The sequence below is a fragment of the Nocardia sp. NPDC060249 genome (assembly GCF_042728755.1).
Classification (GTDB): Bacteria; Actinomycetota; Actinomycetes; order Mycobacteriales; family Mycobacteriaceae; genus Nocardia.
Genome location: NZ_JBHXAQ010000009.1, coordinates 114,244 through 171,602 on the forward strand (window position 1 = coordinate 114,244; position 57,359 = coordinate 171,602).

General features: G+C 68.2%; 53 protein-coding genes (2 of these 53 only partly in view). 18 read left to right on the forward strand and 35 right to left on the reverse strand.

Annotated elements, in window-relative coordinates:
• Together hemW and ACFWFP_RS26770 are read right to left on the reverse strand one after the other, a co-directional pair.
• Nucleotides 1-645, reverse strand: the 5' portion of a protein-coding gene (hemW, locus tag ACFWFP_RS26765; RefSeq protein WP_379299567.1) for a radical SAM family heme chaperone HemW. The gene continues 573 nt to the left of window position 1, outside the view; the window shows 645 of its 1,218 coding nt (coding positions 1-645); it begins with the start codon at nt 643-645; the stop codon falls past the left edge of the window.
• Nucleotides 646-699: 54 nt separating this feature from the next.
• Nucleotides 700-1,128, reverse strand: coding sequence for an SgcJ/EcaC family oxidoreductase (locus ACFWFP_RS26770; RefSeq protein WP_379299454.1), 429 nt, complete (start codon nt 1,126-1,128; stop codon nt 700-702).
• A 433-nt stretch (nt 1,129-1,561) separates the two neighbouring features.
• Between ACFWFP_RS26770 and ACFWFP_RS26775 the strand changes: the two genes are divergently transcribed.
• The 6 genes from ACFWFP_RS26775 (at nt 1,562) to ACFWFP_RS26800 (ending at nt 8,593) form a co-directional block, all read left to right on the forward strand.
• Nucleotides 1,562-3,346, forward strand: a complete 1,785-nt coding sequence (locus ACFWFP_RS26775) for a nitrite/sulfite reductase (protein ID WP_379299456.1) — start codon at nt 1,562-1,564, stop codon at nt 3,344-3,346.
• Nucleotides 3,347-3,366: 20 nt separating this feature from the next.
• On the forward strand, nt 3,367-4,086 hold the full coding sequence (locus tag ACFWFP_RS26780; protein WP_379299458.1) for a phosphoadenylyl-sulfate reductase: 720 nt from the start codon (nt 3,367-3,369) through the stop codon (nt 4,084-4,086).
• A complete protein-coding gene (cysD, locus tag ACFWFP_RS26785; RefSeq protein ID WP_266298608.1) occupies nt 4,065-5,042 on the forward strand; it encodes a sulfate adenylyltransferase subunit CysD in 978 nt (325 codons plus the stop codon). The genes ACFWFP_RS26780 and cysD overlap by 22 nt, the downstream gene beginning before the upstream one ends.
• The gene (locus tag ACFWFP_RS26790; RefSeq protein ID WP_379299461.1) at nt 5,042-6,337 is read left to right on the forward strand and encodes a sulfate adenylyltransferase subunit 1; all 1,296 of its coding nucleotides are present in this window, start codon (nt 5,042-5,044) and stop codon (nt 6,335-6,337) included. Before cysD ends, ACFWFP_RS26790 begins: the two co-directional genes overlap by 1 nt.
• Nucleotides 6,337-7,317 (forward strand): sirohydrochlorin chelatase, encoded by a 981-nt coding sequence (locus ACFWFP_RS26795; RefSeq protein WP_379299463.1) that lies wholly within the window; start codon nt 6,337-6,339, stop codon nt 7,315-7,317. The genes ACFWFP_RS26790 and ACFWFP_RS26795 overlap by 1 nt, the downstream gene beginning before the upstream one ends.
• Nucleotides 7,318-7,645: 328 nt before the next feature.
• Nucleotides 7,646-8,593: a hypothetical protein gene (locus ACFWFP_RS26800; RefSeq protein ID WP_379299465.1), complete on the forward strand. Its 948-nt coding sequence runs from the start codon at nt 7,646-7,648 to the stop codon at nt 8,591-8,593.
• On the opposite strand, the gene ACFWFP_RS26805 is transcribed toward ACFWFP_RS26800, so the two are convergent.
• A complete protein-coding gene (locus ACFWFP_RS26805) occupies nt 8,590-9,213 on the reverse strand; it encodes a TetR/AcrR family transcriptional regulator (protein WP_379299466.1) in 624 nt (207 codons plus the stop codon). The two genes, ACFWFP_RS26800 and ACFWFP_RS26805, sit on opposite strands and share 4 nt — an antisense overlap.
• 101 nt (nt 9,214-9,314) lie before the next feature.
• Here ACFWFP_RS26805 and ACFWFP_RS26810 point away from each other — a divergent pair, with 101 nt between their 5' ends.
• Together ACFWFP_RS26810 and ACFWFP_RS26815 are read left to right on the forward strand one after the other, a co-directional pair.
• Nucleotides 9,315-10,733, forward strand: coding sequence for an MFS transporter (locus ACFWFP_RS26810; RefSeq protein WP_379299468.1), 1,419 nt, complete (start codon nt 9,315-9,317; stop codon nt 10,731-10,733).
• A gap of 14 nt (nt 10,734-10,747) precedes the next feature.
• Nucleotides 10,748-11,443 carry an SGNH/GDSL hydrolase family protein gene (locus ACFWFP_RS26815; RefSeq protein ID WP_379299470.1) on the forward strand — a complete coding sequence of 232 codons (696 nt, stop codon included), beginning with the start codon at nt 10,748-10,750 and terminating at the stop codon, nt 11,441-11,443.
• A gap of 4 nt (nt 11,444-11,447) precedes the next feature.
• Here the strand turns inward: ACFWFP_RS26815 and ACFWFP_RS26820 are convergent, their stop codons facing one another.
• The gene (locus tag ACFWFP_RS26820) at nt 11,448-12,386 is read right to left on the reverse strand and encodes a helix-turn-helix transcriptional regulator (protein ID WP_379299472.1); all 939 of its coding nucleotides are present in this window, start codon (nt 12,384-12,386) and stop codon (nt 11,448-11,450) included.
• A 95-nt stretch (nt 12,387-12,481) separates the two neighbouring features.
• On the opposite strand from ACFWFP_RS26820, the gene ACFWFP_RS26825 reads away from it, so the two are divergent.
• Nucleotides 12,482-12,892, forward strand: a complete 411-nt coding sequence (locus ACFWFP_RS26825; protein WP_379224995.1) for a VOC family protein — start codon at nt 12,482-12,484, stop codon at nt 12,890-12,892.
• A gap of 37 nt (nt 12,893-12,929) precedes the next feature.
• Here the strand turns inward: ACFWFP_RS26825 and ACFWFP_RS26830 are convergent, their stop codons facing one another.
• From ACFWFP_RS26830 to ACFWFP_RS26870, 9 genes are all read right to left on the reverse strand, one after another.
• Nucleotides 12,930-13,727 (reverse strand): HAD family hydrolase, encoded by a 798-nt coding sequence (locus ACFWFP_RS26830; RefSeq protein ID WP_379299474.1) that lies wholly within the window; start codon nt 13,725-13,727, stop codon nt 12,930-12,932.
• A 293-nt stretch (nt 13,728-14,020) separates the two neighbouring features.
• Nucleotides 14,021-16,309 (reverse strand): Hsp70 family protein, encoded by a 2,289-nt coding sequence (locus tag ACFWFP_RS26835; protein WP_379299476.1) that lies wholly within the window; start codon nt 16,307-16,309, stop codon nt 14,021-14,023.
• Between the two features lie 742 nt (nt 16,310-17,051).
• Nucleotides 17,052-18,638 carry an FAD-dependent oxidoreductase gene (locus ACFWFP_RS26840; RefSeq protein WP_379299478.1) on the reverse strand — a complete coding sequence of 529 codons (1,587 nt, stop codon included), beginning with the start codon at nt 18,636-18,638 and terminating at the stop codon, nt 17,052-17,054.
• A gap of 12 nt (nt 18,639-18,650) precedes the next feature.
• On the reverse strand, nt 18,651-19,655 hold the full coding sequence (locus ACFWFP_RS26845; protein ID WP_379299569.1) for a diiron oxygenase: 1,005 nt from the start codon (nt 19,653-19,655) through the stop codon (nt 18,651-18,653).
• 369 nt (nt 19,656-20,024) lie between these two features.
• Nucleotides 20,025-21,020 (reverse strand): sulfate/molybdate ABC transporter ATP-binding protein, encoded by a 996-nt coding sequence (locus tag ACFWFP_RS26850; RefSeq protein WP_379225005.1) that lies wholly within the window; start codon nt 21,018-21,020, stop codon nt 20,025-20,027.
• A complete protein-coding gene (gene cysW, locus ACFWFP_RS26855) occupies nt 21,017-21,823 on the reverse strand; it encodes a sulfate ABC transporter permease subunit CysW (protein ID WP_378927607.1) in 807 nt (268 codons plus the stop codon). The genes ACFWFP_RS26850 and cysW overlap by 4 nt, the downstream gene beginning before the upstream one ends.
• Nucleotides 21,820-22,671 (reverse strand): sulfate ABC transporter permease subunit CysT, encoded by an 852-nt coding sequence (gene cysT / locus ACFWFP_RS26860; RefSeq protein WP_379299571.1) that lies wholly within the window; start codon nt 22,669-22,671, stop codon nt 21,820-21,822. Before cysT ends, cysW begins: the two co-directional genes overlap by 4 nt.
• 92 nt (nt 22,672-22,763) lie before the next feature.
• Complete coding sequence (locus ACFWFP_RS26865; RefSeq protein WP_379299480.1) at nt 22,764-23,816, reverse strand: sulfate ABC transporter substrate-binding protein; 1,053 nt, start codon at nt 23,814-23,816, stop codon at nt 22,764-22,766.
• Between the two features lie 209 nt (nt 23,817-24,025).
• Nucleotides 24,026-24,115 carry an Ms4533A family Cys-rich leader peptide gene (locus ACFWFP_RS26870; protein ID WP_019045829.1) on the reverse strand — a complete coding sequence of 30 codons (90 nt, stop codon included), beginning with the start codon at nt 24,113-24,115 and terminating at the stop codon, nt 24,026-24,028.
• Nucleotides 24,116-24,189: 74 nt separating this feature from the next.
• On the opposite strand from ACFWFP_RS26870, the gene ACFWFP_RS26875 reads away from it, so the two are divergent.
• Nucleotides 24,190-25,239, forward strand: a complete 1,050-nt coding sequence (locus ACFWFP_RS26875; protein ID WP_379299482.1) for a M48 family metallopeptidase — start codon at nt 24,190-24,192, stop codon at nt 25,237-25,239.
• 111 nt (nt 25,240-25,350) lie between these two features.
• On the opposite strand, the gene ACFWFP_RS26880 is transcribed toward ACFWFP_RS26875, so the two are convergent.
• A complete protein-coding gene (locus tag ACFWFP_RS26880) occupies nt 25,351-25,587 on the reverse strand; it encodes a hypothetical protein (RefSeq protein WP_379299484.1) in 237 nt (78 codons plus the stop codon).
• 140 nt (nt 25,588-25,727) lie between these two features.
• Here ACFWFP_RS26880 and ACFWFP_RS26885 point away from each other — a divergent pair, with 140 nt between their 5' ends.
• Nucleotides 25,728-27,695 (forward strand): glycoside hydrolase family 15 protein, encoded by a 1,968-nt coding sequence (locus ACFWFP_RS26885; RefSeq protein WP_379299486.1) that lies wholly within the window; start codon nt 25,728-25,730, stop codon nt 27,693-27,695.
• 63 nt (nt 27,696-27,758) lie between these two features.
• On the opposite strand, the gene ACFWFP_RS26890 is transcribed toward ACFWFP_RS26885, so the two are convergent.
• The gene (locus tag ACFWFP_RS26890) at nt 27,759-29,564 is read right to left on the reverse strand and encodes a hypothetical protein (RefSeq protein ID WP_379299488.1); all 1,806 of its coding nucleotides are present in this window, start codon (nt 29,562-29,564) and stop codon (nt 27,759-27,761) included.
• A 44-nt stretch (nt 29,565-29,608) separates the two neighbouring features.
• The gene (locus ACFWFP_RS26895; RefSeq protein WP_379299490.1) at nt 29,609-31,675 is read right to left on the reverse strand and encodes a hypothetical protein; all 2,067 of its coding nucleotides are present in this window, start codon (nt 31,673-31,675) and stop codon (nt 29,609-29,611) included.
• A gap of 284 nt (nt 31,676-31,959) precedes the next feature.
• Between ACFWFP_RS26895 and ACFWFP_RS26900 the strand changes: the two genes are divergently transcribed.
• Genes ACFWFP_RS26900 through ACFWFP_RS26910 form a run of 3 tightly spaced genes read left to right on the forward strand, consistent with a single transcriptional unit; the run spans nt 31,960 to nt 34,390 of the window.
• Nucleotides 31,960-32,379, forward strand: coding sequence for a hypothetical protein (locus ACFWFP_RS26900; RefSeq protein ID WP_379299492.1), 420 nt, complete (start codon nt 31,960-31,962; stop codon nt 32,377-32,379).
• 35 nt (nt 32,380-32,414) lie between these two features.
• Nucleotides 32,415-33,107, forward strand: a complete 693-nt coding sequence (locus ACFWFP_RS26905) for a response regulator transcription factor (RefSeq protein ID WP_379299494.1) — start codon at nt 32,415-32,417, stop codon at nt 33,105-33,107.
• Nucleotides 33,104-34,390 (forward strand): ATP-binding protein, encoded by a 1,287-nt coding sequence (locus ACFWFP_RS26910; protein WP_379299496.1) that lies wholly within the window; start codon nt 33,104-33,106, stop codon nt 34,388-34,390. The genes ACFWFP_RS26905 and ACFWFP_RS26910 overlap by 4 nt, the downstream gene beginning before the upstream one ends.
• Before the next feature lie 19 nt (nt 34,391-34,409).
• Here ACFWFP_RS26910 and lepA read toward each other — a convergent pair whose 3' ends face one another.
• Nucleotides 34,410-36,284, reverse strand: coding sequence for a translation elongation factor 4 (gene lepA, locus ACFWFP_RS26915; protein ID WP_379299498.1), 1,875 nt, complete (start codon nt 36,282-36,284; stop codon nt 34,410-34,412).
• Nucleotides 36,285-36,453: 169 nt separating this feature from the next.
• Here lepA and ACFWFP_RS26920 point away from each other — a divergent pair, with 169 nt between their 5' ends.
• The gene (locus ACFWFP_RS26920) at nt 36,454-37,005 is read left to right on the forward strand and encodes a type II toxin-antitoxin system PemK/MazF family toxin (RefSeq protein ID WP_379299500.1); all 552 of its coding nucleotides are present in this window, start codon (nt 36,454-36,456) and stop codon (nt 37,003-37,005) included.
• Between the two features lie 55 nt (nt 37,006-37,060).
• Here ACFWFP_RS26920 and ACFWFP_RS26925 read toward each other — a convergent pair whose 3' ends face one another.
• The 4 genes from ACFWFP_RS26925 to ACFWFP_RS26940 form a co-directional block, all read right to left on the reverse strand.
• Nucleotides 37,061-37,837, reverse strand: coding sequence for an aquaporin (locus tag ACFWFP_RS26925; RefSeq protein ID WP_379299502.1), 777 nt, complete (start codon nt 37,835-37,837; stop codon nt 37,061-37,063).
• A gap of 66 nt (nt 37,838-37,903) precedes the next feature.
• A complete protein-coding gene (locus tag ACFWFP_RS26930) occupies nt 37,904-38,746 on the reverse strand; it encodes a transglutaminase domain-containing protein (RefSeq protein ID WP_379299504.1) in 843 nt (280 codons plus the stop codon).
• A complete protein-coding gene (locus ACFWFP_RS26935) occupies nt 38,743-39,720 on the reverse strand; it encodes an alpha-E domain-containing protein (protein ID WP_379299506.1) in 978 nt (325 codons plus the stop codon). The genes ACFWFP_RS26930 and ACFWFP_RS26935 overlap by 4 nt, the downstream gene beginning before the upstream one ends.
• 4 nt (nt 39,721-39,724) lie before the next feature.
• Nucleotides 39,725-41,350 (reverse strand): circularly permuted type 2 ATP-grasp protein, encoded by a 1,626-nt coding sequence (locus ACFWFP_RS26940; protein WP_379299573.1) that lies wholly within the window; start codon nt 41,348-41,350, stop codon nt 39,725-39,727.
• Nucleotides 41,351-41,659: 309 nt separating this feature from the next.
• Between ACFWFP_RS26940 and rpsT the strand changes: the two genes are divergently transcribed.
• Nucleotides 41,660-41,920, forward strand: a complete 261-nt coding sequence (gene rpsT / locus ACFWFP_RS26945) for a 30S ribosomal protein S20 (protein WP_056821462.1) — start codon at nt 41,660-41,662, stop codon at nt 41,918-41,920.
• A 110-nt stretch (nt 41,921-42,030) separates the two neighbouring features.
• Complete coding sequence (locus tag ACFWFP_RS26950; RefSeq protein ID WP_378637424.1) at nt 42,031-42,285, forward strand: hypothetical protein; 255 nt, start codon at nt 42,031-42,033, stop codon at nt 42,283-42,285.
• On the opposite strand, the gene ACFWFP_RS26955 is transcribed toward ACFWFP_RS26950, so the two are convergent.
• The 4 genes from ACFWFP_RS26955 to ACFWFP_RS26970 all read right to left on the reverse strand — a co-directional run bounded on the left by ACFWFP_RS26955 (nt 42,286) and on the right by ACFWFP_RS26970 (nt 49,025).
• On the reverse strand, nt 42,286-43,485 hold the full coding sequence (locus ACFWFP_RS26955) for an LCP family protein (RefSeq protein ID WP_379299508.1): 1,200 nt from the start codon (nt 43,483-43,485) through the stop codon (nt 42,286-42,288). It lies immediately after the preceding gene.
• Nucleotides 43,486-43,713: 228 nt separating this feature from the next.
• Nucleotides 43,714-44,685, reverse strand: coding sequence for a DNA polymerase III subunit delta (gene holA / locus ACFWFP_RS26960; RefSeq protein ID WP_379299510.1), 972 nt, complete (start codon nt 44,683-44,685; stop codon nt 43,714-43,716).
• Nucleotides 44,682-47,438: a ComEC/Rec2 family competence protein gene (locus ACFWFP_RS26965; RefSeq protein WP_379299512.1), complete on the reverse strand. Its 2,757-nt coding sequence runs from the start codon at nt 47,436-47,438 to the stop codon at nt 44,682-44,684. The genes holA and ACFWFP_RS26965 overlap by 4 nt, the downstream gene beginning before the upstream one ends.
• Before the next feature lie 567 nt (nt 47,439-48,005).
• Nucleotides 48,006-49,025 carry a ComEA family DNA-binding protein gene (locus ACFWFP_RS26970; RefSeq protein ID WP_379299514.1) on the reverse strand — a complete coding sequence of 340 codons (1,020 nt, stop codon included), beginning with the start codon at nt 49,023-49,025 and terminating at the stop codon, nt 48,006-48,008.
• A gap of 179 nt (nt 49,026-49,204) precedes the next feature.
• On the opposite strand from ACFWFP_RS26970, the gene ACFWFP_RS26975 reads away from it, so the two are divergent.
• The gene (locus tag ACFWFP_RS26975; protein WP_379299516.1) at nt 49,205-50,167 is read left to right on the forward strand and encodes a DUF2332 domain-containing protein; all 963 of its coding nucleotides are present in this window, start codon (nt 49,205-49,207) and stop codon (nt 50,165-50,167) included.
• A 5-nt stretch (nt 50,168-50,172) separates the two neighbouring features.
• On the opposite strand, the gene lexA is transcribed toward ACFWFP_RS26975, so the two are convergent.
• From lexA to ACFWFP_RS27025, 10 genes are all read right to left on the reverse strand, one after another.
• A complete protein-coding gene (gene lexA, locus ACFWFP_RS26980) occupies nt 50,173-50,823 on the reverse strand; it encodes a transcriptional repressor LexA (protein ID WP_379299518.1) in 651 nt (216 codons plus the stop codon).
• 33 nt (nt 50,824-50,856) lie between these two features.
• The gene (locus ACFWFP_RS26985) at nt 50,857-51,351 is read right to left on the reverse strand and encodes a GNAT family N-acetyltransferase (protein ID WP_379299520.1); all 495 of its coding nucleotides are present in this window, start codon (nt 51,349-51,351) and stop codon (nt 50,857-50,859) included.
• Nucleotides 51,352-51,423: 72 nt separating this feature from the next.
• On the reverse strand, nt 51,424-52,266 hold the full coding sequence (locus ACFWFP_RS26990) for a DegV family protein (RefSeq protein ID WP_379299522.1): 843 nt from the start codon (nt 52,264-52,266) through the stop codon (nt 51,424-51,426).
• A 3-nt stretch (nt 52,267-52,269) separates the two neighbouring features.
• Complete coding sequence (gene octT, locus ACFWFP_RS26995; protein WP_379299524.1) at nt 52,270-53,943, reverse strand: diglucosylglycerate octanoyltransferase; 1,674 nt, start codon at nt 53,941-53,943, stop codon at nt 52,270-52,272.
• Entirely contained in the window at nt 53,933-54,592 is a 660-nt protein-coding gene (locus tag ACFWFP_RS27000) for a histidine phosphatase family protein (RefSeq protein ID WP_379299526.1), read from the reverse strand. Before ACFWFP_RS27000 ends, octT begins: the two co-directional genes overlap by 11 nt.
• Nucleotides 54,589-55,005, reverse strand: coding sequence for a ribosome silencing factor (gene rsfS, locus ACFWFP_RS27005; protein ID WP_056821472.1), 417 nt, complete (start codon nt 55,003-55,005; stop codon nt 54,589-54,591). The genes ACFWFP_RS27000 and rsfS overlap by 4 nt, the downstream gene beginning before the upstream one ends.
• Before the next feature lie 46 nt (nt 55,006-55,051).
• Nucleotides 55,052-55,693 carry a nicotinate-nucleotide adenylyltransferase gene (gene nadD / locus ACFWFP_RS27010; protein ID WP_101463962.1) on the reverse strand — a complete coding sequence of 214 codons (642 nt, stop codon included), beginning with the start codon at nt 55,691-55,693 and terminating at the stop codon, nt 55,052-55,054.
• Between the two features lie 44 nt (nt 55,694-55,737).
• Nucleotides 55,738-56,736, reverse strand: a complete 999-nt coding sequence (locus ACFWFP_RS27015; RefSeq protein ID WP_379299528.1) for a hypothetical protein — start codon at nt 56,734-56,736, stop codon at nt 55,738-55,740.
• A 161-nt stretch (nt 56,737-56,897) separates the two neighbouring features.
• Nucleotides 56,898-57,239 (reverse strand): MmcQ/YjbR family DNA-binding protein, encoded by a 342-nt coding sequence (locus ACFWFP_RS27020; protein ID WP_379299530.1) that lies wholly within the window; start codon nt 57,237-57,239, stop codon nt 56,898-56,900.
• An 11-nt stretch (nt 57,240-57,250) separates the two neighbouring features.
• A protein-coding gene (locus tag ACFWFP_RS27025; RefSeq protein ID WP_379299532.1) for a VWA domain-containing protein crosses the window boundary here: on the reverse strand, nt 57,251-57,359 show its end. The gene runs 1,283 nt beyond the window's last position; 109 of the gene's 1,392 nt are visible here — the last part of the coding sequence; the start codon falls outside the window, past its right edge — the gene reads right to left on this strand; its stop codon occupies nt 57,251-57,253.

The following is a 57,359-nucleotide window of genomic DNA, read 5'->3' on the forward strand; positions in this document are numbered from 1 at the left end:
GGCCAGCACCGCGTCCAGACTCAGGTCCAGATCGGCATCGGTCTCGCCCGGGGTGCCGTAGATCAGATCGAGGTTCACGTGATCGAACCCGGCCGCGCGCGCCTCCTTCGCCGCGGCGACCGCCCGGCCCGGCGTGTGCGTGCGGTCGAGCACCTTCAGTACGTGCTGTGCGGCGGACTGCATGCCGAGCGAGATCCGGGTGTAGCCGGCCGCGCGGAGGCGCTCGAAGAACTCCGGCGAGGTGGATTCCGGGTTGGATTCGGTGGTCACCTCGGCGTCGGCGGCCAGGGTGAAGTTCGCCCGCACGGCGTCGAGTACCGACGCCAGCCCGTCACCACCGAGCAGCGACGGCGTCCCGCCGCCGACGAAGATCGTCGACACCGCGGGCGTCGCGCTCGGCAGGGCACCGAACTCGGCCGCGGCGGTCGCGAGCTCGCCGCGCAACGCCTCCAGCCACGACTGCGGCGACGCCGAAGTACCCAGCTCCCCCGCCGTATAGGTGTTGAAGTCGCAGTATCCGCAGCGCGTGGCGCAGAAGGGCACGTGCACGTACACCCCGAACGCGCCGCTTCCGAAATCGCGCAGCACCGGCCGCTCGGCGTCGGCCGGTGTCACGCCGGGAGCCCCGGAAGCAGCGCTGGTAATCACCCCTCCAGTCTGCCGGGCGCTGGTAGCGCGCCCCGCCCGGCCCCTCGCACGTCAGTCCGTCACGACGGGCGTGTTCTGGTTGGCGGTGAGCACCCAGGCGCCGTCCTCCTTGGTCATCACGTACATCGGCGTGCCCTGACCGGACAGCTCGCCGTCGAGCGTGAAGTAGCTCTGGCGGATCTTGACGGCGGCGACATCCGGCCGCAGGAACAACACGTGCTCGACCTCGTAGGTGGCGGTGCCGTGCGTCGTGGCCCCTGGCAGCACCTGTGCCGTGAACTCGGCGATGGCCGGGCGCCCGAAGAGACGTTTGCCGTGACCGGTGGTCCAGATCGCATCCTCCCGGAAGACGGCAATGAACTCCTCGGCCAGTTCGTTGGCTTGGGCGTGCGCGATGGAGTCGACGACGGCGCGGATGGCCGCGAGCTCGGTGTCGAGATCGGCGGGGGTCTGACCGGCGACGGTGGCGTCATTGCTCATGGCACTACTGTGCAACCTCGAGTGCGATCCAGGTCAACCACGCTGTGCGGCACCGCACACATGGCCCGCGGGTGCATCACAGGTCGGTTCCGGGCGGTGAGCTATGACCCCCGTCACAGAACAGGACGGTCGTCCAGGGAATTTCCCCCTAAAGTGCGGGAAATATCTCCTTGCGGTCGGAACGACCGGGCTGACATGGCACAATAGGCACATGCACGCAACTGGAGTACGACTCGTGGCCCGTCGCCACGTCGACTTCCAGCGTGTCTGTAGCGCCTGCTGTCGGCCCGGTTTCCACCGGTAGCGCAGCGGCGTCCACGCACGGGTATCCCCCGGTGCCTTCGACTTCATCGGCCCGCTGACCGCCTGACGCGAGCCAGCCCCTCGCGCCTTCAGCACGGATGTCCCACCACCCCGCAGGAGCGACCCCACCATGACGTCGAGCACCGACGCCGGTTCGACCGAACAGTCGACGGCGCAGGCCCGCACTGAGCGTTCAGCTGCCCAGCGCCCGGCCCGCCCGAGCACCGATGCCCCGGTCGCGCCCCGCGCCCGCACCGGCAAGCCGGTCCGCCGCCGGTCCGAAGGCCAGTGGGCCCTCGGCTACCGCGAGCCGCTGAACCCGAACGAGCAGTCCAAGAAGGACGACAACCCGCTCAACGTGCGTTCGCGCATCGAGAACATCTACGCCAAGGGCGGCTTCGACTCGATCGACAAGGCCGACCTGCGTGGCCGTTTCCGCTGGTGGGGTCTCTACACCCAGCGCGAAGAGGGCTACGACGGCACCTTCACCGACGACGACAACATCGACCTGCTCGAAGCCAAGTACTTCATGATGCGGGTGCGGTGCGACGCCGGTGCGCTCTCCGCCGCCCAGCTGCGCACGGTCGGCCAGATCTCCACCGAGTTCGGCCGCGACACCGCCGACCTGTCCGACCGCGAGAACGTCCAGTACCACTGGATCGAGGTCGAGAACGTCCCGGAGATCTGGCGCCGGCTCGAGTCGGTCGGTCTGCACACCACCGAGGCGTGCGGCGACTGCCCGCGTGTGGTGCTCGGTTCGCCGCTCGCCGGTGAGTCGCTCGACGAGATCATCGACCCCACCTGGGCGATCGACGAGATCGTCAAGCGCTACATCGGGAAGAAGGAGTACTCGAACCTTCCCCGCAAGTTCAAGACCGCGATCTCGGGCCAGCAGGACGTGGTGCACGAGATCAACGACATCGCCTTCGTCGGCGTGAACCACCCCGAGCACGGCCCCGGCCTCGATCTCTGGGTCGGCGGCGGCCTGTCCACCAACCCGATGCTGGCTCAGCGCGTCGGCGCTTTCGTGCCACTCGAAGAGGTGCCCGATGTGTGGGAAGCGGTCGTCTCGCTCTACCGCGACTACGGCTACCGCCGCCTGCGCACCAAGGCCCGCCTGAAGTTCCTGATCAAGGACTGGGGCATCGAGAAGTTCCGTCAGGTGCTCGAGGACGAATACCTGAAGCGCAAGCTCATCGACGGTCCCGCGCCCGCGCAGCCGGCCAAGCCGATCGACCACGTCGGTGTGCAGAAGCTGCGCAACGGCCTGAACTCCGTCGGCTTCTCCCCCATCGCCGGTCGCGTCTCGGGCACCATCCTGAGCAAGGTCGCCGACGCCGCCGAGAAGTACGGCTCGGATCGCATCCGCTTCACCCCGTACCAGAAGCTGATCGTCCTCGACATCGCCGACGACCAGGTCGACGCGCTGATCGACGAGCTCGAACCGCTCGGCCTGCAGGCCCGCCCGTCGGTGTGGCGCCGGAACCTGCTGGCGTGCAGCGGTATCGAGTTCTGCAAGCTCTCCTTCGTCGAGACCCGCAAGCGTTCGCAGGTGCTGGCACCGGAACTCGAGCAGCGCCTCGCCGACATCAACGCCGAACTCGACGTGCCGATCACCATCAACATCAACGGCTGCCCGAACTCGTGCGGCCGGTCCCAGATCGCCGATATCGGCTTCAAGGGCCAGCTCGTCGACGACGGCACCGGGAATCAGGTGGAGGGTTTCCAGGTTCATCTCGGTGGCAGCCTCGGCCTGGACAGCGCGTTCGGCCGGAAGTTGCGTCAGCACAAGGTGACCAGCGTCGAGCTCGGTGACTACATCGATCGCGTCGTCCGCAACTTCGTCAAGAACCGGGAATCCGGGGAACGCTTCGCGGTGTGGGCTGTGCGCGCCGACGAGGCCGACCTCCGATAGTCGATGAGGAGATCCCCACTGTGACAACGAATCTCGCGGCAAAACTGTCCGAAGAAGAACTGCGTGCGCTCGCCGAGCAGGGTGCGGCCGAGCTGGGCCCCGATGCCTCGCCCGCCGACCTGATCGCCTGGACCGACCGCAACTTCGGGAACGGCTACATCGTCGCCTCGAACATGCAGGACGGCGTGCTGGTCCATCTGGCCGCGCAGACCCGTCCCGGTGTGGACGTTCTCTTCCTGGACACCGGCTACCACTTCGCCGAGACCATCGGCACCCGCGACGCGGTCGAGGCCGTGTACGGCGTGCACGTGGTCAACGTGGCGCCCGAGGCCAGTGTCGCCGAGCAGGACGCACTGCTGGGCAAGGATCTGTTCGCCCGCGACGCCGCCGAATGCTGCCGGCTGCGCAAGGTGGTCCCGCTGAAGAAGTCGCTGAGCGGCTACAACGCGTGGATCACCGGCATCCGCCGCGTCGAGGCGCCCACCCGCGCCAACGCGCCGCTGATCTCGTTCGACGAAGCCTTCGGCCTGGTGAAGATCAACCCGATCGCACCGTGGTCCGACGACGAGATGCAGGCCTACATCGAGGCCAACGGCATTCTCGTCAATCCCCTGGTGGAGGAGGGTTACCCGTCCATCGGCTGCGCGCCGTGCACGCGCAAGCCCGAGCCGGGGTCCGATCCGCGCAGCGGCCGCTGGGCCGGTATCGCCAAGACCGAATGCGGATTGCACCAATCATGACCATCACCACCACTGGGAGTGAGCCTGTGAGTACCAACACCACCGAACGCGAACTCGGCCTGACCGAGTTCGACACCCTCGCGGCGCTGGAATCCGAGGCGATCCACATCTTCCGTGAGGTCGCGGGCGAATTCGAGCGCCCCGTGATCCTGTTCTCCGGCGGCAAGGACTCCACCGTCCTGCTGCACCTGGCGCTCAAGGCCTTCTGGCCCGCGCCGCTGCCGTTCACGCTGCTGCACGTGGACACCGGCCACAACCTCGACGAGGTGCTCGAGTTCCGCGACAAGGTGGTCGAGCGCTACGGCCTTCGGCTGCACGTGGCTTCGGTCGAGGAGTACCTGGCCGACGGTCGCCTGACCGAGCGTCCCGACGGCATCCGCAACCCGCTGCAGACTGTGCCGCTGCTCGACGCCATCACCGAGCACCGCTTCGACGCGGTCTTCGGCGGCGGCCGTCGCGACGAGGAGCGCTCGCGCGCCAAGGAGCGGATCTTCTCGCTGCGCAACGCCTTCGGGCAGTGGGATCCGAAGCGTCAGCGCCCCGAGCTGTGGAATCTCTACAACGGCAAGCACGCGCCGGGTGAGCACGTGCGGGTGTTCCCGCTGAGCAACTGGACCGAGCTCGATATCTGGCGCTACATCGCCCGCGAGGACATCGACCTGGCGTCGATCTACTACGCGCACGAGCGTCCGGTGTACTCCCGCGACGGCATGTGGATGACGCCCGGCGTGTGGGGCGGCCCGAACGAGAACGAGGTCCTCGAGACCCGTTCGGTGCGCTACCGCACCGTCGGCGACGGTTCCACCACCGGCGCCATCATCTCCGACGCCGCCGACAACCAGGCCATTCTGGCCGAGGTCGCGGCGTCCCGACTGACCGAACGCGGTGCTACTCGCGGCGACGACCGTGTGTCCGAAGCCGCCATGGAAGACCGCAAGCGAGAGGGTTATTTCTGATGTCCGACCTATTGAGGCTGGCCACCGCCGGTTCTGTCGACGACGGTAAGTCCACGCTGGTCGGACGGTTGCTCTACGACACGAAGTCCGTGCTGGCCGATCAGATCGACGCGGTCACCCGCGCCTCGGTCGACCGCGGACTGTCCACGCCGGACCTGTCGCTGCTCGTCGACGGCTTGCGCGCCGAGCGCGAGCAGGGCATCACCATCGACGTGGCGTACCGCTACTTCGCCACGCCCAAGCGATCTTTCGTGCTGGCCGATACGCCCGGGCACGTGCAGTACACGCGCAACACAGTGTCGGGCGCGTCCACCGCGCAGCTGGTGATCCTGCTCACCGACGCTCGCAAGGGTGTCATCGAGCAGACCCGGCGCCACGCCGCGGTGCTCGCGCTGCTCGGTGTGCCGCGTCTGGTGCTCGCGGTGAACAAGATCGACCTCGTCGACAACCCGGCCGAGGTGTTCGCCCAGATCTCCGCGGAGTTCAACGAGCTCACCTCGAAGCTGGGCTGGGCCGGCGAGGACGTGATCGAGATCCCGGTCTCGGCGCTGCACGGCGACAATATCGCCAGCCGCTCCGAGAACACCCCGTACTACACCGGGCCCTCGCTGATCGAGCACCTGGAATCCGTTCCGGTGGACGCTGATTCGACCGGCTCGCACGCACTGGGTCTGCGTTTCCCCGTGCAGTACGTGATCCGTCCGCGCACCGCCGAATACCCCGACTACCGGGGTTACGCGGGTCAGATCGCGGCCGGTTCGGTGTCGCCCGGCGACGAGATCGTGGTGCTGCCCTCGGGCAAGAAGACCACCGTCGAGCGCATCGACACCCCGGACGGTGAACTGGCCGTCGCACAGGTCGGGCGCAGCGTCACGCTGATCCTGGCCGACGAGGTCGACATCTCGCGCGGCGACATCATCGCCTCGGCGCACGACGCGCCGGAGTCGATCGACTCCTTCGACGCGACCGTGTGCTGGCTCGGCGACAAAGGTCTGCGTCCCGGCGCCCGGCTGCTGCTCAAGCACGGCGCCAAGACCACCCAGGCCATCGTCGGCGCGCTCGTGGAGCGGTTCGACGAGCAGACGCTCACCGCACAGCCCAGCCCGGAGTCGTTGGAGCTCAACGACATCGGTCGCGTCTCGCTGCGCTTGGCCGAGCCGATCCCGGCCGACGACTACCGCACCAACCGGCACACCGGGTCGTTCCTGCTGATCGACCCCGCCGGTGGCAACACCCTCGCGGCCGGCCTGGTCGGCGACGTGCTGACCTCGGTCGAAGTCGGTACCTCGGTCTGATGTATCGCCTGCCCGCTCCGCCGCGTGGTGCCGTTTCGGTGCCGCGCGGCGGAGGCGGGCCCGCCTTGATCGCGGTTGCCCACGGCAGCCGTGATCCGCGGTCGGCGGCGACCATGGCGGCCGTCGTCGCCGAAGTAGCCGCTGCCCGGCCCGATATCCCGGTCCGGCTGGCTTTTCTGGATCTCAGCACCCCCTCGGTGGACGAGGTGGTCGATGACCTCGCCGCCCAGGGCCACACCGATGTGATCGTCGTTCCACTCCTGCTGGGCAACGCATTTCACGCGCGGGTCGACCTCCCGGCGCTGCTGGCCGAGGCCACTCGCCGTCATCCCCGGTTACGACTCACCCAGGCAGCGGTACTCGGCCCCGATCCGCTGCTCATCGCCGCGGTAGCCGACCGGGTCGCGTTGTCGTGCCGCCTTCCCTCGCTTGCCTCGCCGCGATCGCACCCGCCGGTCGGCGTTGCCGCGACGGCTTCCGCCCACCCCCACACCCTGGGCGGTCGCATCCTGTCGGCGTCTCGCCCCGAGATGCCGACCGACCGGGCCTCGATGACACTGCCCGAGGCACCGTCCGGTCCGGCGTCCCTGAGCACGGTGACACGTGCGGCTGGACCGCTGAGCGACGCTCCGCTGGGAATCGCCGTCGCCGCTGTCGGTTCGCGCGATGCCGCGGCCAACCGGCGGACCGCCGTGGTCGCGCGGCGACTGGCGGCAGTCACCGGTTGCGCTACTGAAATGTGCTTCGCGACAGTCGAACCCGGCATCGGGCGGGCGGTGGATCGATTGCGGGCGCGCGGAGCCGAACGCATCGTCGTAGCACCGTGGTTCCTGGCGCCGGGGTTGCTCACCGACCGACTGGTCGCCGCCGCGCCCGAGGTGGCGCATGCCGACGTGATCGGAGCGCACTCCGCGCTGGTCGACGTGATCTGGGCTCGATACGACACCTCCGTCGCCACGACGCTCGTACTCTCCGCCTGATTCCAGAGGATCCGGGCCGCTCGGCCGCCCTGAACCCGGCAACTCGTCGCGCGACCCAAGGGGACTCGTGACACTGCCTCGAATTCGGCTCAGGTCCACTCCCCCGGGACGTGAGCGCGAGGCTCGCACTTATTACACCCGCGTCGGCGACAATCCTCTCCCCCGGAATCAACGCAGCCACAATCTGAAAGTTCGCCTGTATCGCGTCTCGCGATACAACCGGATTCAGAATCCGGTGGCACAGCTCACAGGTCCCCTTCTCTTTACTACATACCCCCTAGGGGTATATGTTCGTATCAACGCACAGCGAACCGAAAGAGGCGAAACGATGACCACCAACGCCCACGCCGGACACACCACACACGCCAACACCGCAGCCCAGCCCGCCCACGCAGAACACGGCGGCCATGCAGAACACGGCGACGGCGCGCACACCCTGCACGGAGATCACACGCCGCAAGGCGGCGGGCAGCACGAGGGCCACGCTGAGCACGGCAGTGGTGCACACACCAACCACGACGCACACGCAGCCGGGCACGACGCGGGTTCGCCCGGGGGCCTGCAGATCACGCAGGACGGGTACACCCTCGACCTCGACACCACGATCGCCGAGCCAGGCACGATCGACTTCCGATTCCGGATTCTCGGCCCGGACGGGTCGGCAGTGACCGAGTTCGACGCGATTCACGATCGCGAACTGCACCTGATCGTGGCACGGCGCGAATTGACCGGGTTCTGGCATGTCCACCCGCGACGGGAAGCGGACGGCACCTGGGTGATCCAGCTGGATCTGCCCGACGCCGGGGCCTACCGGGTGTTCACCGATATCGCACCGCACGCACTCGGCCGCACCATCACCCTCGGTGCCGATCTGGCGATCGCGGGACACTATGCGCCGCAACCGGTTCCGGCCGTCAACCGCGCGACCGAGGTCGACGGCTACGAGGTGACCGTGGACGGCGAGTTGCGCACGGAAGGCGAGCTGCTGACGCTCACCGTGCGCCAGCACGGCGCGCCGGTGACAGATCTGCAGCCCTACCTGGCAGCTTTCGGCCACCTCGTCATCCTGCGCGCCGGAGACCTCGCGTACGTCCACGTCCACCCCAGCGGCGAACCGGGCGACGGCATCACGCCTTCCGGCCCCGGAATCACCTTCCACACAGCGGTTCCCGGCCCCGGGACCTATCGCTTGTTCCTCGATTTCCAGCACAACGACGTCGTCCGGACGGCCGCGTTCACTCTCACCGCTACCGGTGCTGGTAGCGGCGCCCGCTAGATTCCGCTCGGCGCGTCCGACAACAAGCGGGCCGCGATCGTGCGGGCCGCTTCGACACGAGCCGAATCACCGGTCTGGCGGGCGATATTGGCGGCGCTCACGATCGCGTCGAGTTCGAAGACCAGCAGATCGGCGTCGGTGCCGGTGAGTTCGCCCATGGCTTGGGCCTTGCGGACCTCGTCTGCCAGGAAGGACAGCCAGCTGTCGTGGTCGGCGACGACGGCATCGCGCACGGGGCCGGGCTTACTGCTGAATTCGGTGAGAGTGGCCACCCGGAAGCAGCCGCCCGGGAACGGGGGATTCTCGATGTGGGCGAACCAGCCTTCGATCATCGCGCGAACCCGGATTCCACCGCGTGGCGCGCGCAGACCGGGCGCGATGACTCGTTCGATGAAGATGTCGCGCCCTGCTTGGACAGCGGCGAGCTGGAGGGCCTCTTTGGTGCCGAAGAGGGTGGCGATACCGCTCTTGCTGATGCCGAGGTCGGTGGCGAGTCGCCCGATGCTGAGGCCGTCGAGACCCTCGACGGAGGCGAGTTCGGCGGCGCGCCGGGCGATGGTGGCGCGCGCGCGGGCGCCCTTGGCCAACCGCTGATCGCTCGGCTCCGTCAACTGGGTCATGTCCATCATTGTTCCACCGCGGGGTTGCAAAGGCGAACGATCGGTCGTACTTTTATTTACGAACGATCGTACGTTCTTATTTCTCCCCCGAAGGACTCCGCATGACCGACGTGTCAGCTCGGCCCGAAGATCCGCTCAGCACAGCTACTCCCGACACCAGCGCCGCACGCCGCACCCTCGCGGTCGCCTCGGGCGCGGCATTCATCGCCTTCCTCGATCTGTCCGTCGTCAACATCGCGTTCCCGACGATCGCGCTGAGCTACCCCGGCACCCCCACCGGCGCGCTGACCTGGATCGTCAGCGGCTACGCGATCGCCTTCGCGGCGCTGCTCACCCCGGCCGGGAGCATCGCCGACGCACTGGGTCGCCGCCGCCTGTTCGCCCTGGCACTGGCCGGGTTCGCCCTCACCTCCCTGCTGTGCGGGCTCGCGCCCGGCGCGAACTGGCTCATCGCCGGACGTGTCCTGCAGGGCATCGCGGCGGCCTTCATGGTGCCCGCGGCACTCGGGCTGGTCCTGGCGGCCACGCCGCGAGCGAAGATCGGCGCCGCCATCGGCGCCTGGTCGGCCGCCGGTGGCTTCGCGGCAGTGGTCGGCCCGGCGCTGGGCGGTGCCTTGGTCGAGGCGTTCGGCTGGCGCGCGGTCTTTCTGATCAATGTGCCGATCGCGTTGGCGCTGATCGTGCCGGGACTGCGGCTGCCCGGCGGCGACCAGGGTTCCCGCGAGGCGACACTGCCCGATCCCCTCGGCACGCTCGCCGTCGCGATCGGGCTCGGAGCGATCGTCGCGGCCGTCACCGAAGGCCAGTCCTGGGGTTGGACCGCACCCGGCACGCTCGCCGCGTTGTTCGGCGGTCTCGCGCTGACGGTGTTCGCGCTGATTCGCTCCCGTCGGCACGCCAACCCGGCTGTCGCCGTATCACTGTGGCGTGATCGGCAATTCGCCATGGCGAACGCGGGTTCGTTCCTGTTCGGCGCCTCGATATTCGCGTGGCTGCTGGCCGGTCCGCTGTTTCTCGACGCGATCTGGGGCTACTCCGTCCTCGAATCGGCGGCGGCGCTGACCGTCGGCGCGGTGGCCTCGATGGTGACCGCCGTTGTCGCCGGGCGGATGACGACACCAGCCGGCCAGCGGTGGGTCGGCGTGCTCGGTGCGTTGATGTCGACTGCCGCGCTGGTCTGGATGAGCACCGATGCCTTCGGGCCCGAACCCGCGCTGTGGACGGCGTGGATTCCGGCGGGCGTACTCGGCGGCGGTGGGATCGGCATCGTGGTCACGGTGTTCGGCACCGCCGCAGCGAGTTCGGTGCCACCGCAACAGTTCGCGGCGGGTATCGGCATGAACGTCACCGCCCGGCAGGTGGGCGGAGCACTCGGCATCGCCGTGCTGGCGGCCATCTTCTCGGCGACAACCGATGACCCGCTGCACGGCTTCCACCTCCTGTTCGCCGTGTGCGCGGCCATCAACCTCGCCGTCGCCCTGCTGCTCGCCGTGCCATCGCGGGCTCGTTCTATCAACTGAACCGAGGAATCGACATGTCTTCCAGCACGCCACTCTCCGCACACTGTGCCGCCGAGGCCGATGACCCCTTGGTGCTGACACAGGAGCAAGCCACCGCGCTGCTCGCGAACGCACCATGGCAGCGTTTCGCGGTGCTCGGCGATTCGATCGCCGCGGGGACGGGTGACCCCAGCCCCGGATACGCTCCCACCGGCTGGGCCGATCGGGTCGCGGCACACCTCACTTCGGTGAATCCCACACTGACCTACCGCAATACGGGGCGAATCGGTGCGACCAGCGGCCAGGTCATCGACCGGCAGCTCGCCGAGATCGTGGATTTCGCACCGGATCTCGTCCATCTCAGCTGCGGCGGCAACGACCTGTTCACCGCAGGCGGTGACATCGATCGAGTACACAAGAATCTGTCGACGATCCTCACCGCGCTGGCCGCCACCGGGGCACAGCTGTCGATTTTCACCGTGGCCGACGTGTGGTCGGTCGAGCGGATGGCCCCGATGCGAGCCATGCGGCCACAGATGATCGCGTTCAACGAGGTGGTGCGGGCCGTCGCTGCCGAATTCGATGCGGTGCTCACCGAATTCTGGAACCATCCGCTGCGCTCGCGACCCGGGTTGATGAGCGCGGATCTCATCCACTTCACCACGAGTGGGCACGCGGTGGTGGCCGGTGAGGTGGTCCGGTCGCTGGCCTCGGTCATCGACAGGCCGTAGGCGCTCACCCGTTGTCGCGCACCAATCGCGTGCCGATCGCTACCAGTTCGGATCGCACCTCGGCCGGACCGATGACCTCCACGTCGCCGCCCCAGCCCGCCAGCTGCCGGGCGACCATTGTCGCGGTATCGGCGGTGATCCGTGCTCGCACCCGACCGTCAGGGGCTGGGCCGAGCAGAGTGCAGTGGCGGCCCTGCTGATCGGCCAGGATGGGGGCGAGCTCGGCGGAGACGAGAACCGTCGCGGAAACGGCGGCGCGACGACCCTCCATCTGCTCGACGATCTGAGACCATGCCGCGTGGAGATCGAAATCCACCGGCCGATCGGCTGTTTCGTCGAGAGCGATCACCTCGGCGATGCGGTCCAACCGGAAGGTTCGCTGCCCGCGGTCGGTGCCGGCGATGAGGTACCAGATCGTTTCCTTCTCCACCAGGCCCCACGGATCGATCGTGCGGACTGTACGTTCACCCTTGCGCAGGTATTCGATGCGCACACGGCGGCGATCCACCACCGCGCGCCGCAGCGTATCGAGTACCGCGGGTGCTTGCGGATCGGGACGACCCCACCGGGCCGGATCGACGACCACAGCGTCGGCGGCGGCGGCCGCGTCGGCGCGGAAGGTGTGCGGCAGGGCGCGAACCAGTTTGCGCAGGGCCGACTTCAGTTCGGGGGCGGCCTGGGCTGCCGGACCCGCGAGCAAGAACAGCGCCCTGGTCTCCCCCGCTGTCAGTCCGGACAGGTCTGTGCGGGCACCACCGATCAGCGACCAACCGCCCCCGCGACCCGATTGCGGATAGACCGGGATGCCCGCGGCCGACAACGCCTCCAGGTCACGCCGGGCCGTCGCCACCGAGACTTCGAGCTCGGCCGCGACCTCGGCGGCCGTCACCCGTCCGCGCGCCTGCATCAACAACAGGGTGGCTACCAATCTGTCCGCTCGCATACTCGGTCATTCTGCCGAACAAAGTGCTCATTCGGTGAGCACTTTGACTGGCAAAGTCGTTGTCACACCGAAAGCGACAACCGAATGGAGCAGACATGCTGCGCGGAATGGCGACCACCACCTACTACGCCGACGACCTCACCGCCGCCAAGGACTGGTACAGCGAATTCCTCGGCATCGCGCCGTATTACGAGGTTCCCGGCGGGTACTACGAGTTCCGGCTCGGGCCGTTGCAGGCCGAGCTGGGAATCATCAACCGCGCGTATGCCCCGGCGGGCGCGCGCAACGCACCGGGCGGAGGCGGAGTGGTGTTCTGGCAGGTCGACGACCTCGCGGCCACCTTCGCCCGGTTGCTCGAGCTCGGCGCCACCGAGTACGAGCCGATCACCGAACGCGGTGAGGGCGCCGGTTTCGCGACCGCCGCGGTGCTGGATCCGTTCGGCAATGTACTCGGGATCATGGCGAACCCCCACTATGTGGCGATGACCGCGTCGGTGTCGACCTAGGCGATCCGGCCGAGCCCACGCTGAGAGTGCACGGAACTCAGACGAACCAGCGCTCGAGGACGGTGGCCACGCCGTCCTCGCTGACGTCCCCGGTCACCTCGTCGGCTAGGGCGAGCACCGGATCGGGCGAGCCCGCCATCGCTACCGAATGTGCTGCCCAGCGCAACATCTCGAGGTCGTTGAAGCCGTCGCCGATGGCCAGGGTGGCCTCGGCCTCAACGCCGAGAATCAGCCGAAGTTGTTCCAGCGCCCAGCCTTTGGACACACCACGCCGGGAAACTGTGAGCCATGGGCCGTACTCGCCGTGCACCCAGGACGCGTCGGGCACATCGAACGTTTCCAGTAGGCGCAGCATTTCGTCGGGGCTGCCGTCGGGCCACCATCCGTTGAGGCGCGGGGTCGGCACACTACTCAGCGTGCGGTGGTCGACGAGCTGGAAGTCGCCGATCGAGAACTCCCCCGGCCCGTGGCCCGTCGCCCAGGTACCGACGCCCACCTGTTCCGCGGCGAAGATCATCGCTGGGAACAGGGCGCGCAACGCGAGGACGGCAGGCCCCGGATCGAACGACTGGACCGCGACCGGCTCGCCCCGCGCCACATCGATGTGCACAGCGCCGTTGGAACACAACGCATGACCCTCGGCGAGGCCGAGCTCGCTCAGCACCGGACGCGTGGTGAGCAACGTTCGCCCGGTGGTCACCACCACATGCGCACCCGCCGACACCGCCGCCCGCACCGCTGCCCCCACGCGCGCGCTGATATCGACCCCCGTCGTCAGCAGGGTGCCATCCACATCGAGCGCAATCAGCTTCGGCGCTCCCCCAGCTGAACCCACCGCCCCATTGTGCCCGCAACCACCGACACCTATCTCGGTTTCAGTCCAGCGCTATCGGCGACCGGCCGGTGCGAACCGCAGTGAACGCACCGCCGTGGCAGCAGACCGCGAAACCGGCTCTCGTGGCAAGACCGCCTATGTCGCAGCGAGTTCGCGACATAGGCGCGAGCGATCAGCAAGTAGCACAGCCACCGAACGACCGCGACCAGGACCACTGTCTGGGCACGGGCAAACGCGTCAGCAGGAAGAGTCCCCCGTCCGCCGCGAGCCGCGCTGCGGGCGCGACCGATCGGTCAGCGGCGTGAGCCGCCGCCCCCGCCACCGCCGCCACCCCCGCCGCCGGTAGAACCGCCTGACGATGCGCCGCCTTTGGAACCTCCCGAGGAAGCGCCACCGACTGATGCACCACCTGACGATGCGCCACTGGAGGACGCACCACCACTTGACGCACCACCACTGGAGGCGCCACCGCCAGACGCACCAGTATCAGATCCACCGCCTGATGCACCACCGCCCGACGCACCGCCGCCAGACGCACCACTGTCAGATCCACCGCCTGATGCACCGCCGCCCGACGCACCGCCGCCAGACGCACCACTATCAGATCCACCGCCTGACGCACCACCGCCAGACGCACCGCCACCTGATGCACCGCCACCCGAGGCACCGCCGCCAGACGCACCGCCACCTGATGCACCGCCGCCCGAGGCACCGCCGCCCGAGGCACCGCCACCGGACGCACCGCCACCCGACGCGCCACCACCAGCAGCGCCGCCATCGGACGCACCACTGTCAGATCCACCGCCGCCGGTGCTGCCGCCGTTCGATGCACCACCATCGGATGTGCCACCACCCGACGTTCCACCGGAAGTGCCGGTGCCACTCGTAGTTTCGCTACCGGTTGAGCCGCCTGCGGCACCACCGTCAGTCGTACCGCCGGTCGGCGTTCCGCCCCCGGCCCCACCGGTCGAGGTGCCAGGGCTGGACGGTGTCGTGCCGGTGCCACCGGTCTGGGCCGATCCTCCGACTTCGACCGTGACGCCGCCCGTGCTCGGCGTGGACGTGCCGTCCGTCGGCGCAGTGCCCGGCGACGGCGCGGTACCTACCGCGGGAAGAGCGCCGGGAGAGGTCGGCGCGCCCGGTCCTTCCGGAGTGCCGGGGGCAGGGGTCGGGCCGTGGGGAAGTTCGGGAGCGCCGGGGTTGGTCGGCGCGGTCCGGGGATAGGCGGCTTGTTGGCCGAAGGGTAGGGGGTTGATGAAGCGGGCCGGGTCGCCGTAGGTGGTGCGGGCGAGCAGCGGCGACTTGCAGTCGTTGTTGACGCCCTGGTGGCCGGGAGCGCCACGGTCGGCGCTTCCGCCGGGGCGTGATGTGCCGCCGGGCGCGGTCGCGGGAGCGATGAAGTTCTCGTAGGCGCTGCGGGCCGCGGCGATGCCCGCCACCCGGATACGGCCGTTGACCGTGTCGACATCGCTGACCAGACCTGCGGTTCGGGCCGCGAGGAGGTCGGCGCTCATGTCGTAGAGCAACGCGTCGGCGGGGGCGGCCAAGACCGGGAACCGGTCGAGGACCGGCATCAGGCCGGGATCGAAGGGGCTGCCGAACACGGTCATCGCCGACATGGCGAGCGCGGAAACGACTGCCGCGCTGGAGAACACCGCGACGTGCGGCACCGGGCCACCGGTCTGCTGCTCCGGCGCGAAGGTGCGAGCGGCCAAACCCGCCGCGCCCGAGGCGATCACCTGGCCGGGGTCGGCGACGGTGACGAGCGGAACGCCGAGTTCGGCGAGGGTGCGGGCGACTTCGGGCGGGCGCGAGGCACCGCCGACCACGAGGATGCGCGACAGGTCGGCCAGCCGCAGCCCCGCCGCGGACACGCTCTTGCTGACCAGCGGGAAGGTGTCGCGGATGTGTTCGGCGCGCAGCGCGTCGATGTTCACCATGGAGGTGAGGGTCTGGGTAGCGCGGCCCGGACGCGGGTCGCCCGCGTAGCGTGCGACCATCTCGCCGAGCGGCTTGCCACCGAAATCGGTGGACCGCGTGGGCGTGCCGACCATCGGGTGGTGCGGCCAGTCGGGACCGACGCGCAGCACGGTGAGGTCGAGGCTGGTGGCGCCCAGGTCGTAGACGAGCACGAAGCCCGGTTCCAGTGGACCGCGATCGACTTCCAGCCATTCCGCGGCGGCGACCGGTTCCGGCACCAACAGGACCTCACCGGCGCCCGCGAGATGCAGCGCCTGGCCGAGTAACGAAACCTGTTTGCCCGTATAGACCGCCGGATAGGTCAAGACGATTCCGGCAGGCGGTTCGGCCAGCTCGATCAGACCGGTGACCACCGCGGCGATCAGGTTGGTCGCCGAGTAGAACCGTCCGCCCATCACCATCGGCTCGGGCTCGCGGGTCAGATCCGCGAAATCCGTGATCGCCGAGGCGAATTCGTTGATCGCGCCGATACGGGGCCTGCCCGTGTCGTCGAATGTCAGTGCGGTGCGTCGTGTGCGCACCGCCGGTTTGGCCGGATCGTCGGCGACTACCGCCGAAATCGCATTGACCGCACCGATACTCAAGCCCAGACCTCTGGTCATGTTTTTGCTATCCCGTCAACGCACCGTGACCACGTCCAGCACGCGAGCGCACCATGTGGCCGCGGTCGTCTTCCAAACAGCTCGCCTAGATTAACTGGGACATCCGCGAATTGCTGCCGGATTGATACGGAATCCGCAACCCTGCGTCACCACAAGGTGATTCATGCAGGTGAGGTGCTTGAAGCTCAAATATCCACCCCCCTGAACGACTCTCGTCGATTCGCAGACTCCGAGAAGCAGCTACCTGCGAGTAATCGGACAGGGCTCCCCTTGAATACATTCTTCGAGTTTGTTATCCCGGCCATTCAGCGCACTTACCGACCGGTAACCAATTCATTTACTGCCGACGCGATTTCACTGGCGACGAATCACATTCCCCTATTTCGGAGTTGACCCGCTTTCACTGACACGTCAACGCAGCGACCGAATCCCATCGGCGTGGCCCCGCGCACGCCGGTTGACCGAAAGGGCGGACAGACACCGGCCGGATGGTCGAAACACCAAGGAAAGAAGGCACTACACATGTCCACTCAGGCCGACCAGGTCGCACTCGCCGACATCGGCAAGGCGGTCGCACTGCGAGTCGCGTCGGAGGGGCCGCCGTGGTTCTCGGCTCCCGCGCAGCGGGGCATAATCCGTCACCGATGCGGCCATCGCCGCGGACAGCGGCTTCAGCGCACAGTAGGCGCACGCAAAAGGCCCGCGACGTCTCCCAGTGACGTCGCGGGCCTGTGCTTGTCGATCAGCTGCGAGCGAACAGCCGCTTCACCGAGCGTTCCCGCTGTACCGCGGCGCCGCGGGCGACCGCCTGCGGGCGACGGGCGCGAACGAGACGGTCGAACTCGGACGCGTCACGCGTGGGCTCACGCAGCCTGCCGCCGTTGAAATCATCGGCGAGCTGCTGCACGGTCTCCTGCGCACACGACTTGTTGGTCCCGATGAAACCGGTCGGGCCGCGCTTGATCCAGCCGGTCACATACGTGCCGGGGAAGACGTCGCCACCGGGTGCGGCGAGGACCCGGCCCGCGTCGTTCGGGATCACCGCACGAGCGTCGTCGAACGGCAGATCAGCGGTGGGCACCCCTCGGTAGCCGACCGAGGTGAGCACGACACCGGCCTCGAGCAGCGTCGTATCACCGGTCGGCGTGGCGGCCACGCGACCTTCGGCATCGGCGACGAGCTCGTTGCGCTCCACCCGCACCCCGGTCACCGTGTCGGTGCCGACGATCTCCACCGGCGAAGACAGGTACCGGAACACGATGCGCTTGCGCGCACCGAACGGGCGATTCGCGACGCTGTGCAGCAGGCGCAGCTTCTGCTCGACCTTGTAGGGCAGATCCGGCGTCACCGCGGGCAGCTCACCCTCGATCGCGATGTCGATATCGGCGGCCAGCAGCCCGACGAACTCGGGCACGGTGAACGCCGACTCGGCCGGACCACGACGGCCCAGGATCACGACCTCTTCGATCTTGCTCTCGCGCAGTGCCTTCAGCGCGTACGGCGCGATATCGGTGCCGGCGAGCAGCGCCGGATTCACGGTCAGGATGCGGGCGACGTCGAGAGCGACGTTGCCGTTGCCGACGATGACGACCCGCTTCTGGTTCAGGTCGAACCGGTCCTCGGCATGGTCGGGATGGCCGTTGTACCAGGCGACGAAGTCGGTGGCCGACACATTGCCCGCCAGACCTTCGCCCGGAATGCCCAGCTTGCGATCCGAGGACGCGCCCACGGCGTAGATCACACCGTGGAAGTGCTCGAGCAGCTCGGCATGGCTGATGTGCTTGCCGATCTCGACATCGAGGTAGGTACCGAAGTCGTCCTGCTTGGACATGATGTCGAACAGATCCGCGACCTTGCGCGTGTGCTGGTGATCGGGCGCGACGCCGAGGCGGGCCAGGCCGTAGGCCTGCGGCAGACGATCGAACATCGTGACCGCGACGCCCGGCTGGGTGAGCAGCTCGTCGGCGGCGTACATCGCCGACGGTCCCGATCCCACGATGGCGACCCGCAGTGGGGAACGCTGCGTGTCGATCGCGGGCGGCATCACCGGTGCGGCCAACGTCGGCCGGTCCCGCTGCACGCGGTAGAAGTCGGCGTTGATCTCGATGAACGGCTTCTGCTCGTCGGTCAGCTTCTTCGACGAGGTGATGGCATCGACGGGGCATGCGGTGGCACAGGCACCACAGTCCACGCAGGCCGCCGGATCGACGTAGAGCATCTCTGCGGTACGGAAATCCGGCTCATCCGGGGTGGGATGAATACAGTTGACCGGGCATGCGTAGACGCACGAGGCATCACTACAGCATGACTGGGTAACGACATATGGCATATTGCTATCGTCTCAGGCGGCGTGCTTCGCGGAGCGCTTGGGCTCCGAGCGGTAGCGGCTGGACGGGCCGTCGATACCGAGCAGCTTCCACACCCTGCGGGCAATCGGGTTCATCAGACCGATCTCCTCGGCCAGCGCGCGCACGTCGACGTAGTAGTCGGCGAAGGTCCGCTTGGACTCCTTGGAACCGTAGAACAGTTCCTTGCGCACGTCGGCGGGCATGTCGAACTGCTTGAAGAAGGTCTTCGGCGGGGTCGCGATGGCGCGGCCGAGCACGAACATGATGATCGGCATCGCGATCGAGAGCACGGCCTTGTTGAACGCGGGCTGAGCCGGGACATTCTTCTTCAGGAACTCGTGGGCGAAGGAGATGTGGCGAGCCTCCTCGGCCACGTGGATCGCCATCACGCCGCGCATGATCGGGTGGATGTCGTCACCCGAGCGCAGGATGTCCTTCTGGATGTGGTCGATCGGCTCTTCGCCGGCGAGCACGGCCATGAAGAAGAAGTTCGGGAACAGCGCACCGGCCGGAGCGGCCAGGTGGCGCAACTGACGCACCAGCGGGTTCATGCCCGGCACATCGGCGACGCGGTTCACCATCTCCTGGAACATCAGAGTGTGGTTGTGCTCTTCGATCATCTCGTGCGAGCAGTACCGGAACTCCGGGTCGTTGTTCTTCAGGTTGAAGATGTGCTGCATCATGCCGATGATCAAGATGGCCTCGAACTGCAGGCCGACCTTGGCCACGTTGGCCTGACGGACCTTGCCGATCTCGATCTTCTGATCCAGCGGCAGCGCCTGGTACCAGGGGTGGCGACCGATCGGGTCGGCCGAGGTCACCAGGACCCAGCGCTCGGGCTTGCAGTTCGGGTCGAAGTCGGGGGCGTCCCAGTCGATGTCCTCGAACGGGTCGAAGTGGCGATCGACCGATGCCTCGGACAGCATCAGCAACTTCTCGGCGTACGCCTGAGCCTCCGCGACTACAGGATCGACGTCAGGGGTGGTGGGCGCAGACATCGTCGTCACTGCCTCTCCTCTAGGGACGTTTACTGTTTCCAATGGTTACACCTACACCGAGTCACGTCAACTCCATGCCATGCCGAATTTCGCGTGTCCGGCGTGGCGAAAGCCCTGCTGAGGAAGCTACTCGCCAGTAAAAATGCTTCTACCTGTGACACTGCGTCATGCACAGTCTTCGAGGGTCCGCGCGGAGACACGAAAAATAGTTGTCCTGGCGAGCGCGTCGAACCGGCCTGCGAACCGCCGGTACCGGTTACCCTGCGCCGTTCACGCCCGCCGGACCGCTCGCGTCCCCCCGGCGAACACCTCGACAACGACCGGGGCCCCGCGACAGGTGTCGCGGGGCCCCGGTCGTTGCTGGGTGGATCAGGACAGCGGAAGGTCCGGGATCCGGGTGGCGCGGGCGTACACCGTCTCGCCCTCGGTCAGGTGCAGCGCCGCGGCATCACCGCGGGTGACCTGGGCGGCGAACTGGTCGCCGGTCGCGGCATTGCGCAGTTCCAGACGCACCTCGAAACCGAGACGCACGATCCGCTCGACCGTGGCCCTGGTGACGCCCGCCGATTCGGCGGTGCCCTCGTGTTCGGCCATCGCCATGCTCGGATCGCGCCCGACGCGGATGTCGTGCGGGCGGACCAGGTGGCCGTTGAGCCGGGCGACCGCGCCGAGGAACGACATCACGAACTCGTTGGCGGGCCGGTCGTAGACCTCCTCGGGCGAACCGACCTGCTCGATGCGGCCCTTGTTCATCACCGCGATCCGGTCGGCCACATCCAGGGCTTCCTCCTGGTCGTGGGTGACCAGGACGGTGGTCACGTGGACCTCGTCGTGCAACCTGCGCAGCCACTGCCGCAGATCGGTGCGCACCTTGGCGTCGAGCGCGCCGAACGGCTCGTCCAGCAGCAGCACCTGCGGGTCGACGGCCAGTGCCCGGGCCAGTGCCATGCGCTGGCGCTGACCGCCGGACAGCTGCGCCGGGTACCGGTGCTGGAAACCGTCGAGGCCGACGATGCCGAGCAGCTCGTCGACGCGCTTGTCGATCTCCTTCTTCGGCCGCTTGCGGATGGTCAAGCCGAAGGCGACGTTGTCGCGCACGGTCATGTGCTTGAACGCGGCGTAGTGCTGGAACACGAAGCCGATATCGCGCTTCTGCGGCGCCACGTGGGTGACGTCGTTGCCCGCGATCACCACCACGCCCGAGTCGAGGGATTCGAGGCCGGCGATCGAGCGCAGCAGCGTCGACTTGCCCGAGCCCGACGGGCCGAGCAGGGCGGTGAGCTGGCCTGCGGGAATATCGATGCTGACATCGTCAAGGGCGGCGAAGGAACCGTAGTTCTTGCGCGCGTTGGTCACGGTGATCATTCGGTGCCCCGCTTGCGTTCGAGGAGAGTCATCAGGAGAAGGACGATCAGCGCCATACCCATCAGCAGGGTGGCCGCGCTGTAGGCGCCGAAGGTGTTGTGGTCGTTGATATAACGGCCGTGCACCAGCAGGGTGAGCGTCTGGGATCTGCCGGGCAGCGCCGTGGAGACCATGATCACCGCGCCGAATTCGCCCAGCGCGCGGGCCACGGTGAGCACGACGCCGTAGGTCAGGCCCCAGCGGATGGCGGGCAGAGTGATACGCCAGAAGGTCTGCCAGCGCGATGCGCCGAGGGTGGCCGCGGCCTGCTCCTGATCGTCACCGATCTCGTGCAGCACCGGCTCCACCTCGCGCACCACGAACGGCAGTGTGACGAAGATGGTCGCGATCACCATGCCGGGCAGGCTGAAGATCACCTTGAAGCCGAGTGATTCCAGCCCGCCGAACCAGCCACCCGCACCCCACAGCAGGATCAGCGACACACCGACGACGACCGGCGACACCGCGAACGGCAGGTCGACGATGCCCTGCATCAGGCTGCGGCCGGGGAACTTGCTGCGGACCAGCGCCAGCGCCGTCACCACACCGAAGACCACGTTCAGCGGCACCACGATGAGCACGATGATCATCGACAGCTGGAAAGCCGAGATGGCCGCGGGCGTGGTGATCGAGTCGATGAACGCGCCGATCCCCCGTTCGAACGTGCGCAGCAGGATGATCACCAGCGGCAGCACCAGCAGGATCAGCAGGTAACCCAGCGCGACCGTGCGCAGTGAGATCCTGGTGAACGCGGACAGTTTCATCGAGCCGCCTCTTCCTTGCGCGAGGTGCGTTCGGCGAGGATCCGCAGCACGAGCAGGCTGACGAACGAGATCGCCAGTAGTACCACCGACACCGCGGCCGCGTTGATCGGCCGGTCGACCTCGATCTGCTGCTGGATGTACTGCGAGGTCATCTGGGTCTCGCGCGGGATGTTGCCACCGATCAGCACCACCGAGCCGTACTCACCGATCGCCCTGGCGAAGGCGAGTCCGCCGCCGGAGATGATCGCCGGGGCCAGCGTGGGCAGCACGATGCGGCGGAAGGTGACCCAGTTGCTCGCGCCCAGCGACAGCGACGCCTGCTCCACTTCCTTGTCGACCTCGATCAGCACCGGCTGCACCGAACGCACCACGAACGGCAGGGTGACGAAGGCCAGCGCGACGATCAGGCCGGGCTGACTGGCATTGAGGTGGACATCGATCGGACTGTTCGGGCCGTAGAGCGAGAGCAGCACGATCGAGGCCACGATCGTCGGCAGCGCGAACGGCAGATCGATCAGCGCGTTGACGATGCCCTTGCCGGGGAACTCGTCACGCACCAGCACCCAGGCGATGAGGGTGCCCATCACGACATTGATCACGGCGACGATCACCGAGACGCCGACCGTGATGCGCAGCGAGTCGAGCGCCGCGGGCGCGGTGACCGCGTCCCAGAAGCCCGACCAGCCGTCCTCGAAGGAGCTCACGGTGAGCGCCGCCAGCGGCAGCAGCACGATGATGCTGAGCCACAGCACGGCGACGCCGATGCCGAACGGACCCACCGACCCGGTGACGCGCAGCCAGGCCCAGCGAGGTCCGCGCGAGGTCGGCGGCTTCTTGTCCAGTTTCACGGCGCCGCCGGGATCGGAGCTGTCCCCGGTCCCGGCGGGCCCACTGCTGTCAGTCACAGTTGTCCAGTATCGCGTGTGAGCCGGGTCACGGCCTACTTGGTGGCCTTGTCGTAGATGACGGCGACCTTGCCGGTGCCCTGCGCGAACAGATCCTTGTCGACGGCCTTCCAGCCACCGAGGTCATCGATGGTCCACAGCTTGGCCGGGGTCGGGAAGTCCTTGGCGAACTCGGCGGCGACCTTCGGATCGACCGGACGGAAGCCGGCCTGTGCCCACGCCTTCTGGCCCTCGGCGGTGAAGAGGAAGTCGCGGAACGCGGTGGCCTTGGCCAGGTTCTTGGAGTTCTTCAGCACCGCGACCGGGTTCTCGATCTTGAAGGTGACCGGCGGGTTGATGTGCTCGATCGGGTCGCCGTTGCGCTCGGCGAAGATGGCCTCGTTCTCGTAGCTCAGCAGCACGTCGCCGGTGCCCTGCAGGAAGGTCTCGGTGGCTTCACGGCCCGACTTGGGCTGCACCTTCACGTGCTCGGGCGAGACCAGCTGCGACAGGTAGTCCAGACCGGCCTGCTGGTTCTTGCCGCCGTCGCTCTTGGCGGCGTAGGGCGCGAGCAGGTTCCACTTGGCCGAGCCCGAGCTGAACGGGTTCGGGGTGACGACCTCGACGCCCGGCTTCAGCAGGTCGTCCCAGTCCTTGATGCCCTTGGGGTTGCCCTTGCGCACCACCAGGGTGACGACCGAGCCGAAGGGGATGCCCTTGGTGGCGTCGGCGTTCCAGGTGGATTCGACCAGACCGGCGTCGACCAGTCGGGTGATGTCGGGTTCGACGGAGAAGTTCACGACGTCGGCCTCGGCGCCGTCCTTGACCTTGCGCGACTGATCGCCCGAGGCGCCGTACGAGGCCTGGACCTGCACACCCTTGCCCGCGTCGGTCTTGTTGAACTCGGGCACGACCTTGTCGAAGCCCGGCTTCGGGACCGCGTAGGCGTAGAGGTTGAGGGTGCCCCCGCTGCCGTCGGCCACGGTAGCGCCGCCGTCGGTCGAGTCGCTGGCGCCACCGCCGCAGGCGGTCAGCGCGACCGCGGCGACAGCAGTGACAGCGATGGCGGCGGCGCGGCGGCGCGAGCCGATCCAGGTGTTGCGAGACATCGGGGTGAACCTTTCGGGAAAGGACCTGCGGCGCAACGACTTTCGTGGCGGCAGGGAAGATCGTGTCGATCGGTAGACCTGCCGTACGTGGATATACGACAGTTGGCGCGACTCGGGCCCGATGGCCCCCGGAGTTACGGACTACGACTGCGAAGGAAAGCGCGCGCCAGTCTACTGGGCAAGAACGCGCAGACGAGTCCGGTGGCCGATCATCGACAGAGGATGTCCGCGACCGCGAGGTTGCCGACAGCGATCAACGCCAACTCATGGCGGATCTGCGGGGCGACACTCGACGACACAGGCAGACTGTAGCAGATTGCGCCATGATGATCGCAATCGACGAGAGTTCTCTAACCAGGGGGGATTTCATCCTATGACCATGGCTCCAGACCGGGTTCGCACGCGTTTGCCGGAGATCAGCACGCGCGCTTGGGAACACCCGGCCGACCGCACCGCGCTCGTGGCACTGCGCTCACTGAGCGGCTTCGACACGGTGCTGCGGGCGCTGTCGGGATTGTTGCGGGAGCGTCAGCACCGGTTGCTGTATCTGGCGACCGCCGTGCGGGTCGACGATCGGCAGTTCCGCACGCTGCACCAGTTGCGCGCGGACTGCGTCGGCGTACTCGACGCGCAGTCCACGCCGGAGATGTTCGTGCTCCAGGATCCGTCGGTGAACGCGTTCACCATCGGGATGGACAAGCCGTTCATCGTGCTCACCACCGGCCTGCTCGAACTGATGGACACCGAGGAACTGCGGTTCGTGGTCGGCCATGAACTCGGTCACGCGCTGTCCGGGCACGCGGTGTATCGCACGATGCTCATGCACCTGATGCGGCTGTCGGCCTCGGTCGGCTGGATGCCGGTCGGCGGCTGGGCACTGCGGGCGATCGTGGCGGCGCTGATGGAGTGGAGCCGCAAGTCGGAGCTGTCCGGCGACCGGGCGGGGCTGCTGTGCTGCCAGGACGTGGAGGCGTCGGTGCGCGTGCACATGAAGACCGCGGGTGGCGCGTGGCTGCACGAGATGAACCACGGCGCGTTCCTCGACCAGGCCGACGATTACCTGCGCTCGGGTGACCTGCGCGACGGCGTGCTCAAGCTGCTCAACCTGGAGCTGCAGTCGCACCCGTTCTCGGTGCTGCGGGCGGCCGAGTTGCGCCGCTGGATCCAGTCCGGCGAGTACGAGCGGGTGCTCGGCGGCAGCTACCCGCGTCGCGAGCAGGACAAGAACGCGCGCATCAGCGACGAGGTCAAGGAGGCGACCCGCCACTACCGCGAGTCGTTCGACCAGTCCGAGGACCTGCTGGTCCGTACGGTGCGTGACCTGGGCCGCGACGTGGGCTCGGCGGTGAACACGGTGGGTCAGGAAGTCGGCCGCACGGTATCGGACCTGGGCAAACGTTTCGACGACTGGCGCAAGAACTAGCGGCTGGGTCGGCGCGGGCTGATGCTCGCGCCGGCTACCGCGTGAAGAACCACGCGATGACGACCAGGACCAGCAGGGCGATGAGCGCGAGCTGAACGCGAGAACGTGGCATCAGCGGGCACCGCTGCCGACGGTCGGGCGTTCGGCGAGAGCGACCGGCATCGGCGGTTCGGCGCGATCGTCGCGGCGCAGCACGCGGAACGCCATGCGCAGGCTCCGGTCGAGCAGGAAGGCGATGGCGAAGCTGATCGGGACCATGCCGACCAGCACCACGAGAAACTGCGGAATGAAGGGCAGCCCGGCTACCCAGAGTTCGAAGCCGTCCCACCAACCTGCGATGCGTTGCACGCCGTCCAGCCTAGTCGGTCTCCGTGGGCACCCTCGCCGTCCGCATGGGCGCGGGCGAATTCCCGGCCGCGACCGGCCGATCCGCCGAGATCGCCGCCCGCAGCGGTGGACGCGCGCCCGCACCGCCGTGATGATGGGGTATGGAGTCTTCCAGCGCTGACAGCCTGCCGATTCTGAGTCCGGTCTCCTCCAGCGGCCGTCGCGGCGCGTTTCCCCCGATCGACGACTACGCCTTCCTGTCCGACTGTGAGACCAACTGCCTGATCGCCAGCAGTGGTTCGGTGGAGTGGATGTGTGTGCCACGCCCCGACTCCCCCAGCGTTTTCGGCGCGATCCTCGACCGCAGCGCCGGGCACTTCCGGATCGGCCCCTACGGCAAGAACGTGCCCGCGGCGCGGCGGTATCTGCCCGGCGGGATGATCCTGGAAACCACCTGGCAGACCGAAACCGGTTGGCTGATCGTGCGCGACGCGCTGGTGCTGGGCCCGTGGCACAACAACATCGCCCGGTCCAAGACGCACCGGCGGACCCCGATGGATTGGGATGCCGAACACATGCTGCTGCGCACGGTCAAGTGTGTGAGCGGCACGGTCGAACTGGAAATGAGTTGCCAGCCCTCCTTCGACTACCACCAGGGCGGGGCGAAATGGGAGTACACCGGCAAGGTCTACGAGCAGGCGACCGCGCGGGCGTCGAGCGATCCCGAGGCCGGGCCGTCGCTGGTTCTCACCACCGACCTACGGCTCGGCCTGGAGGGCAGGGAGGCGCGGGCCCGCACCAGGATGGCCGAAGGCGACCAGGTGTTCGTCGCGCTGACCTGGTCGGAACTGCCCGCGCCCACCACCTTCGACGACGCGGCCCAGAAGATGTGGGCGACCGCCGAATGCTGGCGGCGCTGGATCACCCAGGGCGACTTCCCCGATCATCCGTGGCGGAGCTATCTGCAGCGCAGCGCGCTCACGCTGAAGGGGCTCACCTACGCGCCGACCGGTGCGCTGCTCGCCGCCTCGACCACCTCGCTTCCGGAAACCCCTGGTGGAGAACGTAACTGGGACTACCGCTACACCTGGGTGCGGGACGCGAGTTTCGCGCTGTGGGGCCTGTACACCCTCGGACTCGACCGCGAGGCCAACGACTTCTTCGCCTTCCTCGACGACGTCACCACCGGCGAGAACGGGGACGCGCTCCCCCTGCAGGTGCTCTACGGAATCGGCGGCGAACGCCACATCACCGAGTACGAGCTGCCGAATCTGTCCGGCTACGACGGCGCGCGCCCGGTCCGCGTCGGCAACGCCGCCTACGACCAGGACCAGCACGACATCTGGGGCACCATGCTCGACGCGGTGTACCTGCACGTGAAATCGCGCGGGCAGGTGCCGGAATCGCTGTGGCCGCTGCTCGAACGCACCGTGCACGCGGCGATCGCGAACTGGCGCAAACCCGATCGCGGGATCTGGGAGGTTCGCGGCGAACCGCAGGACTTCACCTCGTCGAAGGTGATGTGCTGGGTGGCGCTGGATCGCGGTGCCCGGCTGGCGGAGTTGCACGGCCAGCACGAGCGTGCGGCCGAGTGGTTCGAGGTCGCCGAGGAGATTCGCGACGACGTCCTCGAATTCGGTGTCAGCCCGGAGGGCGTCTTCACCCAGACCTATGGCGGCGACACGCTCGATGCCTCGCTGCTACTGGTGGTGCTGACCCGTTTCCTGCCGCCCGAGGATCCGCGTATTCGCGCCACGGTGCTCGCCATCGCCGAACATCTCACCGTCAACGGACTGGTGCTGCGCTACCGCACCGAGACCACCGACGACGGCTTGGAAGGCGAGGAGGGCACCTTCACGATCTGCTCGTTCTGGCTGGTCTCGGCTCTGGTGGAGATCGGCGAACTCGAACGGGCCACCAATCTGTGTGAGCGGCTGCTCGGAATGGCCAGCCCGCTGCGCCTCTACGCCGAGGAGATCGACTCACGCACCGGGCGCCATCTGGGCAACTTCCCGCAGGCCTTCACCCACTTGGCGCTGATCAACGCCGTGACCCACGTGATCCGGGCCGAGGACCAGCGCAACGCGGGTCAGTTCCAGCCCGCGCACGCACCTTCGCAGCGATCATGAGCGCGGGTGGCCGAAGCCGTCGCCCGGGGCCGGACAAGGGCGCTTCTGCCCACCGGCGTCTGCTCAGTAGACGAGGCGTTCGGCGCGGTCTCGAAGGCCCGCCACCGTCCGCAGGCCCGCGTCTATCTCGGTGATACGCAGTTCCCGGTGGTCGCCGTAGCGCAGGCCCGTTTCCTCGGCGGCGCGCAGGGCCTCGTCGGCCGTGCGGCCCACTTCGGCGGCGATCTCGGTGTAGTGGTCGCGCAGCACGCGCTGCAGGGAGCGCAGGCGGTTGCGCGATTCCTTGCCCACCTGGAAGATCACGTCGTCGGCCAGCCGTGCCACCGCCACCTTCGCCTCGGCTTGTCTGCGCTGCTTGCGGGTACGGCGTTCGTCCCACACGGCGTTCACACCGAGCAGTACGCCCGCGCCCGCCGAGTACCAGTTGACCAGCGCCATACCGAAGAACAGGCTGGTGGCCAGACCGACCATCAGGATGCCGCCGTAGGAGCCACGCAGCGCGGTGAGCAACTGCTGTCCCACACCCGCTTTGGCACTTTCGAGGGGTTCCAGCGGCTGCACCGGCTCGAGCACCTCGCCGGGATTGGTCAGCCGCAGTTCGGGCAGCGGCGGAGTCCGGTTGTCGGGCGGGAATTTCGAGGCCACCTGCTCGGTGAGTTCGACGGCGCGATAGTGCGCCATCACGAAGTTCTCCTCGACCGCCTCACAGATCCGCGCGTCCAGTTCGGAGGCGAAATCGGACCACTTGCGGGCGGGGTCGGTGCGGGTGATCTCGGCCTCGGCCTCGCGGACCAGCGTGCGTAACCGATGGCGCAGATCGTGTTCGATGTCGGCGCTGAGCTCGGAGCTGCCGTCGACGAGGGTGACCTGCCAGGTGGCGGTGCGCTGTCGCAGCTGATCGGCGGTGGTGCGCGCGGCGGCCAGGCGCTGGGTGATCTCGGCGCGCCTGCGCGGGTCGCGCAGCGTGTCCGACTCGGCCCGCAGGGTGACGGTGAGCTGGTCGGTGATCAGCGCGATATCGCGCACCGCGGCCGCCACGGCCACCGAATCGGCCTGGGCGACAACATATTCCCGCAGGTGATCGATGAGCTGGGGCACGCCCGACTCGGCGTCGCGCTGCTGGTCGCCGCGCTCGGCGGCCTCTCGATGCAGCAGACCGGAGACGGGAGCCACCGCGAAGTTCAGCCCGGCACCGTCGAGCAGCGCGCGATTGCGCCGCTGGGTGAGCGACCAGTGCGGGTTGCGGTCGATCTTGGTGAGCACGCAGACCACCGACGGGCACACCCGCTCGACCCGGCGCAGGTAGTCCAGCTGCGCCTCGGTGAGCTCGGCGGCGGAGTCGGCGGCGTAGAGGACGACATCGGCGGCGGCGATCATCGACCAGGCGGCCGTCTCGTGCGCGGTCGAACCGGGCGCGTCCATCACGACGAGACCGTCGGCCAGCAGCCCACTCGGCTCGGCGAACTCGGCGCGCAACACACCGAGCGCGGTCAGGGCGGGAAGTGGATTCAGCGGGTCGACGGGCACCCGTTCGACCCGGCCACCCGGCGCCGATTTCACCAGCGTCGCCTTCGGCGCCTGGCCGTATTCGACGATCACCGGAACACTCGGCTTGCCCTCGGTGGCACTGACCGGCGACCCGACCATGCTGTTGACCAGCGTGCTCATCCCCGCCTGCGGTTCACCGACGACGACGATCCGGACCCGCGGATCGCTGAGCCTGGCCCGCACCATGCCGAGACGGGCATCGAGGTCGTTGCGTCCGCCCGAGCGGACCAGTTCCCGCAGTTCGTCGACCAGCGCGACAACGGGAGCCATCACATCCGGATGCTTCACCGTCGCGGTCTGCAGTCCGGCTGCGGCAGACACCTGTTCCTCACTCTCGTCACGTCGACACGGCCGAAATCGTCGTGTCAGACCACGAAGTCATACCCATGGTGCTCGATGGGAAACGCGGCAGCGAGCACATCGCCGCCACCCATGCCCGTATCGAACAATCCGGCCGAAACGCCATGGTAGCCGCTGTCGTGCTGGTCGAACTCGGCGGCGATCGGCTTGGTCTCGATGACCGGGGGTTTTACCGGCACGACGGTCGGCTGCACGGTGACCGGCGGCGGGGTGACGATCGTCGGCGGGTCGATGTCGACGGTCGGCTGCTTGGTGGGCGGATCGATGGTCGGCTGCTTCGTCGGCGCCGTCGGCTGCTGGGTGGGCACCGACGCGCTCGGGTGCGGGGTGGTCTGGCTGGGCACATCGACGGTCGGCGTGCTCCCACCGGTCGAGGGGGTCGTCACGCCGCCGGTGCTGGTCCCCGGCTTGGTGGTGAAGTCGTCGTCGGGAGTGGTCGGCTTGGTCGGTCCGGTCGAGCCGGTGTGGCCGGTCGACGGCACGGTGATCGGCACCTTGGTGACGTCGGGCGTGGTCGGGGCCGTGACCGTGGGCACCTTCACCGTCGTCGGGGTGTCGAGTTCGACCGTGGGGACCTTGGAGGGAACCGTCACCGGCACGGTCGTCGGGGTCTGGCTGCCACCGGAGACTTCGGGCAGCACAACGGGTTTCGTCGGGGTAGCCGGGGTGAACAGCGCGGGCACCGAGGCCGCGGGCGCGGTCAGCGGCGAAACGGCTTGGTGGCCGAACACATTCGCGATCGGGGTGGTGGCCACGTCGGGCTGGATGGTGGTCTGCAACGGCGTGCTGATCACGGGGTTGACCGCGACCGGCGCGGGCGCGACGGGGGCGACCGGCGCGGGCACGGGGGCGATCGGGGCCGGAGCGTGCGCGGGAGCCGCGGCGAACGGTGTCGCCGGCGCAGGCGTGGGGGCCGCGATGGCGGGGGCGGGGGCCGCGAGCGCCGGGGCGGGCGCAGCGGTGCCGGGCAGGGCGACGCCCGACGAGGACGAACCGGGCAGTCCGGGAGCGCCCGACGACGAGTTGCCCAGACCGGTTCCGCCGGACGAGGAGGTGCCGAGGCCGGACCCGGCCGGTGTGGCGCCTGCCGGGTCGCCGGGAACCTTCAGCCCGTCACCGAGCCACTGGCCGTAGTCGTCGAGCTGATCGCCGACCTGACCGACCTGCACGTCGACCTTCATCTGCGAGGTGGCCCACACGCCGTCGAGCCCGACGTGGACGTCGACCTGCCAGTCGGTGGTCACCATCGCGCCGACGCCGTCGAACATGCCACCGATACCGTCGAACGCGCCGTCGAGGTTGCCGATCCCGTCGAATATGCCGCCGGCGTTGGCACCGGCCGAATCGCCACCGGGCAAACCGACGCTGTCGTAGCCGGGGATGCCGAACCCGTTGCCGGGCAGACCGTCGTAGCCCGGAATGCCGATGCCACCGCCCGGCAGACCGTCGAAACCGGGCAGACAGTTGCCGACGCCGGGCAGGTCGAAACCGGGAAGATCGCCATGACCTGGCAGACCTTCGAAACCGGGCAGGTCGAAGCCGGGGTCCGGGGTGGTGCCGGGTAGTGGGTTCGGGGTGTCGTGGTATCCCGGTCCGGCCGGCGTGTGCCCGTAGCCCGGGATGCCGATGCCGCTGGACGGCTCGTCGCTGCCGGGGATCCGGAATTCACGATCACCGTCGGAGCCGGGAATCTCAGGGCGCCGGGCGGATTCGTCCGTCGCCGCGACCAGCGAGACGTCAGGCTTCGGCGGCGCGAAGTGCGGTGTGTGCGGCACCACAGGGGCAGGCGGGGGCTCGACGGCCAAGTCGGGGAAGGTCACGATCGGGCTCGGTGCGTCCGGGCTCGGGTCGGTGCTGCCGGTCTGCTGCGACCAGCCCGCGTACCGGCTGTCGGCATTGCTGGTACCCGGCTCGCGCGTGGTCCCGTTGGCCGCGACCAGCGCGCCACCGGTGACATAGGCGCCGGCCCTGGCCACCCGGGCCACGCCGTTGGCGATCCGGTAGGCCGTGTCCGACCCCTCCGGCCCTTCTGCGCGCGCGGCACCGTCATCGAAAGGCAGATCACCCGTCATCAAAGCTCCAACACTCGCATCGCTGTGGTTCCCCACCACAAACAGCGGCGAAGTGAGGCCCATCCAACACTATTTCCCGGACATCGGCCTGTCATTTCGTGCAGGCCGGTTGGTACCCGCTCACCTTATGGCGAGCAACATCTTTCGGCGAGCCCGGGGAAGCAGGGGCGCGCACGATCCCCAGAGAACTCTAACGATTGCTCAACGGAGCATGAAGGTCGGCGTCCTAGCGTCGGTGCGGTCGACCGAGAAGGTCGGTGAAACGCACAGTCAGGAGCCTGATCATGACCGCACTCTCCCCCCGTCACCGCGTCAAGGCCGCCGCACTACTCGGCGGTGCCGCCGTGATCACCGCCACGGTGACGGGCGTCGCGTCCGCCGATCCGGGCCAGCGCCCCGACGACGGCCGGGCAACCACGATCATCTGCACCGCGCCGGGCGGTGGGGACGTTCCCGGATTGCCTCCGTTGCCCGCCGAGCCCGGAGTCCATGTCGAACGCGCTGTTCCCGGTGGGCCCGGCCGGATCCACATCGAGCGCACCGCGCCGGGGACCCCCGCACCGTCGGTGGACGGACCTGTGGAATGTCAGCGGATCCACGCCGATGGTGAGCGGACCATCGTCCCCGCGCCCGGCGGCTTCGCCGAAGCCGTCCCGGCGCCGGAAACCGGTTCTGCCGACGCTCAGCCCGCACGACCGTTCTGACCAGCGCGAACAGCGGAAAACACTAGGGTGAGTGCATGACGGGACAGCAGATCTTGGTCGTCGACGACGAGGTCCGCGTGCTCGCGTCGCTGCGGCGCGGCCTGGAGCTCTCGGGCTTCGAGGTGATCACCGCGCCCGACGGCGCCCGCGCACTCTCCCTGGTGGGAACCGCCGCGCCCGACGCCATGGTGCTCGACGTGAACATGCCCGAGCTCGACGGCGTGGGGGTGGTCACCGCCCTGCGCGCGATGGGCAACGACATCCCCATCTGTGTACTCAGCGCGCGCAGCGCGGTCACCGACCGGATCGCCGCGCTCGAGCGTGGTGCCGACGACTACCTGACCAAGCCGTTCGATCTGGGCGAGCTGGTCGCTCGGCTGCACGCGCTGTTGCGACGCAGACCGGTCGCCGCCGCCTCGCCGGCCAACACGATCCAGGTCGGCGAGGTGGTGATCGATCTGACCGGGCATCGGGTGCACGCGGGGCCTGCGCCGGTCGACCTCACCAAACGGGAGTTCGAGCTGCTCGCGATGCTGGCCCGCAATGCCGGGATCGTGCTCGGGCGCGAGCAGATCCTGTCGACCGTCTGGGGTTACGACTTCAGCACCGACACCAATGTGGTCGATGTGTTCGTCTCGTATCTGCGGCGCAAGCTGGAGGCCGACGGTGTCGCGCGGGTGGTGCACACCGTGCGCGGGGTCGGGTTCGTGCTGCGGGATCAGCCGTGAAGGCCTCGTGGTCGCTGCGGGTCCGGGTCGCGGTGGTGTCGGCGGCGGTGGCCGCGCTGGTCGCGGTCACCCTCGGACTGACCTATGCCGCGCTGCTGAAAGTAGCGGGCACGAGCCAGCTCGATCAGACCGTGTCCAGCATGCGGGTGCAGATCGCGCAGCGCTACGACGGTGCGCCCGCGCAGCCACCCGAACTGCAGCCACCCTGGACCCCGGTTCCGTTGCCCACCACCGGGATACCGCGTGAGCGCACCATCGTGGTCCCCGGTACCCCACCCGATGACGCGCTCGCCCAGGTCCAGGGCGTCCCGGGGATGCTGGTCCGGCTCGATCCCGATCGCGAACTCGTCGACGCCGCCATCACCCGCAGCCAGCTGATCGGCCTCGGCATCGGGGTGGCCGGGGTGATCGTCGCCGCCGTATTGGGGTGGGTGCTGGCCGGATTCGCCGCCCGCCCGTTGCGCAGGCTCGCCACCGCCACCCACGAGATCGACACCCTCGACGAGTTGCCGCCGCTCTCGGGACGCGGCGCCAAGGAGGCCGAGGAACTCTCCGACGCGATCAACCGGATGCTGGCGCGCCTCGAGACCGCGCACGGCGAGACCCGCCGGGCACTGGCCGGTGCCCGCGACTTCGCTGCCGTGTGCGCCCACGAACTCCGCACTCCGCTCACCGCCATGCGCACCGACCTGCAGGTGCTGTCCGGCACCGAATTGCCCGCCGACCAGCGCGGCGCCGTCCTCGCCGATGTGCTGGCCGCCGAGGGCCAGATCGAGCGCACCCTCACCGATCTCGAACGTCTCGCCGTCGGCGAGCTCACCGATCACGGCGCGTTCGAACCGTTCGAGCTGTGCGAGACCCTCGATCGCGCGGTGCAGAACGCACGCCGCGCGAATCCCGGCGTCGACATCTCACTCACCGCCTGCGATCCGGTCCCGGTACACGGGTTGCCCGGCGGGATCATGCTGATCGTGACCAATGCGGTCGCCAACGCGGTCCTGCACGGGCACGCCACCGAAGTCACCGTCGCCGCACGGGCCACCGGCACCGGCGCCGAGATCACCATCGACGACAACGGCACGGGCATTCCGGAGCACCTGTCCCCCACCGCTTTCGACCGCTTCGCCAAACGTCCCGGCTCCCCCGGCTCCGGACTCGGCCTCGCGCTGGTTCGCCAGCAGGCCGAATTGCATTCCGGCACCGCCGAACTCGTCGACAGCCCGCTGGGCGGTGTCCGTCTGCGGGTGGAAATAGCTCAGGCGCCGGTGAACACCGGCGCCTGAGCGTGGTTCTGGAACTCGCCTACTTCTTGGGCTTGTCCGAATCCGAGGACAGCGCCGCCACGAAAGCTTCCTGGGGGACCTCCACGCGACCGATGGTCTTCATGCGCTTCTTGCCCTCCTTCTGCTTCTCGAGGAGCTTGCGCTTACGGCTGATATCGCCGCCGTAGCACTTGGCCAGCACGTCCTTGCGGATCGCCCGGATGTTCTCGCGGGCAATGATCTTCGCGCCGATCGCGGCCTGGATCGGCACCTCGAACTGCTGACGCGGGATCAACTCGCGCAGCTTGGTCGTCATCTTGTGCCCGTAGCCCTGCGCCGCGTCGCGGTGCACGATCGCGCTGAACGCGTCGACGGCCTCACCCTGCAGCAGGATGTCGACCTTCACCAGATCGGCTTCCTGCTCGCCCGCCTCTTCGTAATCGAGGCTGGCGTAGCCGCGGGTGCGCGACTTCAGCAGGTCGAAGAAGTCGAAGATGATCTCGGCCATCGGCATGGTGTAGCGCAGCTCGACGCGGGTCTCGGACAGGTAGTCCATACCGCCCAGCTCGCCGCGACGCTGCTGGCACAGCTCCATGATCGAGCCGATGAACTCACTCGGCGAGATGACGGTGCACTTCACGATGGGTTCGTACACGTGCCGCGACTTGCCCTCCGGCCAGTACGACGGATTGGTGACGACGTGTTCGCTGCCGTCCTCCATCTCCACCCGGTACACCACGTTGGGCGCGGTGGAGATGAGTTCGAGACCGAACTCGCGCTGCAACCGCTCGCGGGTGATCTCCATGTGCAGCAGCCCGAGGAAGCCACAGCGGAAGCCGAAGCCCAGCGCCACCGAGGTCTCCGGCTCATAGGTGAGCGCGGCATCGTTGAGCTGCAGCTTGTCCAGCGCGTCACGCAGATCCGGATAGTCGGAGCCGTCGACCGGGTACAGACCCGAGTAGACCATCGGTCGCGGCTCGCGGTAGCCGGTGAGCGCTTCGGTGGCGCCGTTGCGGGCGCTGGTGACGGTATCGCCGACCTTCGACTGGCGCACGTCCTTCACGCCGGTGATCAGATAGCCGACCTCGCCGACGCCCAGACCCTGGGTGGCCTTGGGTTCGGGCGAGACGATGCCGACTTCCAGCAGCTCGTGGGTGGCGCCGGTCGACATCATCTTGATCTTCTCGCGCGGCGAGATCTTGCCGTCGACCACGCGGATGTAGGTGACCACGCCACGGTAGGTGTCATAGACCGAGTCGAAGATCATCGCGCGGGCCGGTGCGTCGGCGTCGCCCACGGGGGCGGGGACGGCCTCGATCACCTTGTCCAGCAGTTCGGTCACGCCGACGCCGGTCTTGCCCGAGACCCGCAGCACATCGCCGGGGTCGCAGCCGACGATGTGGGCCAGCTCGGCGGCGTAGCGATCGGGATCCGCGGCGGGCAGGTCGATCTTGTTCAGCACGGGAATGATCGTGAGATCCTTCTCCAGCGCCAGATACAGGTTCGCCAGTGTCTGCGCCTCGATGCCCTGGGCGGCGTCGACCAGCAGGATCGCTCCCTCACAGGCCTCGAGCGCGCGGGAGACCTCGTAGGTGAAGTCGACGTGGCCCGGGGTGTCGATCAGGTGCAGGACGTAGTCGGTGCCGTCGACCTGCCACGGCAACCGCACGTTCTGCGCCTTGATCGTGATGCCGCGCTCACGCTCGATGTCCATCCGGTCCAGGTACTGGGCACGCATGGCCCGCTCCTCGACCACACCGGTCAGCTGCAACATCCGATCGGCCAGGGTCGACTTGCCATGGTCGATGTGGGCGATGATGCAGAAGTTCCGGATCCGGGACGGATCGGTGAACGTCGTATCGGCAAAACTGGAAGCCACTCCACTCCTCGCGGGGTATAGGCGAACTGCGCCCATCGTCCCATGCGCCCAGCTACTCCACTCGCACCGGTGCACCCGACCGCAAGTAGACGACACATTTCGCCCAGCTACTCCACTCGCACCGGTGCACCCGACCGCGTCATTCCTGCGAGCCCGGGCCCTGTCACCGGTGCACCGAAGTGCGAGTCGGCGTTATATTTCACAGATGGCCAGCAGTTGGAACAGTCTCGGCAAGCAGCTCGGCGTCATCGCCAAGGAGCAGGGGCCCAAAATCGTGCGCAAGCAGGGGCCACGACTGCTCGAGAAGCTGGTGGACGCACTGGCGGCCAAGCCGGGACCCGCCGTCGCGGTGCGCCCGACGGCCTCGACCCCCGTGCCGACCGCGCATCGCGCCCGCCAGATCGTCTACTGCCCGCAGCTCGACGGGCGCGCCGACCCCGGGGAGATCGTGTGGACCTGGGTGCCGTTCGAGGAAGACCCGACCAATGGCAAGGACCGGCCGGTGCTGGTGGTCGGGCGCGATCGCAAGACCCTGCTCGGACTGATGCTGTCGTCGAAGGCCGACCGCGCCCACGACCGCAACTGGGTGGGCATCGGCGCCGGTCCGTGGGACCACGACGGCAGGCCGAGCTGGGTGCGGTTGGACCGGGTACTCGACGTGCCGGAGGACGGCATCCGGCGCGAGGGCGCGATCGTCGAGCGCAAGACCTTCGACCTGGTCGCGCACCGATTGGTAGCCGAATACAGCTGGAGCTGAACGACAATCGAACCCCGACCCGGAGACCTCCGGATCGGGGTTCGACGGTTCGCAGCTAGGAGTGCACGTCCTTGGACCGGCCGAAGATCAGGCCGTAGAGCAGTGCGCCCAGCGCCCCGCCGATCAGCGGGAAGACGATGAACGCCCATATCTGCCCCATCGCCCCGTCCTGATACGGCGCGACGCCCAGGCTGCGCGCCGGGTTCACCGAGGTGTTGTCGATCGGCAGCGAGACCAGATAGATCACCGTGAGTGTGACGCCGATCGAGAGCCCGGCCAGCGGCACGTCGGAGATCTGATCGGTCGAGGCCAGCACCACGAACACCAGCAGCGCGGTGAGCATCACCTCGATGATGATGGTGGCCGCCAGGCCGTATCCGTTCTGCACCACCACATCACCGAGCGGACCGGTCACCGCCGACGGGCTGTGCGCACCCCAGCCGTTGGCGCCGAGACCGTCGACCGGGCGATCGTAGGCGGGCAGATTGTTGGCCAACGCGAACACCACCAGTCCGGCGAGGAACGCGCCGACCACCTGGGCGATCACATAGCCGACCGCGCCGATCGCACTGATCCGCCCGAGCAGCATGTGCCCGAGCGTGACAGCCGGGTTGACATGGCAGCCCGAGATCGGCCCGATCGCGTAGACCAGAAACAGCAGCGACAGTCCGAAGGCGAAGGCGACACCGAGCGGGCCCACCCGATCACCCGCCAGCACCATCGTGCCGACGCCACAGACCACGAGGACGAAGGTGCCGAGCGCCTCGGCCGCCCACTTCTTCGGCTCCGGGACGACTTCGAGTTCGACGAGTTCCTGTGCAGTGGGAGACATCGGCCGCCACCTCTCCGGGAGGAATCAACCCCGCGGCGAGCGGGGTCCGCACGAGCCTCTCGGACACTACGCGAGCCGGGTGACCTCCACAACGACCTCCAGATCCGTCGAGCCGCCGCCGGAGAACACGCCTTTCAACGGCGGCACATCGGCGTAGTCACGACCGACGCCGACCGACACGTGCTGCTCGTTGACGGCGAGATTGTTGGTCGGGTCGTACCCCCACCACTGCCCGGTCCACGCCTCGATCCACGCGTGCGACTGGCCCGCCACCGTCTCGCCGATCGCCGCGCCCGGCTTCGGATGCAGGTAGCCGGACACATAGCGGCTGGGAATTCCCATGCTGCGCAACAACACCAGCGTCAGGTGGGCGTAGTCCTGGCACACGCCGCGACGTTCGGCGAAAGCCTGCAGCGCCGAGGTGTGCACCGACGTCGTGCCCGCGATGTAGTCCATCTCCTTGTGCACCCACTCGGCCGCGCGCACCACCGCCTTGGCCGGTTCCTCACCGCGCGAGAGCTGACGCGCCACGGTCGACAATTTGCGATCGCGCGGCACATACGCGGTGGGACTGAGCATTTCGTCGAAGCGGTCGATCACCCGCCCGCCCTGCAGTTCGTCCCAGCTCAATTCCTCGGAGGGCTCGGCGAACGGTTCGGTCTCGACCACCGAGGACCCGGTCACCTCGAGTTCGGTATGCGGTGCGTGCAGGTCGAAAGCCGTGACCGCGGTGCCCCAGTAGTCGGTGTAACGATAAGCCCTTGTGGCGGGCACGGTTTCGACGCGATTGAGGATCACGTTCTGCCTGCTGTCGGCGCGCGGGGTGAGCCTGGCCTCGTTGAACGAGCGCGTCACCGGCGCGTCGTAGACATAACCGGTGGTGTGCACCACCCTGATCCGCCAACTCATAGCTCTCCCTCTACCTGCACGCGGCTGTCCTGCTTGCTGCGCACGTCGGTCCACGCCACCCACGGGGCGGCGTGAAAGTACTGGCGTGACACGGCTTCACTGAGCTCACGGCACGATTTCTGCAGAGCGAGCAAGCGACTCTGCAGATCTTCCAACAACACTCCCGGCGACAGGAATTCGAGTTCGCTGCGGGCGCGGCCGAGCACTCGTTGCGCCTCGTGCCGCGCGCCCACCCGGCTGCCCGGCCGCTGATCGAGTTCGGTCAGGCAGTCCTCGGCGACCCGCAGGGTATGGAACACCGATCGCGGGAACAGGCGGTCGATCAGGATGAACTCGGCGACCCTGGCGGCGTCGAGGGCGCCGCGATGGGTGCGCAGGTAAGTGTCGTGCGCGCCCGCCGAGCGCAGCACCGTCACCCAGGCGGGCGAGGAGGTCTTGTCGCCGGCGCGCGAGAGCAGCAGGCGCACCATCATGTCCACGCGTTCGATGGAGCGCCCCAGCAGCAGGAAGCGGTAGCCGTCGTCGCGACTCAGGGTGGAGTCGGTCAATCCGGTGAACATCGCCGCCCGGCCCTTGATGTAGGAGAAGAACTCGTGCGGGCCGAGGCCACGTGCCGCCCGCTCGGCCGCGGCCATGCCGTTGTAGGTGGCATTGAGGCACTCCCACATCTCGCTCGAGGTGACTTCGCGTGCGCCGCGGGCGTTCTCGCGGGCCTTGGTGATGGAGTCGCTGATCGAGACGCCGTGGTCGTGGCTGTAGGCGACGAGATCGGTGACCGACCACACGTCGAGGCGAAGGCCCTCGGGCGGTTCGATCCCGAGCACCTTCAGCAGCACGCGAGAGGTGCGGTCCGCGTCGACGGTGGCGTCTTCGAGCAGTTGGTGCACTGCCACGTCCAGGATGCGCGCTGTGTCGTCGGCGCGCTCGACGTATCGGCCGATCCAGTAGAGGGATTCGGCGTTTCGCGCAAGCATGTCTCTATTCCCCGATCAACCGCTGTGTCTGCTGTTGTTGCTGCTGTTGCTGATTGGCCTGCGGCGTGCTGAGTTCGCGGCCGAGCTCGAACGAATCCGCCTGCGGCGGTTCACTGACCAGTTCGGGTCCGGCCAGTTCGCGGTCGACCGATCCCGCGCGCCCGGCCAGCACCCAGGTGTCCTTGCTGCCACCACCCTGACTCGAGTTCACCACCAGCGAGCCCTCCGGCAGCGCGACCCGGGTGAGACCGCCGGGCAGCACCCAGATGTCGTCCCCGTCGTTGACCGCGAACGGCCGCAGGTCCACGTGGCGAGGCGCGAGATCGTCGCCGATCTTGGTCGGCACCGTCGAGAGCTGCACCACGGGCTGCGCGATCCAGCCCCGCGGGTCGGCCTTGATCTTGCGCTTGATCGTCTCCAACTCGCGCGGCGAGGCGTCGGGCCCGATCACGATGCCGTACCCGCCGGAACCCTCGACCGGTTTGACCACCAGTTCACCGACCCGGTCGAGCACCTCCTCGCGTTCGTCGTCGAGCCAGCAGCGGAAGGTGTCGACATTGGGCAGGATCGGCTTCTCGCCGAGGTAGTACTCGATGATCTTGGGCACGTAGGTGTAGATGAGCTTGTCGTCGCCGACACCGTTGCCGACCGCGCTCGAGATCACCACGTTGCCCGCGCGGGCGGCATTGAGCACGCCGGCGACGCCGAGCACGGAGTCGGGGCGAAAGTGCATCGGGTCGAGGAAGGTGTCGTCGATGCGCCGGTAGATCACGTCCACCTGACGCTCCCCCGCGGTCGTGCGCATGTAGACGACATTGTCGCGGCAGAACAGGTCGCGACCCTCCACCAGTTCGACACCCATCTGCCTGGCCAGCAGCGAATGCTCGAAGTAGGCGGAGTTGTGCACGCCCGGCGTGAGCACGACGACGGTCGGGTCGACCTCGTTGGGCGCCGCCGAGGCCCGCAGCGCGCGCAGCAGGTGGCCCGGATAGTCGCCCACCGCGCGCACCCGGTGCGAGGAGAACAGATCGGGGAAGACCCGGGCCATCGTGCGCCGGTTCTCCATCACATAGGACACCCCCGACGGCGAGCGCAGATTGTCCTCCAGCACCCGGAAATCGCCCTTCTCGTCGCGGACCAGGTCGATGCCGGAGACGTGGATGCGCACGCCGTTGGGTGGGACCAGCCCGGCGGCCTCGCGGTGGAAGTGCTCGCACGAGGTGACCAGCCGCTTGGGGATCACCTGATCACGCAGGATGTTCTGCTCGCCGTAGACGTCGGCCAGGAACAGCTCCATCGCGGTGACCCGCTGTTTGATGCCGCGTTCGAGCTTGGCCCACTCCGCGGCGGCGATCACCCGCGGCACCAGATCCAGCGGGAACGGGCGCTCCTGGCCCGACAGGGAGAAGGTGATGCCCTGGTCGATGAACGCGCGGTCCAGCGCGTCCGATCGTTTGGCCAGGTCATCGACGTCATTGGCGGCCATCGCGGCGTGGATGCCCTTGTAGGGCGCCCGTACCTTTCCCGACGCGTCGAACATCTCGTCGAACGCGTCGGCAAAGCGGCCGGGGCCGTATCCCTCGAACAATCCGGCGTGGGTGGCTGCCGGATGGCCGTTCGTTCTCACCATCGCCGGTGATGCAGATCGAGCCGTACTCGGCGCAGTGGTGGAGGTCATGACAAAAACTGTGCATCACCCGGCAGCAGGGTCGTGTGTGACACAGGTAAATTCTTTGCATCACCTGAATCGGGTGAAATCGGCGTCGGCGCCCCGGTCGACCGGATGGAGGGCCGATTTCGCCGGGGGATGTCGAGCTGGTAACCTCGATCTTCGGCGCGGTGTTACCCGTAGTTCAGCACCATCTGCTGCATCGTGGGCGCGCGCCCGACGAGCTTTCAAGGAATACCACCCAGCGACAGGAAACCAGAGGATACAGGCGTGGCCAACATCAAGTCCCAGATGAAGCGGATCCGTACCAACGAGGAAGCGCGCAAGCGCAACCAGTCGGTCAAGTCCGCGCTGCGCACCGCGATCCGCAACTTCCGTGAAGCTGCCTCCAGCGGTGACAAGGAAAAGGCTGCTGAGCAGCTGCAGTTCGCGAGCCGCAAGCTCGACAAGGCCGCGTCCAAGGGCGTCATCCACGCCAACCAGGCGGCCAACAAGAAGTCCGCGCTCGCGCTGGCTCTGAACAAGATCTGATCGACGGCGAGCCTGGTGCTCGCTGGTAGTACTTCGCAAGACGCAGCCGCCGTGGCCTCGATGACCACGGCGGCTTTTGTCGTTCCCTTCCACCGGCTACCATTCGCGCCATGTTGACGGTGTACGCGAATCAGACGGTGGTACGAGGCGACGACCTGGCCGAGGTGATCCGCGCGGCGGAGATCCTGGGTATCGGTCTCAAGGTCGAAAATGTGATGGTGCCCGACGAGGACGGTGGCTACGGCGCCGCGTGGATCGTCACCCGTGAGGACGAGGTTCCCCTCTACGACGAGTGGGAGGGCCGCTACGACGACCTCGACGACGACGAGGATGTGGACGTCTCGCTGGTCGTCGCCGGCGAGTAGTCAGTTCACGCAGGGCACCTGACCCGAGGTGATGTCGCTGCGGACCGGCTTGCCCGCGTCGGGAGTCTTCGGCTCCGACGTGGTCGTGCTGGTCTGCCACGCGCCCGCCGTCGACTCCGACGACCAGGCGGCCGGCGGTTCCGTACGTTGCCCGGTGCGTTTGGCCGTGGTGGAGGCCGGGACCGGCATGCCGAAGGCCACCGCCATCTCGCGGCGGATCGCGGACCGGTCGACGATGTTCACGTCCTGGCCGTTGATCACGTCGTAGCGCAGCACCGGCAGGGTGCGGAATTCGACCTCGGGATCGTCGGCGGCGCCCAGGGTGCGGACGAATTCGGTCATGTTCCAGCCGTCCGACAGCACGATATTGTGATGCGCCACATCCATCAGCGCCGACAGCTTGCCCGGGTCGGTGAGGGTGCCCGCGCTGCGGAGCTGGCGAGCCACCGAGGTCAGGAACGCCTGCTGACGGTGGGTGCGGTCCAGGTCGCCGTTCTCGAGCCCGTGCCGTTGCCGGACGAAGGCCAGCGCCTGTGCCGGATTCAGCTGTTGGCGACCTGCGGGAAAATCGGCGCCGGAGAACTCGGAGTCCTGCACCGGCTTGTTCAAACACACTTCCACGCCGCCCAGCGCGGCGGCCAGATCGTAGAAGCCCGCCAGGGTCACCTCGGCGAACCTGTCGATCGGCACCCCCGTCAGATCCCGGACCGCGGCGACGGTCGAGGCCCGTCCCGCCTCCCGGCCCGCCTGTTCCAGCTTTCGCTGATCGGTGATGCCCCGCGCGATCAGCTGATCCTGCACGGCCGCCTTCTTCAACCCGTACGCCTCCTTGATCTTGGCGTGGGTGTAACCGGGGATCCCGGTGACCGGCACATAGTCGTCCCGGGGTATCGACACCGCGACGATCTTGTTCATCGCGGCCGGAATGTGCACCAGGATCAGGGTATTGGCGTTGTATCCGCCTTCGTCACCGTCGCCCGCGTGCAGTTGATCGAGGACCTCGGCCGGTAGCTCGTTGCCGTTGTGATCGCGCCGGGTGTCCAGCCCGATCAGCAGGATGTTGAGATCGCCCCCGAGTGAATGCGGTGCGTCGTCACCGATCGCCCGCGACCGCAGGAACCCCGCATCGAAGCTCCCCGCCGTCGACCACCCATACGCCGTGACCACCACCACCGCGGCCGACAGCACCGCCGCGACCACCTTCACCACCTGCCGCGCTACCCGCCCCGCCGATCCCCGACCGCGTCGACCGCGCCCGCCTCGTCCATCCCGGCTACCACTCGGCTCAACCATCTCATGATCAACTGTGCCAGCCGTAAGAGCGACCGGACATCGCGATTGCATCCCGATTGGATGGCGGTGCGGCGCGCCTGTTCAGCGGGGGCGAGTGCCGACGGCCGGCGAAGTGCGCAGCGGGTAACCGCTGGTTCAGCCGGTGGCGCGGAGGTCGAGGATGCGGGCGAGGGCGTGTTCCACGGCGTAGGTGGCGTCGGCGGCGCCACCTTTGACGTCGGCGTTGAGGGTGGCTACCACCTGCAGGGCGGTGCCGATGGTGGTGGGGTTCCAGCCGCGGGCCTGGGCTTGGGCTTTTTTGATCTTCCAGGGAGGCATGCCGAGCTTCTGGGCGAGGGCGAACGGGTCGCCGCGGCCCGCCGAGCCGACTTTGGCGATGGTGTGGACCGAGTCGGCGAGCGCGTCGGCCAGCAGGACGTGGGGAACGCCGCGGTCGGTGGCCCAGCGCAGGGCTTCCATCGCGCCGGGGCGGTCGCCGGCGACAGCGAGGTCGGCGACGTCGAAGCCGGTCACCTCGGCTCGGCCGGAGTAGTAGCGACGGACCGCGTTCGCGTCGACCTTGCCGCCGGTGTCCGATACCAATTGCGAACAGGCAGCGGCCAGTTCACGCAGCTCCGAACCGACCGATTCGAGCAGCGCCTGCACGACTTCGGTCGACACCTTCACCCCGAGTGCCCGGAACTCGCCCCGCACGAACTCCACGCGCTCGGCGCCCTTGGTGAGTTTCGTGCACTCGTGGACGGTCGCGCCCTTCTTCTGCAGTGCGGGCGCGAGCGCCTTGGCCCGTCCGCCGCCCGAGTGCAGCACCATCAGCACCACACCGTCGGGCGGGTCGGCCGCGGCCTCGGTGATCACCGCGACCGCGTCCTTGCCCGCTTCCGCCGCCGACTCGAGCACGATCACGCGGTCTTCGGCGAACAACGAGGGGCTGAGCAGCTCGGCCAGTTCGGCGGTGCTCGCGTCACCGGCGCGCAAACGATCCACGGGCACCGAATCCGGATCGGGCGCACAGGCCCGCACCTGCGCGGTCACCATCGCAACCGCACGTTCGACCAGCAGTTCCTCGTCGCCGAGGACCAGATGCACCGAGGCAGGGCGTTCGCTCACCAGGCGATCCTACGTACGCCCACCGACATCCCCTGGCGCCGACCTCGGGCATGTTGCCGAGCATCGTCGTTGCGGTGTGCGTGGCTGAGTTCGACCGGACTGTCCACGGCACCGGACGGACTCGGCCACCGGGGATGGCGTGCTGCTCGTTCTTCCTGGACACCACCGAGCATCGAAGTCGTCGTGTCGCGCGTCAGGCCGGATCGAGATCCTCGACGCCGTCCAAGCGCGAGGTCCGTGCCGCGCAGGCGTGCGCGTCGACGAGACGTGACGGTCCGCAGATCGGCGGCGGTCCCCACGATCACGACGTCACCGTCGAGGTCGGTCCGAGCGACGGTGGCGCCGAGCGCGGCGAGGGTCGTGGTCACCGTGGGGTGCGGATGACCGAAGGTGTTGTCCGACCCGGCACTGACCAACGCCAGGCGTGGTCCGACGGCACGAAGGAATTCCGGTGTGGTGGTGCGTGATCCGTGATGGGGCACCTTGAGGATGTCCGCCCGGACATCCTCGCCGCGTATGATCCGGGTCTGCGCCTCGGCCTCGATGTCACCGGTGAACAGGATCGTTCCGGCCGGAGTGCGAGCCCGCATCACCAGCGACCGATCATTGGCCTCATCGGCCGCCAGTGACGCCGGAACGTCCTGGCTCGGTGCCAGCACACGTATACCAACTGCACCGAAGGTCATTTCGTGCCCCGCGTGGAGTTCCATCAACGGAATACCCGCAGCACCAGCCAGTTCCGCCACCCGCTCGACTCCGCCTGTCTCGCCACCGTGACCATGCGATTCTCGTTGGGAGACAGTGTGTTCCGCCGACGGGCTAGTGTCCTTCGCCTGCCTCTCCCCCGGCGTCCCACGCGGGCACACATGCCGACCTCCTGTCGTTGAACGCGAAGGCGTTCCGGTGGGCGCTGTGAGGTTCGGCGCTGCCGACAACGTGGCCCGCGTCGGCCCAGCAGTGCGGTCTGCGACGGCACACGCTTCGGCAATGGCTGAGCGGAGTTCGCCCGGGGCGGTGGCTATGGCATCGACCGTGCGGCCTCGGAGGGCGCCGGTGAGTCCGTTGATGTGATCGGCATGGGGATGAGTGAGGACAAGTACTGGGATGTGGGTGATTTCGAGGCGGTCCAGGCAGGCCCGGATCGGGCGTGGGTCGGGGCCGACGTCGACGACGACCGCAGCACCGGGACCAACCGACAGAGCCAAGCCGTCGCCCTGTCCGACGTCACACATCGCCAGCACCCAGCCCGATGGTGGCCAGCCCGGCTGCAAGAAGCGCACCGGAAGCAGAACGATCGACACTCCCAGCGCCACCACGGCGAGGAGCCTGCGGGTGCGCGACCAGCGCAATGCCGCCACGACCACGACGACGATCACTGTCGCGACCGACCCCGCGACCGCGCCGCCCGGCACCGTTATCGTGGCCCCCGGCACCGCGGCCGCATGATCCGCGACGCCGAGCAACCACCACATCGGTGGTCGCACGCACCACAGCACCCATACCGCGGCGTCTCCCCATACGCAGGCCACTACCGCGCCCACCGCACCGATCACCGTGATCAGCCCGACCACCGGTGCGACGAGCGCGTTCGCCACGATCGCCACCAGGCTCACCCGCCCCGACAGGGCAACCATCAGCGGCACGGTGACGACGAAGGCGGCCGCCGACACCGAGACGATCTCCGCGGGTGCGCGCCACCAACCGTGCGCCCGCAACCAGTCCGCCCAGCTGGGCGCGAGCAAGATCAGCCCCGCAGTCGCGAGCACCGACAGTGCGAACCCCGCGCTCACCGCCAACTGCGGTGCAACGGCGAGCAATCCGATCACCGCCGCACACAGCGCCGGAAGCGCCTGCTTGCGTCTGCCGGTGAGCAGCGCCAGCACGGTCACCGAGCCCATCGCCGCCGCGCGCAACACACTCGGATCGGGGCGGGCGATGACGACGAACAGGACGACAACCCCCGCCGCCGCGGCGGCACTGGTCCGCGGGCCTGCCGTGAGCAGGCGGGCGAGCGCCAACAGGGCCGTCAACAGAATCGTGAAGTTGGCGCCGCTGACCACACAGAGGTGCTGCAACCCAGCGATTTCGAACGCGTCACGCACGTGGTCGGGCAGCGCGACGGTGTCACCGACAACGAGCGCGGGCAGCAATCCCGCCGCGGCAGGCGGCAGTGCCCTGGCGGATGCGTTCACCAGATCCGTTCGCACGCTCGCCGCGAGCCGCTGCCACCACGGCGGCGCACCGATCCGCTTCGGTGCGTCGGTGGCGTGCAGGGTGGCAACGGTCAGGTCGGGGCGGTTCGGCTCGCTGACCTCAGCCCGGAATCGCACCATTTGCCCCGGCGACAGCTCAGCCCACTCACTGCCCTGCGCGAGCACCACAATCGAACCGCCGGCTTGCGTCCATGCTGTGCCCTGACCGAACTCGCGCAGACCCGCACGCACAATCCACCGCCGCTTACCACCGAACCCATCGGCGCGCACGGGTTTCGCGTCATCGGTGACCACCGCGAGCACGTTCACCGAACGGCCGAACGACTCTCGCAGCGGGTGTGCCTGGACATGATGCTCCTGCCAAGCACCTGCCGCCGCGAACCCCGCGCCGAGCAGCATCGTCGCCAACGCGGTTACCGCGGCAACCCGCCACCGTTCCCGCCGATGCGCCATCGCCCACAGCAGCATCACCCACAACCCGATCGCCACCGCGACTGACGCAACCGCCAGCACCAACCCCGCGACCCATCCCACAGTCACCGCGACAATCGTCGCCACCCAGCACCCCAGCGCCGCAGGAACCAACCGCATATCGAGGACCTGTTGCTCCGGTTCCCCCTCCCCCGTCGCAACCTGTTGCCCCATGCCGATCCGGCGTCCCGGCTCCCGCCCCACCGCCTCCCAGATCCCCGCTGCCCGCGTCCATCGACGCCGAGCCGACCGCCCCGGCGAAGCAGGATCACGATCAGCTGCTCCCGGCCGCACACGCCGGTCCGAACCTCCCGGCATCGCCCCCACGCGCGGTTCGAGGCTCGTTCGTCGGCGCTGCTCCTCCCGAACCGCTCCCTCGCCCGGCGCGTGACTCATCCGCCTGCCGTGTCGCCGGGTCGGGCCGTGCCGCTGCCCGGGCCGACCACACCATCCGCAGTACAGGGGCTTTCGCCCGATCCGAGTGGGCAGGTGAGCCGGCGGAGATCACCTGATCCCGGCGCGCTGTCCTGCACTATTTCGGTGGCCTGATCTGTGACAGACCCGGTTCCGAGCCGTGCGCACGGCCACACCGGGCAGGTCACGCGATCACATCCACGTGGGGTGTCTTCGGGTAGATCATGTCGTCACCAGGTCGCGGAGTCGAGCCAGCCGGGCCGGACCGATGCCGTCCACCTCGCCGAGTTGAGCGACATCGCTGAAGCGCCCATTGGTGGTGCGCCACGCGAGGATTGCCTTGGCGGTGACCGGGCCTACCCCGGGCAGCGCGTCCAACTCGGCTTCTGTTGCGGTGTTCAGATCGACGCGGGAGTTGCCGGGCGAGACACCTGCCGTGTGGTCGGCGGTGCTCGAACCTGCTGTGCTCGAACCTCCTTGCTTCGAGCTCGCGGTGCCGCCGGCGCCGGGCGGGGTCACAGGTGCGCGACCAGCGCCGATCATGATGCTGCCGAGGCGTGGTTGGCCGGATTGGGGATCCGTCGCTCCGACTACGACCTGGTCCCCGTCCGCAAGTCGTTGAGCCAGGTTCAGTCCTGCCAAGTCGGCGCCTTCACGAATACCTCCCGCCTTCTCCACAGCGTCGGCGATCCGAGAACCTTCCGGCAAGCGGTGCAGCCCGGCTCGTTCGACCAGGCCGACCACGCTGACGACGACATCGGCGCTCGTGGCCGGACCTTGACCGGACACAGCCGCGACCACGGTGGCCGGGCCGGGCTGTACCGCGACACTTTCCGCCCGCAGCACAGGCACCGGCGGTACCGCCCGCGCCACCGGCTGATCTCGCAGCACCATCACACCGGTGAGCACCACAGCGATGACCCCGACCAGCCCGAGCACCAGCGCGCCGCGACGACCCGGATCCAGCCGAGCGTCCCGAAAGCGCGCCGGCACCAGGCGGTTTCGCCGCGGCGATCCACCGTCGTCGAGCCACCCGGGTGTCCCCACCGCACCTGCTTGTCCGGCAGACGGTGCGAGTTCGTCATCGTCCCAATGTCCTTCCCCGTCGTCAGGGCGCACAGCACTGTTCCTCGCCTCCATCCCGGACGCGCGCAGTGGCTGAATGCTCGGACGTTCTCGCTCGCGCACCGCCAGCCCACCCAACCGCTGCCGTACTCGCTCGTGCTCTTCGTGTCGTGACATGGCTGCGACGCTAGGCCGACGCCGCCCTGGCACACCGCTGCCGACCTGGGCTTCGAAGAAACCTGTGGATAACTCCGAACCTGTGGACAACGCACCCGCAGGCGACCTTCGGACCCGGAATCTCCTCTGCCCGAATAGATACCGTGCGCCCATGACCGATTCGAAGTACTCAGGAACACATGGAACTCGCACAAAGATTCCGCGACTTCGCACTCCTCGAAGCGCTCGGAAATTCCCCGCTCTATCATCGACGAGCGCTGGATATCAGCGTGGACGCGGAGGTACTGGCGCTGATCGCCCAATTGCCCACGGACAAACAGCAGCCCAATCTGATCCTGGCTGCGGCGCGAGTGCACGGCGCGACCGCGACTGCCTACCACGAGTTCCGCGACCAGCTGCGCGAGAACTGGTCGGCGATCTCCGCGACCGCGCTGCGCCGACGTACACAGACGAACGAGGCGGGCCGGGTGGCCACCCTTCTGCCGGTGCTGGCCCGCCTGCCCGGGCCACTGTCACTCATCGAAGTCGGCGCCTCGGCCGGACTGTGCCTGTACCCGGACCGTTTCAGCTACCGATACAACACCGCCGCGCTGGATCCCGCCGACGGTCCGTCACCGGTTGTGTTGACCTGCACGACAACCGGAGCGGTACCGATCCCGAACCGGCTCCCCCGGGTCGTCCATCGGGCAGGAGTAGATCTGAACCCGCTCGAGGCAGGCAACAGCGACGACCGACAGTGGCTGTCCGCGCTCGTCTGGCCGGGTCAGGACGAGCGGCTGTCACGCTTGCGTTCGGCCTGCGCGATCGCGGCGGCCGATCCACCGACCATCGTCACCGGCGACCTGAACGAGCAGGTCACCGAGCTGGTACGCGCGGCACCGCGCGACAGCACGGTGGTGGTGTTCCACAGTGCCGTGCTCAGCTACCTCTCGCCTCAGGCGCGGGCGGACTTCCGGTCGACGGTGCGCGACCTGCCCTGCCACTGGGTTTCGCAAGAGGGCCCCGGGGTTCTCAGCTCGCTGGCCGACCGACTGCCCCCACGCGAGAGCACGACGGCCCGGTTGGTGCTCGCCCTCGACGACGAGCCGTTGGCTTTCGCCGGGCCGCACGGCCAGTCGCTGGACTGGTTCGGCCCGGCGTAGCGACCTCAGAGCCGGCGCATCACCGACACGACACGCCCCAGGATGACCGCTTCGTCACCGTCGATCACGGAGTAGGCGGGGTTGCGCGGTTCGAGATGGACGTGGCCGTTACGGCGGCGGTACACCTTGACCGTGGCTTCCTCGCCGATCATCGCCGCGACGATGTCACCGGAGTTGGCCTCGCGCTGACTGCGGACCACCACGAGGTCGCCGTCGCAGATCGCGGCATCGATCATCGAGTCACCACGCACCCGCAAGCCGAAAACCTCGCCGCGACCGACCAGTTCACGCGGCAGAGTCATGACGTCGTCGGGGTTGTGCTCGGCCAGGATCGGAGTGCCCGCCGCGATGTCGCCGACGACGGGCACCGATACCGAGGCGTCGGAGCCGGCGGCGGACGCGCCACGCAGGAACAGGCGCACGTCGATGGGTCGGGCCATGGTGGCGGCACGGCGAAGGAACCCGTCCTCCTCCAGCGCCTTCAGGTGCTGGGAGACCGTGGATGTGGAGCGCAGGCCCACCGCGTCGGCGATCTCCCGCGTGCTCGGCGCGTAGCCGTGGGCAAGCACCGAATCCCTGATCACGGCGAGGATGTGTTGCCTGCGGGGAGGCAGGTTCGCGGCGTCGAGGTGGTCGAAGTCGTCGTATCCGGTCATCGGGGAATCGTAGATCCCCCCGCGATCACCACTTCAGTCCAGGTTCCTCGCGAAACAGTTCGACTGCGGCAGGACGTGATACGGCGCGAACAGCGGAATCCGGTGATAGCCACTGCGCTCGTAGAAGCGCACCGCCTCCGGCTGCAGATGCCCGGTCTGCAGGATCATTCGGGGCCGGCCGGCCGCGCGCACGGATGCTTCGGCGGCGTGCAACAGCGCGGTCGCGGTTCCGGTGCCCCGATAGGCGGGTCGCACGAACATCCGCTTGAGTTCGAGGTCACCGGCGTTCCAGCGCACCGCGGCGTGCCCGACAGGCTCCGCACCCACGTACGCGACGAAGGTCTGGTGCACGGTCGTGTGGTCGACCGAGATCGGCGAGGGACCGGGCAAAGCGAGCTCGAGATGGGCGTAGCGGGGACGGACCTCCGCCGACATCTCCCCGCGCAGCGTCTCGGCATCCGGATCGTCCCACTCGACGGCGAGTACTCGTGGCGAAATGTCGGTCTGTGGAGAAGTGTTACCAGCCATGACAACCACGGTAGGCACCAGATCCTCGTCACCGGACTGATTGCCCTCAGCGAGATTCTGAACCGCCACCGATCAGACACATCCGCCCGGCACCACCGCGACGCCGAGTGCGCCGACGCCGAGGTGCACCCCGAGCGCGGGACCGAACTCGGCGACATAGAGCTCTTGCACCTGCGGCAGCTGCTCACGCAGTTGCGCCGCGATGTTCTCGGCGGCCTCGGGAACACCGAGATGCTGGATGCCCAATGCCGCACCATCGGATGCGGCAGCGTCCACCGCAGCAGCCACCAGCTTGGCGTAGGCGCGCGATCTGGTTCTCACCTTCTCGCGCATTTCGAGCTTGCCCTCCACCAGCTGCAGCAGCGGCTTCGTCACCAGTTCGCTGCCGAAGAACGCGGCGGCACTACTCAGCCTGCCGCCCTTGCGGAGTTGCTCGGTGCGGTTGACCAGGATGAACGTGCGCGAACGAGTCGCGGCCGATACCGCGCGCTCGTAGACATCGTTCAGCGCCTCGCCGGCCTTCGCCCGACGCGCGGCGGCCAGCACGGGCAGACCGGTCGCCAGGCCCGCCCCGAGCGAATCGACCACGCGCACACGATCTTCGGCGCCCATGTCGCGCACCGCCTGGCGACCCGACTCCCACGTCGCCGACAACAGGCGCGACAGATGGACAGCCACGACACCGTCGCCGTCGCTGTGGCTCAGTGCGCGTTCGTAGACTTCGCGCAGTTCTCCGGGCGAAGCGGCCGACGTGGTGACCGAGTCGGCGGTGTAGTCGATCTCGATCGGATCGACGCCCTCCCGGATCTCCCGCTCGCCGACGAGCACATGCAACGGCACCACTTCGATACCGAGCTCGGCGACGAGATCAGCGGACAACCCCGCCGCCGAATCGGTGACCACGACAACGGCCACGGACTACCGGACCTCCTGCAGCGCCTTCGTCATCGCCGTCGCCACCGCCGCGTGCCCGGCCCAGCCCCAGTGGATGCCATCCGGGTTGGCCGACCCCGACTCGATGTCGTCGCGCACGGCCTCACCGAGGTCGACGAGCGGCACCGACGTGCGACCCGACCACGCCTGCAATGCCTTGACCGCCCGCGCCCTGCCCCGGTGGACCCGCCCGTAGGCGTCGCACTTGTGTACCGACGGCAGCACCGCCACGACAGGCAGCTCCGGACGCAGATGGTTCAGCGCGGTTCGCGACTGCTCGAGGTAGTCCACGCTCACCTTCGGCGGAAGGGCAACCGGGCGACCGAGTTTCGACAGCTTCGGCTGCAACCAGTTGTAGGAAGCCCGCACGCCACGGCGCAAACGCGGCGGTCGGATGTAGCGGATCATCTCCCGCAACGCGGTGGGCAGCGGGGACGGCAGCGTGTCCATGCCGCCGACGGCGAACACGACGGCCCCGGCGCGCGGCACCGCGGCCCACACCCGAGGATCTCCGATCAGCGCCCAGTAGGCATCGCGACAGGTCCAGCCGATCCGAGCGATCAGCTCGACATCCCAATCCAGTTCCGCGGCGACCATATTCGGCCAGATCCGTGGATCGTCGGCAGGCAGCCCGCCCTTCGGCCCGTAGTAGGCGAGCGAGTCGGCGATCACGAGCAGCACAGGACGCGGCGCGGCCGACTCCACCGGCCTCGGCGACACGGCTTCCTCGACGAGCAGCGAACCAGCCGGCTCGGCGGCGACCGATTCACCGTGCGAGGCAGCAGGGTTCGCAGTCGGCTCGACTGCGAGATCCGCGTCCGTGGCAGGCGAAGATGTCAGCAAGCCGTCCGCGGTATCGAGGTCCACGTCCGGGAGTGCGGCGGAAGGATCGACCTGCGCATCAGCAGAACCGATGTCGGCGGCGGCCATCACCTCAGCCGAGGAAACGTCGGACGAGGTCGTGGCGCCGGACTGAACCGGGCGGGTCGCTTCCGATCGGAGTGTTTGCGGCGCAGCCAGATCCGTCGTTGCGGCGGCATCCGCGGACGGTTCCGCGGAGATTTCGCTACTGGAAGCCGAGACCGCATCCGCCGCAGCGCTATCCGCAGTGGCCTCGACGGTATCGATCTGTACCGCACCGGAATCCGGATCGCCGAGTTCGTCTGTCGAACCGCCAGCTGCGACAACGTCCACCGAGGCCGTGCCACCGGGCGTCTCACTATCTGCTTCCTGCACAGCAGAACCGGACGCGATGTCGACAGTCTCGTGTGCGCCCTCGGCATCGTCACCGACCGAGGTGACCGCACTGTCGCCGTCGACATCGCTGTCCGGGGAAACATCGGCGGCCGAGGGCCCCGAATCCGCTGTCCCCGAGCCGGACTCGACGGCGTCTGCCGCCGGGTCCACCGGCTCGGGTTCCGCGACGACCGGCGGGGGCAGCGGGCCGAACAGGGCATCGGGCAGCGATCGTGCGCTGCGCGCGGTGACCTGCTTGAAGAGTTCGTCCGGTACCGAACGGATCGGCTCCTCGCGCTCTGCGCGCGCGGGCCGAGCGGGTGGCGGGCCGAATAGCGCGTCCGGCAATTGCCGTCCGGCTTTGGCCGTCACCTGCTGGAACATCTCATCAGGTACTGATCGGTCGGGCTCTTCATTGGACATCGGGAGCTACCTTCGCCGCTGCGTTCCACACATCAAGGCGCCAGCCGGGTCGGTCGATGTCCGGGCCGTGACTGGAAAGCTGCACCCAGCTGGTATTGGCCAGCCCGCCGAGGGCGGGCCAGTTCTCCGGTGGCAGTTCCAGCAACGCGGCCGTCAGAGCAGCGATCAGCCCGCCGTGCGCAACCAGGATGATAGTCCGGCCGGGCCAATCCTGCCGCTCGTTGTACAGTTCGCGCACCACAGGCAGGGACCGGGCACCGACCTCGAGTTTGCTCTCGCCGCCGGGCGGTGTGTAGGTGGCATCGAGACGCCACTGCACGCGCGCACCGGGGTAATCGGCGTCGACTTCGAGGTGGGTCAGGCCTTCCCAGTCGCCCAGGTGGGTCTCGCGCAGCCGCGGATCGGTGAGGACAGGCAGATCGCTGATGTCACCGAGCGCCTGCGCGGTTTCCTTGGCGCGACGCAGATCGGAGGCGTGGATCGCGATGGCGTTGCGTGAACCCAGTTCGCGCGCAGCCTCTTTGGCCTGCTGGCGACCGAGTTCGGTGAGATCGGTGTCGATCTGACCCTGCATCCGGTCGGCCGCGTTCCATTCGGTCTGCCCGTGCCGCAACAGGATCAGGTTGCGCACATGGGCGTACTTGCTCACTCGTTGATTCCCTCTACCTGCGCGTCGTCGTCCGCGGCCGGAGTCGGGAGTGCGGCGATGCCTTCGACGGGAACCGCCGGGCAGTCACGCCACAGGCGCTCGAGGGCGTAGAAGTTGCGCTCGTCGTTGTGCTGGACGTGCACGACGATATCGACATAATCGAGCAGCGCCCAGCGACCCTCACGGGTGCCTTCGCGACGGACCGGCTTGTGACCGGCTTCGCGCAGCTTGTCCTCGATGTTGTCGACGATCGCGTTGACCTGGCGCTCGTTGGGCGCCGACGCGATGACGAAGCAGTCGGTGATCACCAGCTGCTCGGAGACGTCGAGAACGACGACATCGGTGGCGAGCTTGTCGTCGGCGGCGAGTGCGGCGACCGTGGCCATCTCGATCGCTTCGGTAGAGGCACTCATGCGGTCTCCTCCTGCGGGGTCAGACCCTCGCTCATGTGGCTCAACGTCAGCTACCTTCCGTTCCTGCGGGCACGTAGAGGTGCCGCTTCGATATGTACTGCACCACGCCGTCGGGGACGAGGTACCAGACCGGCCGACCCTCCGCGGCGCGGCGGCGGCATTCGCTCGACGAGATGGCCAGCGCGGGGATCTCGACCATCGTCACGGCGTCGGCGGGAAGGTCCCGCAGATGCTCCTCGAGATGATCGGTGTTCAGTTCGTAACCCGGCCGGCTCACCCCGACGAACTTCGCCAGTTCGAACAGTTCGGTCCAATCCTGCCATGTCAGGATGTTGGCCAGCGCGTCCGCACCGGTGATGAAGTACAGCTCCGCGTCGGGATGCGCGTTTTGCATCTCGCGCAGGGTGTCCACCGTGTAGGTGACCTTGTTGCGTTCGATGTCGGCCCGGCTGACGGAGAACCTCGGGTTGGACGCGGTGGCGATGACCGTCATCAGATAGCGATCCTCGGCGGGGCTGACCTGCTTGTTGACCTTCTGCCACGGCTGGCCGGTCGGCACGAAGATCACTTCGTCGAGCTCGAACCGGTTCGCGACCTCGCTCGCCGCGACCAGGTGGCCGTGGTGGATCGGGTCGAAGGTGCCGCCCATGACGCCGAGCTTGCGGCGCGGCCGAGCTGTTTCGTGCATGAGGTCTGAGCTTAATCCGGCCCATGGGATCGGGGCGGACCGGACTACTCCGCGGCATCGCGACGCTCGCGGGGTCCCGACGCCTGCGCGCACATCTGCGCGAATTGGGCACGGGTGCGTTTGAGCTCTTCGACGAGGTGCGCGGCCGGCTCGGCGGCTACCCGGCGATCCAGCTCGGTCAGCAACACATCGATCGTCACCCACCACGGCCCGCGCACGCGCCCCTTCGGCCCGCGCAGTTGCAGCCAGGCGGCGGCGCGCAGGCAGCGGGCCCGCGGCACGATCTTGTCCTGTTCGCCCCACAGCCCCGCGGCGCGCAGATAGCCGCCGAGCGCCTCGGACTCCTGCCCACAGCACTCGCGCGCGACCGCGCCCGACCAGACCAGATCGGCATGGCGGCGGCGCAACGCGGGCGTACCGGCGATCAGCCGCGCGGCCTCGGCGAACTGCCAGGCGGCCTGGCGGTAGCGGCCGACGTGGTTCAGCGATTCGGCGAACTGGGCGCGCACCAGCGCGAGCTCGGCGGGTGGGTAGCCGACGGGGCCGGTGAGCAGTGGACGGTCGAAGGCGACCACCGCTTCGCCGTGCCGACCCGCACGGTGCCAGGCGCGACCCGCGACCAGCCACAGGTGGACCGAGTCCGCCCGCGAGATCGGCTGCCAGCAGGCGGCGGCCGAGGCGGCGGCGCGCGCCACATCGCGGTCACGGCCCGGCTGGGCGGCGACCGCGGTTACCAGCTGAGTGCGCATCGCGGCGAGTTCTCGCCCCGCCAGTTCGCCCGCGCCGACAACCAGGGCCCGACGCAGTTGCTCCTCCGCTGCCGCGGGAGCGTCCGCCAGTCGCGCGGCGGCGAGCGCGGCCACACGCCGCGCCGCCCGCGCGCCCGAGCCCGGCGCGAGAGGACGCGCATCCGCACCGAACGAACCCGCCGCGAGCGCCGTGGCCTGCCATGCTCCGACCGAACCCGCCTCGAAGCCGCCGACAGGCGGAAGGTGCGGTTCTTCCCGGGGCGAATCGTTCTCGTTCGCGAACGGATCGTTCACCGGGCGGAGCTCGCCGACCGCGCGAGCGCACGACCCGGCAGCACCATCCCTGTATCCGATATCGGTCGATCGGATCGCTCGTCGTCGCGCGACGCCCCTGCCAGCATGGGCGTGATCTTGGTAGCCGTGCCATGTGAGGCGCTTAACGTCGGCTGAAGTGCTCAGGTGGTGGGGCGCTTCGACTTCGGCAGCTTGGCCACGACCGCGTCGTAGGAGGCGTCGATCAGCTCGCGTAGTTCGTCGTCCGGCACCCCGGCGCCGACGCGGATGCTGTTCCAGCCGTAGCGGCCGATGTAGGCCGAGACGGTGACGTCGTCGGGGTAGATAGTGACCAGTTCGTCGGCTTCGGTGCGGTCACGCCCGCACTTGAGCCCGATCGACGTGCCCGCGCCGAGGAACGCGAAGACTTTGTCGCCGACCTTGGCGACGGTGTCGCCCTCCCACGGCTCGTCTTCCCAAGCGCCCGGTTTGGCCAGGCAATAGGCCAAGACGTCGACAGTCATCGTCAGCTCCTTCAGACAGGCAACAATCGGGAGACCACCTCGGTCAGCTGCCGCGCTGACCGGCATTCGTGCATCTCGATCACCGAACCGTAGTCGCGCGCCGCTGAATCGCCTGTCCCC

Coding starts and splice junctions, on each gene's coding strand:
- ACFWFP_RS26985 (WP_379299520.1), bottom strand. CDS start 51,351: ATGGCTGGTAACACTTCTCCACAGACCGACATTTCGCCACGAGTACTC.
- nadD (WP_101463962.1), bottom strand. CDS start 55,693: ATGCACGAAACAGCTCGGCCGCGCCGCAAGCTCGGCGTCATGGGCGGC.
- ACFWFP_RS26950 (WP_378637424.1), top strand. CDS start 42,031: ATGTTGACGGTGTACGCGAATCAGACGGTGGTACGAGGCGACGACCTG.
- ACFWFP_RS26815 (WP_379299470.1), top strand. CDS start 10,748: ATGTCTTCCAGCACGCCACTCTCCGCACACTGTGCCGCCGAGGCCGAT.
- ACFWFP_RS26865 (WP_379299480.1), bottom strand. CDS start 23,816: ATGTCTCGCAACACCTGGATCGGCTCGCGCCGCCGCGCCGCCGCCATC.
- lepA (WP_379299498.1), bottom strand. CDS start 36,284: ATGGGCGCAGTTCGCCTATACCCCGCGAGGAGTGGAGTGGCTTCCAGT.
- ACFWFP_RS26845 (WP_379299569.1), bottom strand. CDS start 19,655: ATGTCTGCGCCCACCACCCCTGACGTCGATCCTGTAGTCGCGGAGGCT.
- ACFWFP_RS26840 (WP_379299478.1), bottom strand. CDS start 18,638: ATGCCATATGTCGTTACCCAGTCATGCTGTAGTGATGCCTCGTGCGTC.
- ACFWFP_RS26935 (WP_379299506.1), bottom strand. CDS start 39,720: ATGCTTGCGCGAAACGCCGAATCCCTCTACTGGATCGGCCGATACGTC.
- ACFWFP_RS26975 (WP_379299516.1), top strand. CDS start 49,205: ATGGAACTCGCACAAAGATTCCGCGACTTCGCACTCCTCGAAGCGCTC.
- octT (WP_379299524.1), bottom strand. CDS start 53,943: ATGTCCAATGAAGAGCCCGACCGATCAGTACCTGATGAGATGTTCCAG.
- ACFWFP_RS26900 (WP_379299492.1), top strand. CDS start 31,960: ATGACCGCACTCTCCCCCCGTCACCGCGTCAAGGCCGCCGCACTACTC.
- ACFWFP_RS26775 (WP_379299456.1), top strand. CDS start 1,562: ATGACGTCGAGCACCGACGCCGGTTCGACCGAACAGTCGACGGCGCAG.
- ACFWFP_RS26820 (WP_379299472.1), bottom strand. CDS start 12,386: ATGCGAGCGGACAGATTGGTAGCCACCCTGTTGTTGATGCAGGCGCGC.
- ACFWFP_RS26835 (WP_379299476.1), bottom strand. CDS start 16,309: ATGACCAGAGGTCTGGGCTTGAGTATCGGTGCGGTCAATGCGATTTCG.
- ACFWFP_RS26770 (WP_379299454.1), bottom strand. CDS start 1,128: ATGAGCAATGACGCCACCGTCGCCGGTCAGACCCCCGCCGATCTCGAC.
- ACFWFP_RS26940 (WP_379299573.1), bottom strand. CDS start 41,350: ATGGTGAGAACGAACGGCCATCCGGCAGCCACCCACGCCGGATTGTTC.
- cysD (WP_266298608.1), top strand. CDS start 4,065: ATGCGGATTGCACCAATCATGACCATCACCACCACTGGGAGTGAGCCT.
- cysW (WP_378927607.1), bottom strand. CDS start 21,823: ATGAAACTGTCCGCGTTCACCAGGATCTCACTGCGCACGGTCGCGCTG.
- ACFWFP_RS26800 (WP_379299465.1), top strand. CDS start 7,646: ATGACCACCAACGCCCACGCCGGACACACCACACACGCCAACACCGCA.
- ACFWFP_RS26805 (WP_379299466.1), bottom strand. CDS start 9,213: ATGACCCAGTTGACGGAGCCGAGCGATCAGCGGTTGGCCAAGGGCGCC.
- ACFWFP_RS26790 (WP_379299461.1), top strand. CDS start 5,042: ATGTCCGACCTATTGAGGCTGGCCACCGCCGGTTCTGTCGACGACGGT.
- rsfS (WP_056821472.1), bottom strand. CDS start 55,005: ATGAGTGCCTCTACCGAAGCGATCGAGATGGCCACGGTCGCCGCACTC.
- ACFWFP_RS26850 (WP_379225005.1), bottom strand. CDS start 21,020: ATGATCACCGTGACCAACGCGCGCAAGAACTACGGTTCCTTCGCCGCC.
- ACFWFP_RS26970 (WP_379299514.1), bottom strand. CDS start 49,025: ATGTCACGACACGAAGAGCACGAGCGAGTACGGCAGCGGTTGGGTGGG.
- ACFWFP_RS26825 (WP_379224995.1), top strand. CDS start 12,482: ATGCTGCGCGGAATGGCGACCACCACCTACTACGCCGACGACCTCACC.
- ACFWFP_RS26920 (WP_379299500.1), top strand. CDS start 36,454: ATGGCCAGCAGTTGGAACAGTCTCGGCAAGCAGCTCGGCGTCATCGCC.
- lexA (WP_379299518.1), bottom strand. CDS start 50,823: ATGACCGGATACGACGACTTCGACCACCTCGACGCCGCGAACCTGCCT.
- ACFWFP_RS26905 (WP_379299494.1), top strand. CDS start 32,415: ATGACGGGACAGCAGATCTTGGTCGTCGACGACGAGGTCCGCGTGCTC.
- ACFWFP_RS26810 (WP_379299468.1), top strand. CDS start 9,315: ATGACCGACGTGTCAGCTCGGCCCGAAGATCCGCTCAGCACAGCTACT.
- ACFWFP_RS27020 (WP_379299530.1), bottom strand. CDS start 57,239: ATGACTGTCGACGTCTTGGCCTATTGCCTGGCCAAACCGGGCGCTTGG.
- ACFWFP_RS26885 (WP_379299486.1), top strand. CDS start 25,728: ATGGAGTCTTCCAGCGCTGACAGCCTGCCGATTCTGAGTCCGGTCTCC.
- ACFWFP_RS26930 (WP_379299504.1), bottom strand. CDS start 38,746: ATGAGTTGGCGGATCAGGGTGGTGCACACCACCGGTTATGTCTACGAC.
- ACFWFP_RS26925 (WP_379299502.1), bottom strand. CDS start 37,837: ATGTCTCCCACTGCACAGGAACTCGTCGAACTCGAAGTCGTCCCGGAG.
- ACFWFP_RS26795 (WP_379299463.1), top strand. CDS start 6,337: ATGTATCGCCTGCCCGCTCCGCCGCGTGGTGCCGTTTCGGTGCCGCGC.
- ACFWFP_RS26895 (WP_379299490.1), bottom strand. CDS start 31,675: ATGACGGGTGATCTGCCTTTCGATGACGGTGCCGCGCGCGCAGAAGGG.
- ACFWFP_RS26875 (WP_379299482.1), top strand. CDS start 24,190: ATGACCATGGCTCCAGACCGGGTTCGCACGCGTTTGCCGGAGATCAGC.